This is a genomic window from Burkholderia sp. MSMB1459WGS (genome assembly GCF_001534535.1).
Taxonomy (GTDB): Bacteria; Pseudomonadota; Gammaproteobacteria; order Burkholderiales; family Burkholderiaceae; genus Burkholderia.
This window is the reverse complement of the sequence record NZ_LPMU01000034.1, coordinates 56,493-111,998: the sequence shown is the minus strand read 5'-3', so window position 1 is coordinate 111,998 and position 55,506 is coordinate 56,493. Positions and strand designations below refer to the sequence as shown.

The window sequence follows — 55,506 nt, the reverse complement described above, 5'->3', positions numbered from 1 at the left end:
GATTTTGATTCCGGCATGCGAGGGTTCGAGTCCTTCCTCCCCTGCCAAAAATTTTCCCGCATTTCCCGCCCAAGCCTGAAGCAGGTGCACGATGAGCAGCCACAGCCATGATGGCCTGATGGTCTTTACTGGCAACGCGAATCCCGCGCTCGCCCAGGAAGTCGTCAATATCCTTGGTATCCCCCTCGGCAAAGCGATGGTCAGCCGTTTCTCCGACGGCGAGATCCAGGTCGAGATCCAGGAAAACGTGCGCGGCAAGGACGTCTTCGTCCTGCAATCCACGTGCGCACCGACGAACGACAACCTGATGGAACTGATGATCATGGTCGATGCGCTCAAGCGCGCATCCGCCGGCCGGATCACTGCAGCCATCCCCTACTTCGGCTATGCGCGTCAGGATCGCCGCCCGCGTTCGGCGCGCGTCGCGATCTCGGCGAAGGTCATCGCGAACATGCTGGAAATCGCCGGCGTCGAGCGGATCATCACGATGGATCTGCACGCCGACCAGATTCAAGGCTTCTTCGACATTCCGGTCGACAACATCTACGCCACGCCGATCCTGCTGGGCGACCTGCGCAAGCAGAACTACTCGGATCTGCTCGTCGTGTCGCCGGACGTCGGCGGCGTGGTGCGTGCCCGGGCACTCGCGAAGCAGCTCAACTGCGATCTCGCGATCATCGACAAGCGTCGCCCGAAGGCGAACGTCGCCGAAGTGATGAACATCATCGGTGAAGTCGAAGGCCGCACCTGCGTGATCATGGACGACATGGTCGATACGGCCGGCACGCTCTGCAAGGCCGCGCAAGTGCTGAAGGACCGCGGTGCGAAACAGGTGTTCGCGTACGCGACGCACCCGGTGCTGTCGGGCGGCGCCGCAGATCGCATCGCCGCATCGGCACTCGACGAGCTGGTCGTGACCGACACGATTCCGCTGTCGGCCGAATCGCTGGCGTGCTCGAAGATCCGCTCGCTGACGAGCGCGAGCCTGCTGGCCGAAACGTTCTCGCGGATTCGCCGCGGCGATTCGGTGATGTCGCTGTTCGCGGAATCCTGATCGCGAAACGACGGAACAAAGTATGCGCGGAAAGCGAAGCGGCAACGCTTCGCTTTTTGCACAATCGGACGGGATAGACGAAACCCCGGCCGTTTCATCGGGGGCCGCTTGATGGCCCCGTTTCACTGCCTGGTCGCGGGCAGCCATTGGAGAATCACATGAAAGTCGTCGCTTTCGAGCGCCAACAGCAAGGTACGGGTGCGAGCCGCCGCCTGCGCAACGCCGGTAAGACCACGGGTATCGTCTACGGTGGCGAAGCCGCCCCGCAAAAGATCGAACTCGATCACAACGCCCTGTGGCACGCCCTGAAGAAGGAAGCCTTCCACTCGTCGATCCTCGACCTCGAAGTGGCCGGCCAGTCGCAACAGGTTCTGCTGCGCGATGTGCAATACCACCCGTTCAAGCAACTGGTGCTGCACGTGGACTTCCAGCGCGTCGACGCGAAGAAGAAGCTGCACACGAAGGTGCCGCTGCACTTCCTGAACGCTGAAGTCAGCCCGGCCGTGAAGCTGTCGAGCGCAGTCGTTTCGCACGTTGCGACGGAAATCGAAGTCGAGTGCCTGCCGGCTGCCCTGCCGGAATTCCTCGAAGTCGACCTGTCGAAGATCGAAGCCGGTCAATCGCTGCACGCGAAGGACATCGCGCTGCCGAAGGGCGTCGCGCTGGTCGCGCACGTCGACGCGGAAAACCCGGTCGTCGCATCGGCAACGATCCCGGCTGGCGCCGTGTCGGACGCAGCAGACGAAGGCGAAACGCCGGCTGCCTAAGCGGCCGCTCACGCGCCCAATCGATCCGTTTCACGAAACGGTCGACGCAACCCGCCGCGGCCTGCCCGGCGGGTTTTTCTTTTTCTGCGCCCAGGCGGCAGCGCCGCCTTCGAAACGTCATGATCAAACTGATCGTCGGCCTCGGCAATCCCGGGGCGGAATACACCGCGACACGCCACAACGCCGGCTTCTGGCTGATCGACCAGCTCGCCCGCGAAGCCGGCACGACGCTGCGCGACGAGCGCCGCTTCCACGGCTTCTATGCGAAAGCGCGCCTGCACGGCGAGGAAGTCCACCTGCTCGAGCCGCAAACCTACATGAACCGTTCCGGCCAATCGGTCGTCGCGCTCGCGCAATTCTTCAAGATCCTGCCCGACCAGATCCTCGTCGCGCACGACGAACTCGACCTGCCGCCCGGCACCGTGAAGCTGAAGCTCGGCGGCGGCAGCGGCGGCCACAACGGCCTGAAGGACATCTCCGCGCACCTGTCGTCGCAGCAGTACTGGCGGCTGCGGATCGGCATCGGCCATCCGCGCGACCTGATTCCGGAAAGTGCGCGCGCCGGCGCGAAGCCCGACGTTGCGAACTTCGTGCTGAAACCGCCGCGCCGCGAGGAACAGGACGTGATCGACGCATCGATCGAGCGCGCGCTCGCCGTGATGCCGATGGTCGTCAAGGGCGAACTCGATCGCGCGACGATGCAACTGCATCGCAACTGACGGCCCGTCGCACCGGCCCGGTGCATCGGCCGTTCGGCGCAACCGGGCGGCCTCGCTCGCCCCACCGCGGCGCGCACATGCGGTACTCTCGACGTTTTGCCCGACAGGAGCCATGCGGTGAGCCGTTACTGGAGCGACGTCGTTCAGCAACTCGTGCCTTACGTGCCGGGCGAACAGCCCGCACTCGCGCATCCCGTCAAGCTGAACACCAACGAGAATCCCTATCCGCCGTCGCCGCGCGTCGTCGCGGCGATCGCGCGCGAACTCGGCGACACCGGCGACACGCTGCGCCGCTATCCGGACCCGGTCGCGCGCGCGCTGCGCGAGACGGTCGCGGCCCATCACCGCATCGCGCCCGAGCAGGTGTTCGTCGGCAACGGCTCCGACGAGGTGCTCGCGCACGCGTTCCAGGCGTTGCTCAAGCACGACCGGCCGCTACGCTTTCCCGACATCACGTACAGCTTCTATCCGACCTACGCGCGCCTGTACGGCGTCGAGACCACGGTCGTGCCGCTCGCGGACGATTTCTCGATCCGCGTCGACGACTATCTCGACGACGCCGGCGGCGTACTGTTTCCGAATCCGAATGCGCCGACCGGGCGCGCGTTGCCGCTCGCTGACGTCGAGCGGATCGCGGCCGCGAATCCGTCGTCGGTCGTCGTGATCGACGAAGCGTACGTCGATTTCGGCGCGCAGTCGGCCATCACGCTGATCGACCGTCATCCGAACCTGCTCGTCGTGCATACGACGTCGAAGGCACGCTCGCTCGCGGGCATGCGCGTCGGCTTCGCGTTCGGCGATGCGGCGCTGATCGACGCGCTGAACCGCGTGAAGGACAGCTTCAACTCGTATCCGCTCGACCGGCTCGCGCAGGTGGCCGCGCAGGCCGCCTACGAGGACACCGATTATTTCCACGCCACCTGCCGGCGCGTGATCGACAGCCGGGCGCGGCTCACGCATGCGCTCGACGCACTCGGCTTCGAGATCGTGCCGTCGGCCGCGAATTTCGTGTTCGCGCGCCATCCCGCGCACGATGCGGGCACGATCGCGGCGAAGCTGAAGGAACGGGAAATTTTCGTGCGGCACTTCCGGCTGCCGCGAATCGACCAGCACCTGCGCATCACCGTCGGCACCGATGCCGAATGCGATGCGCTCGTCGCGGCGTTGCACGAGCTGCTGGCCTGACACGAAAGAACCGGCGCCGGGCGGCGCCGATCCGAAAGCGCGACGCGCGCGAGCCCATCGAGGCGCGCGCGTCAGCGCAGGATCACGATGCGTCGTCGCCCTTGGCGGCGATCAACGCGTGATACTTCTCCATCAATTGCGCGTGCGATTCGTCATGCTGCGGATCGCGCGGAATGCATTCGACCGGACACACCTGCTGGCACTGCGGTTCGTCGAAATGGCCGACGCACTCGGTGCACTTGTTCGGGTCGATCACGTAGATCTCCGGGCCCATCGAAATCGCGCCGTTCGGGCACTCGGGCTCGCACACGTCGCAATTGATGCACTCGTCGGTAATCATCAAAGACATACTGATCTCACTTCTTCAGGCCGCCGGCCGGCTTCGCAACGAAACCGGCCGGCGCCGCGTCACGCGGCAGGGCCTCCGATCGCGGCGACCTTCTCGGTCAGCCACTTCTCGACGGACGGGAACACGAACTTGCTGACATCGCCGCCCAATTGCGCGATTTCGCGCACGATCGTTCCCGAGATGAACTGGTACTGGTCGGACGGCGTCATGAACATCGTCTCGACGTCGGGCAGCAGATAGCGGTTCATGCCCGCCATCTGGAACTCGTATTCGAAATCGGACACGGCGCGCAGCCCGCGCACGATCACGCGCGCATTGTTGACGCGGACGAAATCCTTCAGGAGGCCGGTGAAACTCATCACCTTCACGTTCGGATAATGACCGAGCACCTCGTTCGCAATCGTCAGACGTTCTTCGAGCGAGAAAAACGGCTTTTTCGCGCGGCTGTCGGCGACACCCACCACCAGCGTATCAAAAATGCTCGACGCACGCCGCACGAGGTCTTCGTGCCCGCGCGTCAGCGGATCGAACGTACCGGGATACACGGCGACTACCATGTCGCTCCTCCTGTCATCACGCAAACGGGATGGCAGCCGTGCGATGCGCACGCCGCTGCCGAGATGGGCATGCGTCGCCTTTGCGGCGCGCCGCCTCGTATGGAACGCGCATTATTCATCATTTTCGCGCCGCAGCAAATGATAGTGAACCGCACCGGCCTTGCCGTGCTTCGCCACCTGCCAGCCCGAGAGCGCGTCGTGCGCGGCCGGATCGAGTTCCGCCCCCGTTTCGACGTACAGCGCGCCGCCGGCCGCAACGAGCGGCGCCGACAACGCGATCGCGCGCTCGAACGCGGCCAGGTCGTCGAACGGCGGATCGAGGAACACGACGTCGAACGCGCCCGGCGTGAGCCCGGCCGCGAGCCGCAGCGCGTCGGCCTCGGCGATCTCGACCGAGCGGGCGCCGAGCTTGTCCCTGATCGCACGAAGCTGCTGCGCGGCGCGCGGATGGCGCTCGACCATCACGACGCTCGCCGCGCCGCGCGACGCGGCCTCGAAGCCGAGCGCGCCGGTGCCCGCGAACAGGTCGAGGCAACGCCACCCGTCGAGATCCTGGCCGAGCCAGTTGAACAGCGTCTCGCGGACGCGATCGGGGGTCGGGCGCAGGCCGTCGAGATCAAGCACCGCGAGCGGCGTGCGTTTCCAGTCGCCGCCGATGATGCGGATCGTGTGCGGCTTGCCGCGGCCAGGGGTGGCCGCCGGGCGGCCGGAAGAGGAACGGGACATACGGGATATCGACAACGGAGGGACCGGGCGCGCGCAGGGGGCGCCGCCAAACAGGCGCACGTTACCACAGCGGCGACGCGCACTGGCGCGAGCGCCACGCCGCACTGATAAAATGCACGGTTTCGGCCGCCGTGCGCCGCGCCCGCGCGAACGCAGAACGGCCCGTCCGGCGCCCCCGCCCTCGGCGGCGGCCCGCCCTCTTCCCGACGCCAGACCATGTTCAGTTTCTTCAAACGATTCAAGAAAACGCAGGAGCCCGATCCGGCGGAATCGCAATCGGCCGACGCGCAGCAAGCGGACGAAGCGTCCGACGCCGACGCGCGCGCGACGCCGCCCGCGGCCGACGTGCCGCAGGCGCCCGCGCAACCGGCCGCGCCAGCCGTCGTGATGACGGTCACGCCGACCAACGACGGCCGCGACGAAGTCGTCGAGACGGTCGAGATCGTCCCGCCGCCGCAGCAGGACGCGTCCGCGAAGAAGTCGTGGCTCGCGCGCCTGAAAACAGGTCTCGCGAAGACGGGCTCGAACATCACCGGCGTCTTCGTCAACACGAAGATCGACGAGGATCTGTACGAGGAGCTCGAAACCGCGCTGCTGATGTCCGACGCGGGCGTCGACGCGACCGAATACCTGCTCGGCGCGCTGCGCGAGAAGGTGCGCGCGGGCCGGCTGACCGATCCGCAGCAGGTGAAGAATGCACTGCGCGACCTGCTCGTCGAGTTGCTGACGCCGCTCGAGAAATCGCTGATGCTCGGCCGCGCGCAGCCGCTCGTGATGATGATCGCCGGCGTGAACGGCGCGGGCAAGACGACCAGCATCGGCAAGCTCGCGAAGCATCTGCAGAGCTTCGACCAGTCGGTGCTGCTGGCCGCCGGCGACACGTTCCGCGCGGCCGCGCGCGAACAGCTCGCGGTCTGGGGCGAACGCAACAACGTGACGGTCGTGCAGCAGGAAAGCGGCGATCCGGCCGCGGTGATCTTCGACGCGGTCAGCGCCGCGCGCGCGCGCAAGATCGACGTGATGATGGCCGACACGGCCGGCCGCCTGCCGACGCAGCTCCATCTGATGGAAGAGCTGAAGAAGGTGAAGCGCGTGATCGCGAAGGCGCACGATGGCGCGCCGCACGAAGTGCTGCTGGTGATCGACGCGAACACCGGCCAGAACGCGCTCACGCAGGTGAAGGCATTCGACGACGCGCTGGGCCTCACCGGCCTGATCGTCACGAAGCTCGACGGCACCGCGAAGGGCGGGATTCTCGCGGCGATCGCGCGGCAACGCCCGGTGCCCGTCTACTTCATCGGCGTCGGCGAGAAGGTCGAGGACCTGCAGCCGTTCAGCGCGGCGGAATTCGCGGACGCGCTGCTCGGCTGAACGCCGCCGGCTCGCGTCGCACCTCGCACAGGGCGCCTTCGGGCGCCCTTTTTCATGCGCCACGGGCGCGCCGCGCTCATTCCGCGTCGGGTTGCACGCCGGGCTCGGCGGCCTTGAACGCATCGATCGTCGCCGCATGATCGACGATCCGCTGAATCGTCGGGAAACGCGTCGTGTCGATCGAGAAGCGGTTCGCGTTGAACACCTGCGGCACGAGGCATATGTCGGCGAGCGTCGGCGTGTCGCCGAAGCACAGCGTGCCGGTGCGCGGATCGTTCGCGAGACGCGTCTCGAGCGTTTCGAAGCCGGCCTCGATCCAGTGCCGGTACCACGCGTTCTTGGCGTCCTCGGGCACCTTCAGCGTGTGCTTCAGGTACTTGAGCACGCGCAGATTGTTGAGCGGGTGGATTTCGCATGCGATCTGCAGCGCCACCGCGCGCACGTACGCGCGATCGACCGGCTGCTTCGGCAGCAGCGCGGGCTCGGGATGGGTTTCGTCGAGATATTCGATGATCGCGAGCGACTGCTGCAGCGTCGCGTCGCCATCGATCAGCGTCGGCACGACCGCATCCGGATTCAGCGCGCGGTACGCGTCCTTCAGTTGCTCGCCGCCGTCGCGCAGCATGTGCACGGGTGCGTAGTCGAACGGCAACTGCTTGAGGTTCAGGGCAATCCGCACGCGGTACGACGCGGAACTGCGGAAATAGCTGTAGAGCTTCATGGGATGTCTCTCGTAGTCGTATTCGGCCGGCAACGGCATGGGCGCGGCGCAGCCGGTGCACGCGTCGCCGGGAACCAGAGTGTAGCGCGGCGCGATGCGCGGCCGCGCCCGTGCGATACTCGGGGCATTCCTGATCGCTTGCCGCGCGGCCCGATGCCGGCCGCCCGCCCCACGCCCCGATGACCGCTCCCCACGATCCCGCCGCCGCGCCGTTCCCTTGCGCCCGCTTCATCAAGGAAATCGGCCGCGGCCCGCACGGCGCACGCGCCCTGTCCGCCGAGGACACGTTCGAGCTCTATCGCGCGATGCTCGATGCGCGCGTGTCGGATGTCGAACTCGGCGCGATCCTGATCGCCTATCGGCTGAAGGGCGAATCCGCCGACGAACTGGCCGCGATGCTCGCCGCCGCGCAGGCATCGTTCGAGCCCGTGCACGTGCAGGACGCCGCGTTCCGGCCGGTGTCGATCCCGAGCTACAACGGCGCGCGCAAACAGCCGAACCTCGTACCGCTGCTCGCGCTGCTGCTCGCGCGCGAAGGCGTGCCGGTGCTGGTGCATGGAGTGGAATGCGATCCGGGCCGCGTGACGAGCGCCGAGATTTTCTCGGCGCTGTCGCTTGCGCCGTCGACGTCGCACGATGCGATCGAGGACACGCTCGCCGAACGCCGGGTCGCGTTCGCCCCGATCGACGTGCTGGCGCCGCGCATCGCGCACCTGCTGTCGATGCGCCGCGTGCTCGGCGTGCGCAATTCGACGCATACGCTCGTGAAGATCCTGCAGCCGTTCGCGCCGGCCGGGCTGCGGCTCGTCAACTACACGCATCCGCCGTACCGCGACAGCCTCGCGCAGTTGTTCCGCGACCATCCGGACGCCGCACTGGGCGGCGCGCTGCTCGCGCGCGGCACCGAAGGCGAAGCGGTGGCCGACACGCGCCGCCAGGTGCAGGTCGACTGGCTGCACGACGGCGTGTGCGACACGCTGATCGACGCCGAGCGTTCGTCGAGCGATGCACCGCCCGTCGCCCTACCCGAGTCGCGCGATGCGGCGACCACGGCCGCGTGGACGGACGCCGTGCTGCGCGGCGAGGTGCCGGTGCCCGACACGGTGGCGCGACAGGTCGCGACGATCGTCCGGATCGCCCGCGTCGCGCGCTGAGGGCGCCGCGGCGACCCGCCCGTTTATCCCGACATTTGACACGCGAGCGCATCCTGGCATAGAGTGGCCGTCATGCGTTCCTTTCCGAACACCCTCCGAGTTACCTCCGGCCGCCTAGCGCGGCCGCTATCGCTACGACTAGCCTAAGGCTGTCGTAGCGCCGTGTGCCGTCCGCACGGTCCTCCCAGCAGTTCCTCGCAGTACCCCTCTCGTAATTTTTACAACCCGAAGTCGTCAGCATTCGTCCGTCCATCCGTCGGCCGATTCGCGAAGATCATCCGCATCCGCGGCGCCATCGCGCGCCGGATGCGAGGCAGCGCCCACCGCCGCCCTGCCGCCCGTCTTCGCTCGCGACTTGAGACCCGAGGTCCAGAAGATGATGCGCAATCCGCAAGACAAGTACCGTCCGTTCGAGCCCGTCCGCCTCAATGGCCGCCGCTGGCCCGCCCGCACCATCGAGCGCGCGCCCGTATGGATGAGCACCGACCTGCGCGACGGCAACCAGTCGCTGATCGAGCCGATGAGCATCGAGCAGAAGCTCGAGTTCTTCGAAATGCTGGTCGCCATCGGGTTCAAGGAGATCGAAGTCGGCTTTCCGTCGGCGTCGCAAACCGACTTCGATTTCGTCCGCAAGCTGATCGACGACGAGCGGATTCCCGACGACGTGACCATCGAAGTGCTCGTGCAGTCGCGCGAGGACCTGATCGCGCGCACGTTCGAGGCGCTCGAAGGCGTGCCGCGCGCGATCGTGCACCTGTACAACGCCGTCTGCCCGTCGTTCCGCCGCATCGTGTTCGGGATGTCGAAGAACGACGTGAAGGCGCTCGCGATCGACGGCACGCGCATCATCAAGGAACACGCGGCCGCGCGCCCCGATACGCAGTGGACTTTCCAGTACTCGCCGGAAACCTTCAGCATGACCGAGCTGACGTTCGCGCGCGAGATCTGCGACGCGGTCGCGCAGACGTGGCGCCCGACCCGCGACCACAAGATGATCGTCAACCTGCCGGCCACCGTCGAGGCCGCGAGCCCGAACGTGTTCGCCGACCAGATCGAATGGATGGACCGCAACCTCGCGTATCGCGACAGCATCGTGCTGTCCGTGCATCCGCACAACGATCGCGGCACCGCGGTCGCGGCGGCCGAACTCGCGCTGCTCGCGGGCGCCGACCGCATCGAAGGCTGCCTGTTCGGCAACGGCGAGCGCACCGGCAACGTCGATCTCGTCACGCTCGCGTTGAACCTCTACACGCAAGGTATCGACCCGGGCCTCGATTTCTCCGACATCGACGCCGTGCGCCGCGTCGTCGAGCGCTGCAACCAGATCCCCGTGCATCCGCGCCATCCGTACGCGGGCGACCTCGTGTTCACCGCGTTCTCGGGCTCGCACCAGGACGCGATCCGCAAGGGCTTCGCGCAGCAGCACCCCGACGCGATGTGGGAGGTGCCGTACCTGCCGATCGACCCGGCCGATCTCGGCCGCAGCTATGACGCGGTGATCCGCGTGAACAGCCAGTCCGGCAAGGGCGGCGCGACGTTCCTGCTCGAACGCGGGATGGGCTTCACGCCGACCCGCCGCGTCCAGATCGAGTTCAGCCATGCGGTGCAGACGCTCGCCGATGCGTCGGGCGAGGAAGTGACGGGCGACGCGATCTGCGCGCTGTTCGCACGCGAATTCTTCGAGACCGACGGCCCGGCCGCGCGCCACGGCAACGGCGCGCGCTGGCAGAACCGCGAGATCGCGGCGGCGCCTGCCGCCGAGGCGACGCCCGACGACGCCGTGCGGCATTTCGCCGCGGCATTTGCGGCGGCCGCCGGCGTCGCGATCGACGTCGCATCGTGCGAATACACGCACGCCGCGGACGGCCGGATCGCGGTATCGATCGGCTGCCGGGTCGGCGGCGCGCCGCTGCGGCACGGTGTCGGCGTGCACGCCGACGCGGCGAGCGCAGCGCTCGATGCGGTCGTCAGCGCGATCAACCGCTCGGCATGGCACTGCGCGGACCGCCGCGCGGCAGCCTGACCGCTAGCTTCGATGCGGGGTTGAAACGTCAGCGAGCGGTGCGTGACCGCCCGTGCGCCGCGCGATCCGCGCCGCACGAGGCAGCAAAAAGCGGCTCAAAAGGCCGCTTCGGTCGACGGATGAAAAGGAGCGCCACCCGCGCTCACGCCTCGGTCGCGCACCGCGTCGCCTGCCACGCGAACAGGGACCAGCGGCCCTGGGCGTGCGTGTGGACGGACGTATAGGCAATCGGAAAGACGAGGCCGCCGTTGTTCGTTTCCATCTCGATCAACGCGCGCCCGGTGACGACGCAGGTCTCGTCGCCGACCGGCAGTACGTCCTGCGACTGGATTTCGATCTGGCGATAGCGGCGGCGGCCGGCGACGATGGCGTCGATGAACTGCTGCTTGGTTTCGCGTTTGCCGTTGGTGTGGACGAAAAACACCTTGTCCGACAACAGCGCGTCGAGCGCCTCGCCGTCGCCGTCCACCATCGCCCGGAACCGGTCGCGCTCAAGCGCGCGGATCGCATCGACCACCTTCGCCATCGCCTGACTCCTCGGCAACGCGCCCGCCTTGCACGGGCATACGGATCAGAAGTTGTACTGCAGGTAGAACTGGTGGAAATTTATACCAGGATTCGGCTCTTTGATACCCGCGTTAGACACATGTTCGAAACGGTAGCCGACCTGATATTGTTGCCGTTGCCCGAACTGCACGCCCACGCCGCCGGTCGGCGCGAACTGGAACGCGGTCGACAGCGAGAAATTGTCCGAGATCGTCGGGTGCGTCAGAAGCCGGACGCCGCCGCCCGCCTCGATGAACGGGCGAATCTCCCCGCTACTCTTGATGAAACGGAACATCGGCGTGACGCCGAACTCGCCAATACTGCCATGGACGTTGCCGCCCGTGTGCCAGTAGCCGGCGTGCCCTTCGACGACGAACGCGAAGTGCCAGCCGCCGATTTCCCACCAGTTCCAGCCCGGATCCCACACCACGCCGATATCGGCCTTGTCGATCCCGCGACGATCCGAAAACCCACCGCCCGCCTGGATCCCCCATCGATCCGCGAAAGCCGCACCCGATCCACCCAGAAGAGATGCTGCCAGCATTGCATGCAGCACCAGCCGGCTGCGGGGCCGGCGATTCTTCTTATTGTTCATCTGACACTCCAACTTTGTGGGTTGAATGGAGCCTGCCGCAACGGCCGGGCCCGAGCGAACTGAATGGTATGGTAAAGGACTTTTCGGATCGGCATCACGAAGCGAAATAGCTTGCTTCCAAAAAGACAAAAATCGAAATCGTCTACCGATTCCCATCGAAAACAATGGCTTACGGAACTTCGTGCCACGCCCCTTGTCGGAAGATAGACTATCAACTCGACTGATTCGATAGAAAATAGGGAACTCGGATGCCCCCGCCTGCTCTAAGGAATTAGCACTCGCCTTGCGGGAGTGCTAAGATGACTTCCGGAATCTCATCCGAGACCGGGGTTTGTCCCTGATTCCAAAGGAGTTTTTAGTGAGCAACGCCCTGACCCTCCCGAACACCCTGAGCCCGACGCCGGCCAAGGCCGAATCGGCAGGCTCGCTGGCGCTCGCAGCCCACTCGATGTTGCCCGGCCAGCTCGGCAACATCGACGCGTACATCCAGGCCGTCAACCGCATTCCGCTGCTGACCGCCGAGGAGGAACGCCGGTACGCAACCGAATTCCGCGAAGACAACAACCTCGACTCGGCGCGCCGCCTCGTGCTGTCGCACCTGCGTCTCGTCGTGTCGATCGCGCGCAACTATCTCGGCTACGGCCTGCCGCACGGCGACCTGATCCAGGAAGGCAACATCGGCCTGATGAAAGCCGTGAAGCGGTTCGACCCGGCGCAAAACGTGCGCCTGGTGTCGTATGCGATTCACTGGATCAAGGCCGAGATCCACGAGTACATCCTGCGCAACTGGCGCATGGTGAAGGTCGCGACGACGAAGGCGCAGCGCAAGCTGTTCTTCAACCTGCGCAGCCACAAGAAGAGCATGCAGGCGATGACGCCCGAGGAAATCGACGGCCTCGCGCAGGAGCTCAACGTCAAGCGCGAGGAAGTGACCGAGATGGAAACGCGCCTGTCGGGCGGCGACATCGCGCTCGAAGGGCAGGTGGAGGACGGCGAGGAATCGTACGCGCCGATCGCCTACCTGGCCGACTCGCACAACGAGCCGACCGCCGTGCTCGCCGCGCGCCAGCGCGACATGCTGCAGACGGACGGCATCGCGCAGGCGCTCGACGCGCTCGACGCGCGCAGCCGCCGCATCATCGAGGCGCGCTGGCTGCACGTCGACGACGACGGCTCGGGCGGCTCGACGCTGCACGATCTCGCCGCGGAGTTCGGCGTGTCGGCGGAACGTATCCGCCAGATCGAAGCGAGCGCGATGAAAAAAATGCGCACCGCCCTCGCCGAATACGCGTAAATCCCCGACGATTCAGAGCGGTTCATCGAAAACCGCTGCCCGACCGGCAGCGGTTTTTTTCATCCGTTTTCCACTGCTTTTCATCCGCTTTTCAGCGCCTTTCGCGCTCCGCTTCTTCGCCGATTAATTGACCTGATTCATCGGGTATTACGTCATTTGCGGCGCCCTTCCGCATAACCTTGATCTGCCTCAATTTTTACCCCATGTTTCGCGACGGTCTGCCGCAGCGCAGCACTCGGCATCGGAAAGCCGTCCTTTTAAAATTGGCATGTCAGGCGCAAAAGGATTAAAACAGCTTCACGGCCGTCATAAATCCGACGTAAAGTCGCCCCCAATCCGACCTAAATCGATTCAGGATAATCGCCTTGATCTCGATCAATAAAGAGCCTGCGCCGCCGCCTTCCCGGCCGGCCGGCACGATCGGCTGGCGCGCGCGCATCGCCGCGTGGGCACGCGGGCCGACCCTCGCCCGCGACATCACCCTGGTGCTGATCGTCAAGCTGATCCTCCTGATGTCGCTCAAATACGCATTCTTCAATCATCCGCAGGCCGAACACATGTCGTTGCCGCCTGCCGCCGTGGCCGAGAAGCTGCTCTCGGTGCCGGCGCCTGCATCTACCGAGGGAGACCACCATGATAAGTAGCGAAGTCGTCGATCTGTCGCGTCTGCAGTTCGGCATCACGGCGCTCTACCACTTCCTGTTCGTGCCGCTGACGCTCGGCCTGTCCTGGCTGCTCGTCATCATGGAAGCGGTCTACGTGATGACCGGCAAACAGGTCTACAAGGACATGACCCAGTTCTGGGGCAAGCTGTTCGGGATCAACTTCGCGATGGGCGTGACGACCGGCATCACGCTCGAATTCCAGTTCGGCACGAACTGGTCGTACTACTCGCACTACGTCGGCGACATCTTCGGCGTGCCGCTCGCAGTCGAAGGCCTGATGGCGTTCTTCCTCGAATCGACGTTCGTCGGCCTGTTCTTCTTCGGCTGGAACCGCCTGTCGAAGGTCAAGCACCTGATCGTCACGTTCCTCGTCGCGCTGGGCTCGAACCTGTCGGCTCTGTGGATCCTCGTCGCGAACGGCTGGATGAACAACCCGGTCGGCGCCGAGTTCAACTACCAGACGATGCGCATGGAGCTGACGAGCCTGTTCGACGTGCTGTTCAACCCGGTCGCGCAGGTGAAGTTCGTGCATACGGTGTCGGCCGGCTACGTGACGGCCGCGATGTTCGTGCTCGGCGTGTCGTCGTGGTACCTGCTGAAGAAGCGCGACGTCGACTTCGCGCTGCGCTCGTTCGCGGTTGCGGCCGGCTTCGGCCTCGCGGCGACGCTGTGCGTGATCGTGCTCGGCGACGAATCGGGCTATACGACCGGCGAAGTGCAGAAGATGAAGCTCGCCGCGATCGAATCCGAATGGGAAACGCAGCCGGCGCCCGCCTCGTTCACGCTGATCGGCATTCCGAACCAGGAAGAACAGCGCACCGACTACGCGATCAAGATCCCGTATGCGCTCGGCCTGATCGCGACGCGCTCGATCGACGAGCCGGTGATCGGCCTGCGCGAGCTCGCGAAGCACAGCGAGGAGCACATCCAGAGCGGGATGGTCGCGTATGGCGCGCTGCAGAAGATCAAGGAAGGCGACACGAGCGACGCGACCCGCGCACTGTTCGACCAGCACAAGCAGTATCTCGGCTACGGGTTGATGCTCAAGCAGTTCACGCCGAACGTGGTCGACGCGACGCCCGAGCAGATCAAGGCCGCCGCGCAGAAGACGATCCCGCCGGTCGCGCCCGTGTTCTTCTCGTTCCGGATCATGGTGTTCCTCGGCTTCCTGTTCCTCGCGACCTTCGCCGCCGCGTTCTGGTTCTGCGCGCGCCGCGAACTGCTGCAGGACAACCGCCGCTGGTTCCTCCGCTACGCGGTGTGGGCGATCCCGCTGCCGTGGCTCGCCGCGGAATTCGGCTGGGTCGTCGCCGAACTCGGCCGCCAGCCGTGGACCATCGCCGGCATCCTGCCGACGCACCTGTCCGCGTCGAGCCTGCAGCCGAGCGACCTGTACCTGAGCCTCGCCGGTTTCATCGCGTTCTACACCGCGCTGTTCGTCATCGAGATCAAGCTGATGTTCAAGTACGCGCGCCTCGGCCCGTCGTCGCTGCATACCGGCCGCTATCACCACGAACTCGCCGCAGCCGGCGAGCGGGCCGCAGTCTGAGCACGCCCTCGCAACCGAACAAGGAATCGCTATGGACTATGCAACTCTCAAGCTGATCTGGTGGCTGCTCGTCGGCGTGCTGCTGATCGGCTTTGCCGTCACCGACGGCTTCGACATGGGCGCGACCGCGCTGCTGCCGTTCCTCGGCAAGACCGACGAGGAGCGCCGCATCATCATCAACACCGTCGGCGCGACGTGGGAGGGCAACCAGGTGTGGCTGATCACGGCCGGCGGCGCGATGTTCGCCGCGTGGCCGCTCGTCTACGCGGCGTCGTTCTCCGGCTTCTACTTCGCGATGCTGCTGGTGTTGTTCGCGCTGTTCTTCCGGCCGGTGGGCTTCGACTACCGCAGCAAGCGGCCCGACCCGCGCTGGCGCGCGGGCTGGGACTGGGGCCTGTTCGTCGGCGGCTTCGTGCCGGCGCTGGTGTTCGGCGTCGCGTTCGGCAACCTGCTGCAGGGCGTGCCGTTCAAGTTCGACAGCGACCTGCGCGTGACCTACTACGGCGGCTTCTGGGCGCTGCTGAACCCGTTCGCGCTGCTGTGCGGGCTCGTCAGCCTCACGATGCTCGTCGCGCACGGCGCCGCGTTCATCAAGATGAAGACCGACGGCGCGATCGCGCGCCGCGCGTCGATCGCGCTGCGCGTCGCGTCGTTCCTCGCGGTCGTGCTGTTCGTGCTGGCCGGCGTGCTGGTGGCGTCTTACATCGGCGGCTTCCACATCACCCACGCCGCGCCGACCGACACCGTCGCGAACCCGCTGCTCAAGGACGTCGCCGCCGGTTCGGGCCTCTGGCTCGCGAACTACGGCGAATATCCGTGGATGATCGCGGCGCCCGTCGTCGGCATCGCCGGCGGCGTGCTCGCGCTGCTGCTCGCCGGCTCGAAGCAGGAGAAGACGGCGTTCTTCTGCACGGGCCTGATGATCGTCGGCGTGATCCTGACCGCGGGCTTCTCGATGTTCCCGTTCATCATGCCGTCGTCGCTCGACCCGCGCAGCAGCCTGACCGTGTGGGATTCGACGTCGAGCCACATGACGCTGCAGGTGATGCTGTTCGCTGTGATCGTGTTCCTGCCGATCATCCTGCTCTACACGAGCTGGGTGTATCGCGTGATGCGCGGCAAGGTCACGCACCAGACGCTCGAAGAGAACAAGCACTCGATGTATTGATGCATTGAACCGGGCGGGGCGCACGCGCCCTCGTCCACCGTTTCGCAAGGAGTCGAATCATGTGGTATTTCAGCTGGATTCTCGGTATCGGCGTCGCGCTGTCGTTCGGCATCGTCAACGCGATGTGGCTCGAAGCGCGGCAGAAGCCGCAGGAAGCGCCGATGCGCGCGCGCCGCGACTGACGGCATCGACGCGCGATACGCGCGCGGCCGAGCGCGCGCGCCGCCGCCGTCAGGAAAGGAAAGAACCTCGCTTCGCGCGAGGTTTTTTTTCGTCCCGGCCGCGCGGGCAGGTGCCGTACGTCGATGCCAATTTAGCGCCAGATTGATACCACTTGAATACCAATAAAAGGTTTCATAAGATCGTTGGACACGGCCGCTAACAGGCCGATTCCTTCCGGGTGGGGGAGACATGCGAATTCCATATATGGCGTGCGCCTGCGCGCCGTGTCGACGTCCGTGTGCGAGAGCGCGCGCCGTCGTCGCGACCGTGCGCGGCCGGACGAATGCCGCCGGCTGCCGCCGCCCCGCCGGCGTGGCGATTGCCAACTGCCGCCGATGAATCCGCGCCCGCCGCCGCGCCGGTCCGACCGGCACGCATGCCCGCCACCCGTTCCGTAACGCACGCTTCCGCGTGCCGAATGCGCGCGGGGCACCCGCATCGCCCCGCGCGCTGGTATCGCCCGCAGCTCCACTGAAAGACCCGCTCGCAGCGACGTCGCGTCACGACGCCGCTACGCCCCCTTTTTCTCAGGAGTTCGAATGAAACCTACCTTACCCTCCCTCATTGCCGGTCTGCTGATCGCGGTGCTGTCGCCGGCCGCGATCTCGGCGGCGTCGACGCCGGCGTCGGCCGCCGCCGGCGCGAGCGCCGGCGCCGCCCAGGCGGCCGGTCTCGCGGCGCTGCTGTCGGACGGCCTCGCGTTGCGCGTGGCCGTCGACAACAACCACGCGGCCGCGGCCGGCGTGCCGTGCGCCGATCTCGGCGCCGACGGCGCCGCCTGCGCGACGGGCCGCCTGATCCTGCAGAACCGCGGCCACCGGGCGATCGCCGACGGCGGCTGGAAGCTCTACCTGCACAGCATCCGCCGCCTGCTGCGGATCGATCGTCCGGGCTTCGCGCTGCGGCGGCTCACCGGCGACCTGTACGAACTGACGCCGCAGCCGGGCTCGGTGCGGCTCGCGCCCGGCGAGCGCATCGAGCTGCCGTTCGTCGCCGAATACTGGCTGCTGCGTTACAGCGACGTGATTCCGCGCCCCTATGTCGTCGTCGACGGCGCGCCGCCGGCCGTGCTGCGCTACGACGACACCGACAACGAACTGCGCTACGTCGAATCGCTGCCGGCCGACGCGCAGAACAACTCGACCGGCAACGCGCCGCCGGTGGCCGCCCGCCCCGATCCGGGCCGCGCGCTGCCGAGCGTGAAGCGCGAACAGCCGCTGCCCGGCACGCTCGATCTGCGCGGCGTCGAACTCTCGCTGCCGGACCTGCCGGACGCCCAGGTCGCGGCGCTGCGCGAGCGCGCGACGACCCTCGGGCTCGACGGCGCGCGCGTGCCGGTTCGCGGCGCACTCGCGCCGCGCCGGCTGCCGGCCGACCTCGCGACACCGGGCGGCTACCGGCTCGCGATCGGGCCGCGCGGCGTGCTGATCGAAGGCTACGATCGCGCGGGCCTCTACTACGGCGTGCAGACGCTCTTCTCGCTCGCGCCGGCCGGCGGCGGCCTGATCCCGGCGATGCTCGTCGAGGACGCGCCGCGCTTCACGCATCGCGGCATGCACGTCGATCTCGCGCGCAATTTCAAGCATCCGGCGACGCTGCGCCGTCTGATCGACCAGATGAGCGCGTACAAGCTCAACCGCCTGCACCTGCATCTGTCCGACGACGAAGGCTGGCGCATCGAGATTCCCGGCCTGCCCGAGCTGACCGAGATCGGCGCACGCCGCTGCCACGACCCGAGCGAGACGCGCTGCCTGCTGCCGCAGCTCGGCTCCGGCCCCGACAACCGCTCCGGCGGCGGCTACCTGACGCGCGACGACTACGTGGCGCTCGTGCGCTACGCGGCCGCGCGCTTCGTGCAGATCATCCCCGAGATCGACATGCCCGCGCATGCACGGGCGGCCGTCGTGACGATGGAGGCGCGCTACCGGCGGCTGCATGCGGCCGGCCGCGAGCAGGAGGCGAACGCGTATCGGCTGCTCGACCCGCAGGACACGACGAACCTGACGACGGTGCAGTTCTACGACCGGCGCAGCGACCTGAACCCGTGCGTGCCGGGCGCGCTCAACTTCGCGTCGAAGGTGATCCGCGAGATCGCGGCGATGCACGCGGACGCGCAGGCGCCGCTGCAAACCTGGCACTACGGCGGCGACGAAGCGAAGAACATCTTCCTCGGCGGCGGCTTCCAGCCGCTGAACGGCACCGATCCGAACAAGGGGCGCATCGATCTGGCCGCGCAGGACAAGCCGTGGGCGCGGTCGCCCGCGTGCACGGCGCTGCTCCAGCGCGGCGAGATCAAGTCGATCGACGAGCTGCCGACGCGTTTCGCGAAACAGGTGAGCGCGGCGGTCAACGCGAACGGGATCGGCACGATGGCCGCGTGGCAGGACGGCATCAAGCATGCGAACGGGCCGCAGGATTTCAGCACGCGCCACGTGATGGTGTCGCTGTGGGACACGATCTTCTGGGGTGCGTCGGACAGCGCGCGCGACCTGAGCGGCAAGGGCTACCTGACGGTGCTCGCGCTGCCCGACTATCTGTACTTCGACTTCCCGTACACGCTCAATCCGCGCGAGCGCGGCTACTACTGGGGCTCGCACGCAACCGACGAGTACAAGGTGTTCTCGTTCGCGCCGGAGAACCTGCCGCAGAACGCCGAAGTGATGGGCGACCGTGACGGCAACCCGTTCGAGGTGACGGGCACGGGGGCCGCGCCGCGCATCGAAGGCATGCAGGGCCAGGCGTGGGGCGAAGTGATGCGCAACGATACCTTCCTCGAATACATGGCCTATCCGCGGCTGCTCGCGCTCGCGGAGCGCGCGTGGCACCGGGCCGACTGGGAGCTGCCGTATGTGGCCGGCGTGCGCTTCAAGCGCGGCGACACGCACCATGTCGACATCGCCGCGCTGCAGCGCGACTGGGCCGGCTTCGCGACGCTGCTCACGCAACGCGAATTGCCGAAGCTCGACCGCGCCGGCGTCGGCTACCGGAAGCCGACCTTCGCGCTGACGAATCCGTGAACGGCTGAAGGCATCCGGTGAGGCGCGATGCGGGCAAACGCATCGCGCATCGCCCGCCCCAAAAAGAAAAAACGGCTTGCGACGCGTACGTCGCAAGCCGTTTTCTTTTGACCGCCTGCCCGAGTCCGCCGCGCGGATCGATCAGGCCGGCTTCACCGCATCACGCCGGTTGTGCGGCCGTGCCGCCGCCCGACGGCGGCAGGCGCGCGCCGAGCTGTTCGGCATAGCGCGCCGCCGCGTTGCCGCAGACGATGTGGAACGTGTCGAGCGACACCCATGCAACGTCGAGCGTGCCGAGACGCTCGCGATCGACCGCCGACGGATCGCGCACGACCACACGCAGGCGCGTGGCGGCCACCACCTCGAGCGACGCGACGTTGGTCGCCCCGCCGAACACCGCGAGCCAGCGGGCCGGCTCCGGATCGAGCGGCCCGGCGGCCGCGCCCGTGACGGGCTGCGCGGCAGCGCCGGTTGCCGCCGATGCGGCACCGGCCGCGCCGCCGCCGATCGCGGCACGCATCTCGTCGGCGATGATGTCGGCCTCGGGCCCGATGATCACCTGCACGCTGTTGCCGCCGCGCTTGAGCACGCCGCGTGCGCCGATCGACTTCAGTTCCGGCTCCGATACCTTCTCCGGATCGACGACGGTCAGGCGCAGGCGCGTCGTGCACGCATCGACGACCGACAGGTTGGCCGCCCCGCCGAGCGCGGCGATGTAGCGTTGCGCGCGCGGTGCGGCAGCCGTTGCAGCCACGCCCGGCGCGACGAAGCCGCCCGAAGCGTACGATTGCGCGGCTGCGTCGGTCGATGCCGGCTCACGGCCCGGCGTGGCCATGTTGAACTTGCGGATGAAAAAGCGGAACAGTCCGTAGTACGCGGCGCCATACGCGATGCCGAGCGGAATCGCGATCCAGCCCTTCGTCGACAGCCCGTAGTTCAGCACGTAGTCGATCGCGCCGGCCGAGAACGTGAAGCCGAGCTTCACGCCGAGGATCTGGCAGATCGCGAGCGACAACCCCGTCAGCACCGCGTGGATCACGTACAGCACCGGCGCGAGGAACATGAAGCTGAACTCGATCGGCTCGGTCACGCCGGTCAGGAACGACGTCAACGCCATCGAGAACAGCAGGCCGCCCACCATCGCGCGGCGCTCCTTCGGCGCTTCGTGCAGCATCGCCAGACACGCCGCCGGCAGGCCGAACATCATGATCGGGAAGAAGCCGGCCATGAAGGTGCCCGCGGTCGGGTCGCCCGCGAAGAAGCGGTGCAGGTCGCCGTGCACGATCTCGCCGCCGGCGGGCGGCGTGAAGTTGCCGAACACGAACCACGCGAGCGAGTTGATGATGTGGTGCAGGCCGGTGACGAGCAGCAGACGGTTCAGGAAGCCGAACACGAACGCACCGATCGCGCCCGCCGTCGTCAGCCACTGGCCGGCCGCATCGATCGCATGCTGGATCGGCTGCCACACGTACCCGAACGCGATGCCCAATATCACGCAGACCAGCCCCGTGATGATCGGCACGAACCGCTTGCCGCCGAAGAACGCGAGGTAGTCCGGCAGCTTGATGTCCTTGTAGCGGTTGTACAGCAGGCCCGCGACGACACCCGCGATGATCCCGGACAGCACGCCCATGTTCAGCTTGGGATCGATGTCCTTCATGATCGCGGTTTCGATCAGGTAACCGATCGCGCCCGCAAGCGCCGCCACGCCGTTGTTGTCCTTCGCGAAGCCGACCGCCACGCCGATCGCGAACAGCAACGGCAGGTTGTCGAAGATCGCGCCGCCGGCGTCGGCGATCATCTTGATGTTGAACACATCCGGCTGGCCGAGCCGCAGCAGGATGCCGGCGACCGGCAATACCGCGATCGGCAGCATCAGCGCCCGACCCAGGCCCTGTATCTTCAGAAACGGGTTCCCGTCCATTCAGTCCTCCAATCCATGTCTCGTCATTAAGCGTCGTTGACCTAATTGCTTTCGTAGTAAAACGGGTCGCGCGCCCCCCGTCGACGTCAGTCGAGCGGCCAGACCTCGCGGCTTGCTGCCCTTACCGCCTGTGCCGAATCGAGCGCGAGCAGATCCTGCGCGCGCTGACGGCACAACTGGTAATCGAGACGGCGCACACGCGCCTTGATGCCCGGCACCGACACCGGGTCGACCGACAGTTCGGTCACGCCGAGGCCCACCAGGACCGGCACCGCGAGCGGATCGCCGCCGAGCGCACCGCACACGCCGACCCACTTGCCGTGCTTTGCCGCGCCGCGCACCGCGATGTCGATCAGGCGCAGCACGGCCGGATGCAGGCCGTCGGACTGCGCGGCCAGGTCGGCCTGGCAGCGGTCCATCGCGAGCGTGTACTGGGTCAGGTCGTTGGTGCCGATCGACAGGAAATCCGCGTGCTGCGCGAGCTGGTCGGCCAGCAGCGCGGCCGACGGCACCTCGATCATCACGCCGACCTCGATCGGCTCGGTACGGCCCTGCGCGCGCGCGAATTCGTCGATGCGCTTTCTCAACCGCACGAGTTCGCCCGCGTCGGTCACCATCGGCAGCAGGATGCGCACCGCGCCGAACGGCTTCACCGCGAGCAGGCCCTGCAATTGATCGTCGAGCAGATCGGGGCGCACCTGCGCGAGACGGATGCCGCGCAGGCCGAGCGCCGGGTTCGGTTCGGGCGGCAGCGTCAGGTAGTCGACTTCCTTGTCCGCGCCGACGTCGAGCGTGCGGATGATCGCCGTGCGGCCCTGCAGCGCGTCGACGATCGACTGGTAGCTCTGCCGGTGTTCGACCGCCGTCGGCGCGGCCTGGCGATGGATGAACATCAGCTCGGTGCGCAGCAGGCCGACCGCGTCCGCGCCGTTGTCGACCGCGGTGTTCGCGTCGTCGAGCGTCGCGATGTTCGCGGCGACTTCGATCTCGCGGCCGTCGACCGTCGCGGCCACCTCGCCGGCCTGTTGCCGGTTCGCCTCGCGCACGCCGTCCAGGCGCTGGCGCTCGTGCCGCGCGCGCTCGACGTCGAGCGCGGTCGGCGCGTGTTCGAGCCGGCCCGCGCTCGCATCGACGACGACCTGCGTGCCGTCCGGAATCGCGTACAGCGCGTCGCCGACCGCCACCAGCGCCGGGATGCCGAGCTGCCGCGCGATGATCGCCGCGTGCGACGTCGCGCCGCCGCGCGCCATCACGAGCGCGGTCACGCGCTCGCGATCGAGCGACGACAGGTCGGAGGGCGTGAACTCGTCGGCCGCGAGCACGGCCTCGTCGGGCAGCGCACGCGCGGCGCCGTTCGTGTGGCCGAGCGCGCGCAGCACGCGTTTCTCGATGTCGCGCAGGTCGGCCGCGCGTTCGGCGAGCAGCGCGTCGTCGAGCTTCGACAGCGTGTCGATCTGCGTGCGGATCGTCGCGCGCCATGCGAAGCCCGCGCCCTTGCCGAGGCTGATCAGGTCGCGCGCCGCGTCGAGCAGCGTCGGGTCCTCGAGCAGCACGCGATGCACCGCGAAGATGCCCGCTTCGCCGACCGCGCCGCGCGCCGAGGCGTTGCGCACCGTTTCGCCGAGTTCGGCGTCGACCGCCTTCAGGGCCTGATCGAGCCGGCGGCTTTCCGCGGCTGGCGTGCCGGTCGCCTGTTCGGGCGGCACGATGTCCGCATCGTCGAGACGCACCAGCGTGCCGACCGCGATGCCGGGCGACGCGCATACGCCGGCGAGCGTGTTCGGATCGATGGGCGCGCCATCGCGCGGTGCGCCGGTGTGGCGTGCGACCGTCTGCGGCGCGGGCGATTTCAGCCGCGCCGGCTGTTCCTCCACTTCGCCGTGCGCTTCGCGCAGCAGTTCGTGCTCGACCGCATCGACGGCCTGTTGCGCGTGCGCGCCGCGGCCGACCAGTTCGACCGTCGCGCCTTCGCCGGCGCCGAGGCCGAGCAGGCCGACGACGCTCGCGATCGACGCCTTGCGGCCGTCGAACAGCACATCGACGGTCGCGTCGAACCCGCGCACGGCTTCACGCGCCCGTGCGGCCGGCCGCGCATGCAGGCCGCCCGGCTGCGCGAGCACGATCTCGCGGCGCACTTCGTTGTGCGCGGCAGCACCAGCCTGCGCCGCCTGCGCGGCGGCGTCGCCCTTGCCGCGCAGCGCGAGCAACGGCGTCTCGCCGGCGGTCGCGAAACCGCTCGCGCGATCGACGACCTCGAACGCGTCGGAATTCGCGATCGCGATCACCGACACGAGCGAATGCGCGTGGCGCGCCACCGCGTCTTGGTCGAACTCGATCAACAGCGCACCCGCTTCGACGCGCGCGCCGGCTTCGACATGCGCGATGAAGCCCTGCCCGTTCAGCTCGACGGTGTCGATGCCGATGTGCAGCAGCACTTCCGCGCCTTGCGGCGTCGTGATCGTCACCGCGTGGCCGGTGCGCGCCAAATGCGACACGACGCCTGCGCACGGCGCGACGAGCCGGCCCGCGAGCGGGTCGACGCCGATGCCGTCGCCGAACATCCCGCCGGAGAACACCGGATCGGGCACGTCGGCCAATGCGACGATCGGCCCCGTCAACGGGCTGAGCAGAACGATCTGATCGTGGGTGGGGCTCTTCAACTGGGATTCCTCGGCGCGTCTCATCGGCTTTCTCGGCTATCAGTGCGTTTCTGTCACTTTGTTCAGGTGGCGCGGCGTGTCGGGATTGCGGCCGCGCGCGACGGCGAGATCCGCCGCCATCACGTAGAACGAAAGAATGGCGGCGATCGGGTCGAGCGCCGAATGGGCGGACTGCGCGAGCGGCAGCACGGTGCCCGATACGCCGGGCGTGCCGGCGGGCGCCGCGAGCAGCACGGCGGCGCCGCGTGCGCGCATGTCCGCGGCAAGCTGCAGCAGGCCGGCCTGCTCGGGCCCGGGCGGCGCGAACACGAGCAGCGGATAGTCGCGGTCGATCAGCTCCATCGGGCCGTGACGGACTTCGGCGCTCGAGAACGCCTCGGCCTGGATGCCGGACGTTTCCTTCAGCTTCAGCGCGGCTTCCTGCGCGATCGCGAGGCCCAGGCCGCGGCCGATGACGATCATCCGCTCGACGCCCGCGAGCGCCCCGACGGCCTGCGACCAGTCGAGCCGGCCGGCCTGCGCGAGCACGTCGGGCAGGCCGCGCAGCGCGGTCATCAGCGCGGCGTCGCGCTGCCAGTACGCGACGATCTGCGCGGACAGCGACAGCATCGCGATATAGCTCTTGGTCGCGGCGACCGACAGCTCGGGGCCGGCAAGCAGCGGCAACTGGTGCTCGCACGCGTCGGCGAGCGGCGACGGCAGCACGTTCACGGCGGCGACGGTGCGTGCGCCGGCTTCGCGCAGCGCGGCCATCGTATTGACGAGGTCGGGACTCTTGCCCGACTGGGAAAAGGCGATCGCGAGCTGGTCCTGCACCTTCAGCGGCGCCTGCTGCAGCGTCGCGACCGACATCGGCAGCGACGCGACCGGCACGCCGAGGCGGCTCATCGTCAGGCTCGCGAAATAGCTGGCGGCGTGATCCGAGCTGCCGCGCGCGACCGTCAGCGCGACGGCCGGCGGGTGATCGAGCAACTGGCCGGCGAGCGCTTCGACGCGCGCGGTGTCGGCAATCTGCGCGGCGACGACCTGGGCGGACTCGCGCGCTTCCTTAAGCATATTCGACAATCGATTCTCCTTCGACGTAGGTCGCGGTGAGGTTCAGGTCGCGATCGAACACCGCGAGGTCGGCCCATGCGCCGCGCTCGAGGCGGCCTCGATCGGCGACGCCGAGGTAGTCGGCCGCGTAGCGCGACATCCGGTTCGACACGTCGGCGATCGGCAGGCCGAGCGACACGAGGTTGCGCAGCGCCTGGTCCATCGTCAGCGTGCTGCCGGCGAGCGTGCCGTCGGCGAGCCGCACGCCGCCGAGGCACTTCGTCACGTGCTGGCTGCCGAGCCGGTATTCGCCGTCGGGCATGCCGGTGGCGGATGTGCTGTCGGTCACGACGTACAGGCGCGGGATCGCGCGCAGCGCCGCGCGAATCGCGCCCGGATGGACGTGCAGCAGGTCGGGAATGATTTCCGCGTATTCGGCGTGCGCGAGCGCCGCGCCGACGAGGCCCGGGTTGCGGTGATGCAGCGGCGACATCGCGTTGAACAGATGCGTGAAGCCGCATGCGCCGTGCTTGAGCGCGGCGACCGCGTCGTCGTAGGTCGCGAGCGAGTGGCCGAGCTGCACGCGCACGCCGCGCGCGGCCATCTCGCCGATGATCTCGATGTGGCCCGCGATTTCCGGTGCGAGCGTGACGACGCGGATCGGCGCGATCGACAGGTACTTCAGCACCTCGTCGAGCGCGGCCGACACGGCCGCGTCGGGCTGCGCGCCGAGCTTGCCGGGGTTGATGTACGGCCCTTCGAGATGCACGCCGAGCACGCGCGCGCCGCCCGGCGTGCGGGTGCGCGCGACGGCGCCGAGGTTCGCGACGACTTCCATCAGCTCGTCGCGCGGCGCGGTCATCGTCGTCGCGAGCAGGCTCGTCGTGCCGAATTGCGCGTGCGTGCGGACGATCGTTTCGATCGCGTCGCCGCCTTCCATCACGTCGGCGCCGCCGCCGCCGTGCACGTGCAGGTCGATGAAGCCGGGCAGGATGTACGGTGCGTCGTTCTGCGCGGGATCGACGGGCACGCCGTCGAGCGTGGTGATGCGACCGTTCTCGCTATCGAGCGAACCGTGAATCCAGCCGTCGGGGGTGAGGATGTTGCCAGTCAGCATGACGTTCTCTTGATGATCCGGTGACGCGGGCATCCGCGTCGTGATTTGCCAATTCGTTGCGATTCATCGCGCGCGATTGCGTTCCATCGCGCGTGGTGCGCCGGCAGTCTCCCGCGTCAGCGTTTCAGTTCGGCGACGAAGTCGTAGTAGTCGTCGCGGCAATACGTTTCGCTCATTTCGATCGCGCGCTGGTCGGCGCCGTAGCCGATCCGCGTGATCACCAGCAGGGCCGAGCCCGGCTTCACCGCCATCCATTTCGCGATCGCGTGCGTCGCGTTCGCCGCGCGAAAGTGCTGCAGCGCGCGCACGACGGCCATGCCGCGCGCGTCGAGGTATTCGTACAGCGACGCGCCGAGCGCCTGCGGATCGGGCACCACCGCGGCGGGCAGCGTCGAATGCTCGACGGCCATCACGATGCCGTCCGCGCGGCGCAGCCGTTCGAGCCGCGCCACCGTCGCGCCGGGCGCGAGGCCGAGATGCGTGGTCTCGTCGCGGCTCGCGGCGCGCAGCGTGCGCGACAGCCACACCGAATCGGGCACGAAGCCGCGCTGCCGCATCTTCGCGGTGAAGCCGACGAGATGCGACAGCGGATCGGCGACACGCGGCGTGATGAAGCTGCCCGCGCCGCGCGCCCGCTTGATCAGTCCCTGCTCGACCAGCAGCGCGAGCGCCCGACGCGCGGTGATCCGCGACACGCCGACCGACACCGACAGCAGCCGCTCCGACGGCAGCGCCTCGCCGGCCCGCCACGCGCCGGCGTGGATCGCGCTCGCCAGCTTGCGGGCGAGCTGCAGATAGAGCGGCGTATCGTCGAGGGGATCGGGCGCCAGTTCGGACCAGCCGGTTTCCATGTGCCTCCGCGTGTCGGACGACGATCTCGGACCGTCGAAAGTGAACGCATTATATAACCACCATAATACCAGTCAACGAACTGGTATTAGCACCGCGAAAATCGCCGAAAGCCTTGCACGGCAAGCGTTTTAGCGCCGGAAAATCCTTTGTTTACAACGCGGCGCAGGATAGGGATTTACCCGGGGTGGTATGCAAGGGGACAGTTACCGGGTGGGATTCAGGCGTGTTTCGAGAGTGGATATGAGACCGGAATAGAACCAATTGAGCCAACTGGTATGCATCGTGGCGATGTGCCGCCGGGCCGGCGGTTCGCGTCAGGGGAGTCGTTCGGGGGCCGTGGGCGGCGGCGGAATGTCAGTGGAATTCGCGGCTCGACGTGCGCAGGCCGCCGAGCAGCGGCGTCAGATCCTCGAAATGCTGCGCGACGAGGTGTCTTACATCGCTCACGACCTGCCACACGCCGGACGCCGCAAGCAGTTTCGAATCGAGTGTTTCGCGACGCTGCCGCGCGAGCAGTTCGGGCCGGACGATCACGTTCACGCAGCCCGTTTCGTCTTCGAGCGTCATGAACATCACGCCTTTCGCGGTGCCCGGCATCTGCCGCGCGGTCACGAGCCCGCACGCGCGGGCGAGCCGGCCGTCGGGGCGATCGCGCAGTTCGGCCGCGGACGACAGCCGCCGCGCGCGCAGCGCCGGCCGCAGCAACGCGACGGGGTGGCGGTTCAGCGTGAGGCCGGTGGTGTCGTAATCGGCGAGGATCTCGTCGGCTTCGGACGGCGCGCCGAGCGCGGGCTTGTCCGGTTCGTCGATCGGCGCGGCGGCGAGCAGGTCGCGCTCCGGCGCCGCGGCGACCGCTTGCCATAGCGCATCGCGGCGATGGCCGGCGAGCGTCGCGAGCGCATTCGCGGCGGCGAGCGCTTCGAGGTCGCGCCGTTCGAGCTGCGCGCGGCGGGCGAGTTCGTCGACGCTCATGAACGGGCCCACTACGCGCGCGGCTTCGATGCGGCGCGCGGCGGCTTCGCCGAAGCCGCTCACGAGCGACAGGCCGAGCCGCACGGCCGGCTGGCCGTGTGGCGACGGCTGGCCGGGCAGCGCTTCGAGCGATGCCTCCCAACCGCTTTGCGTCACGTCGATCGGCAGGACCTGCACGCCGTGGCGCTTTGCGTCCTGCACGAGTTGCGACGGCGGATAGAAACCCATCGGCTGGCTGTTCAGCAGCGCGGCGAGGAAGATCGCCGGTTCGTGGCATTTGAGCCAACTGCTCGCGTACGCGAGTTTCGCGAAGCTCGCGGCGTGGCTTTCGGGGAAACCGTATTCGCCGAAGCCTTTGATCTGCTCGAAGATCTGTTCGGCGAATTCGCGTGTGTAGCCGCGGGCCAGCATGCCGTCGACGATCTTGTCGTGGTAAGGGCCAAGATCGCCCCGGCGCTTCCACGCGGCCATCGCACGACGCAGCTTGTCGGCTTCGCCGGGTGTAAAGCCGGCCGCGACGATCGCGATCTGCATCACCTGTTCCTGAAAGATCGGGATGCCGAGCGTGCGTTCGAGCACTTCCTTCAGCGCGTCGCTCGGATAGGTGATCTTCCCTTTCTCCTCCCCCGCCTTGATCCTGCGCCGCTTCAGATACGGATGCACGGCGCCGCCCTGGATCGGCCCGGGGCGCACGATCGAAACCTCGATCACCAGATCGTAATAGTCGCGCGGCCGCAGCCGCGGCAGCATCGACATCTGCGCGCGCGATTCGATCTGGAACACGCCGACCGTATCGGCGCGGCAGATCATGTCGTAGGTCGCTTCGTCGTCCTGCGGAATGTGCTTCAGCGTGAACGGCTTGCCGTCCTTCGCCGGGCCGCGCCACGCGGTGCGCAGGTCGAACGCGCGATGCAACGCCGACAGCATGCCGAGCGCGAGCACGTCGACCTTCATCAGCCCGAGCGCTTCGAGATCGTCCTTGTCCCACTGGATCACGCGCCGCCCGTCCATCGCCGCGTTCTCGACCGGCACGAGCCGCGTGAGCTTGCCGCGGCTGATCACGAAGCCGCCCGAGTGCTGCGACAGATGACGCGGAAAGTTGAGCAGGCGCCCCGCCAGTTCGGCCCATGCGCGAATGATCGGCGTCGCCGGATCGAGCCCGACCGACGCGAATTGCTGCAGCAGATCGCGGCTGCCGTCGAACCAGCGATGCCCCTTCGCGACACGGTCGACCAGCATCGGATCGACGCCGAGCGCCTTGCCGGTTTCGCGCAGCACGCCGCGCGGACGATACGTCGAAACGGCGGCCGCGAGCGCCGCGCGGTCGTGTCCGTATTTCTGGTAGATGTGCTGAATCACTTCTTCCCGACGCTGATGCTCGAAGTCGACGTCGATATCCGGCGGCTCGCCGCGCTCCACGCTGATGAAGCGCTCGAACAGCATCGTGCTTTGATCCGGATTGACTTCGGTGATGCCGAGGCAATAACAGACCACCGAGTTCGCGGCCGACCCGCGCCCTTGGCACAAGATGTTCCGGCTGCGCGCGTATTTGACGATGTCGTAGACGGTCAGGAAGAACGGTTCGTACTCCAGCTTTGCGATCAGGGCAAGCTCATATCGAATCTGCTTCGCCACTTTCGCCGGCACACCATTCCAATAGCGTCGAGCGACACCTGCCCACGTCTCCTGCTTCAGATAACTGGTCGGTGTGTGACCGCGCGGCACGAGTTCGAGTGGATATTCATACTTCAGATCGGCGAGTTCGAAATTGCATGCATCGAGCATCGCACACGTCTCCGCGATCTCCGCCGACGAAAACAGCTTCGCGATCCGCCCGCGCGAACGCAGATGCTGTTCCGCGTTCGGTGCGAGCGCATGGCCGCATTCCGATACCGGCGTGCCGAGCCGGATCGCCGTCATCACGTCCTGCAGCGGCTTGCACGAGCGCCGGTGCATCGTCACGTCGCCCAGCGCGACGACGCGCACGCCGCGTCGCTCGCCGGCCTCGCGAATCTCGTCGCGCTGCACACCATCCAGCGCGCGCTGCAATTGCACGAGCCCGAGCCGCGCCCGCTCACCGAACGTCGCGCGGAACCACGCGACCTGCGCATCGAGCACATTCGCGCGAACGGGATACGCCGGCACGAGAATCGCGAAGCAATCGGGCATGCCGCGCAAGTGGGCGAACGCCGCCGGCGGCGCCGACAGCATGCGCGGCGTCAGCGTGTACGTCCCCTTCGGCGCCGCCATCCGCCGCCACGAAATCAGCTCGGCAAGATTGCCGTACCCCTCGCGGTTCTGCGCGAGCAGCACGAGCCCGAATGCACCGGGGCCCGGATCGTGGCCGGGCGCGACGTCATCCGGTGTCACCTCGAAGTACGAACCGACGATCAGCGGCAGCCCGGCCGCCTTCGCCGCGACATGCATGCGCGGCGCACCCGCGAGCGAGCATTCGTCGGTGATCGCAATCCCGCGATAGCCGAGTTCCGCCGCACGCTCGACCAGTTCTTCCGCATGCGACGCGCCATGCAGGAACGAAAAGTTCGAACGACAGAACAATTCCGCGTAATCGGGCAGCCCGCTGAAATCCGCAACCATCTTCGTTCACCCGAACAGGCCGTGCAGGAACCAGTGCGGTTCGGACTCGCTTCCCGCTCGCTCCCTGAACACCCAATAGCACGCACCGGCTTCGTCCTGCGCGACGTGGTAATCGCGTGCAGCGAGCTGACCGTCGAACCACCCGGCCTCGATCCGCTCCGGCGACGACATCATCCGCAGCGGCGTATGGAACACCGGCCGCTCGCCGCGCATCAGCAACGGCAGCGGTTCGGCGAGCAGCCACGCGGGACGCGGCGGCACGGCCGGCGGCCCGCCGGCCGGCTTGCCCGCCTGCGCATCGAGCGGCAGCCAGCGGTTCGCCACCTCGGGCCGGTAATCGGCGACGGGCGCCGCGCGCAATACGTTCTCCGCGCCGAGCCGGGCGACCAGCAGTTCGAACAACCGCTCGCGGGTTTCCCGCGTCCCGCCCGGCTCGGGAAAGAGATCGTCGGCCGGCGGCGCGACCGATTCGACGCGCGTGGCCTTCAGGCGCACCGCGATCACCGCGGCCGGCAACTCGACGCGTGCGAGCCGCTCGCCGAGCAGCCGCATGAAATGCGCGTCGTCGCGCACGGGTGCGGCAAACGCGAGCTCGAGCGGCGTCGGCGGCACGGCCTGACGGCCGCGCTCGTGCTCGAGCTCGAACGTCATCGCGGCCAACGACAATTGCCGCGCGGCCAGCCAGCCGCACAGCTGCACGACGAGCCGCCGCGCGGCGAACAGCACGGCTTCCGCGTATTCGACGCGCTCCGGCAATTCGAGCCGCACGTCGAACACGGGCGGCACCGCCATCCACGCGAGCGGCTCGACCGCTTCGCCGTACGCACGATCGAGCGCGGCCAGCAGCGCGGGACCGCAGCGCCGCTGCAGCCCCGCGCGCGGCAGGCGGCGCAGATCGGCGAGCGTGCGGCAGCCGAGGCCGTCGAACCAGCCCGCATACGGACGCGCATCGGGCAGCAGCACACAGGGCAGCCGGTCGAGCGTGCGGACGAGCGAGGCCTGGCGCGCGACGCGGCGCCGGATGCGCGCTCGCGCCGACGTGCGTGCGAGCAGCCACGCGCCGCGCCCGGTCGGCGCGGCGGACAGGCGCGCCGCATAGCCGAGCGCCGCGAGCGTCGCGCGCACCTGGCGGCACAGCGACGGCAAGCCGCCGAACAGGCGCAGGCTCGGACCGACGTCGACGATCAGCGTGGCTTCGTCGTCGAACGCAACGCACGGCGAAAAGCGCAGCAACGCGAGCGCGACCGCGCGCAGCGCATCGGCTTCGCGGGCGGGATCGCGTTCGACGAGCTGCGTGTCGGGCGCAAGCGTGAGCACGCCGCCGCGCTTCATGCCCGCACGCACGCCCTGCCGGCGCGCGGCCGCATCGGCAATCAGCACGACACCCTGCTCGAGCACCGCACTGCCGGCCTCGCCGGCGGCTGCGTCAGACGGCGGCGGGACGCACACGTCGAGCGGCAGGCGCGGCAGATGGATGCCGAGCAAGACGCGCATAGCGGCTCTCCACGATGGGCGACGGCAAATCGAGCACGAGCGGCTCGCTACGCGCAGGCCCGCGACGCTTGACGATGTCGAGCGACACGCCGCCCGGCACCGGATACAGCGCGACGCGCAGCACGGCCGGCGACGGCTGCCGCGCGGCCGACATCGGGCGCAGCATCACGAACAGCGTGTCGCCCGTGCGCGCGGCCGCGAGATGCAGGCGCCGCAGCGCATCGGGCCGCGCGTCCTGCCAGAGCAGCAGTGCGCCGCAACAGCCGGTCTTGAGCGCCTGCTCGGCGGCCCACAGCGCATCGGTGCGACTGCCGGCGCGCAGCCACAGCAGCGTGTCGGCCGGCACGCCGAGACTGGCGAGCGCGGTGGCATGCGGCGACTGCGGCGGCGCGACGAGCGCGAGCGGCCGCCGGGTGCTGACGCTGCGGGCGAGCGCGGGCGCGAGCAACCGCATCTCGCCGCAACCCGGCTGCGCGGCCAGCAGTTCGACGAGGCCGCCGACCGGCCAACCGCCGCCCGGCAGCTCGGCGGACAGCGCCGCGAAGCCCGTATCGATCGTGCGCAGACCGCCGCGCGCAAGCTGCGAGCCGCGCCACAGCGACGGATGAAGGGTTTCGGGGGACAGGGATGACGCGGACATCATGCGGCTCGATGCTGTATGGATATACAGTATAGAGGATCGTGCCGGGCGCTGTCAGGTCTCAACAAAAAGGGACATGCAGATCGTCGGAAGGCCCGGGAGGGCCGGAACGTACGCGTCCGCCGCTGCGAAATCGAAGGTCGTGCCGACGCGACGGAACGGCCGTATTCCGCATACGAAAACGGACCGCTCGACCGACACCAAACCTGCGCGCCGGCCGGGCGGCCCGAGCAGCCGTCCGGTCGATCAGCCCGGATCAGCCTGAATCAGCCGGGATCCGGCGAAAGCAGCCGGGAACACTCGAGAGACCAGCCAAAACAGCCGAAAGCAGCCCAAATCACCCCAGCAACAACGCGTCGTCGTCGAGCTGCTCGTGCCGCACCTTCTCGAACATCTGCAGCAGGTCCGGCACGTCGAGTCCCTTGCGCTGGTCGCCCGACACGTCGAGCACGACCTGCCCCTGGTGCAGCATCACCGTGCGATCGCCGTAGTCGAGCGCCTGACGCATGCTGTGCGTGACCATCATCGTCGTCAGCTTGCTCTCGGCGACGATGCGCGCGGTCAGTTCCAGCACGAACGCGGCCGTCTTCGGGTCGAGCGCGGCCGTGTGCTCGTCGAGCAGCAGGATGCGCGACGGCCGCAGCGACGCCATCAGCAGGCTCACGGCCTGCCGCTGCCCGCCCGACAGCAGCCCGATCCGGTCGGTCAGCCGGTTTTCCAGCCCGAGGTTCAGGAGCCGCAGCTTGTCGCGGAACAGCTCGCGCGACGGGCGATCGAGCGCGACCCGGAAACCGCGCCGCACGCCGCGCGCCATCGCGAGCGCCATGTTCTCCTCGATCGTCAGCGCCTCGCAGGTGCCGGCCATCGGATCCTGGAACACGCGCGCGACGAGGTGCGCGCGGTCCCACGCGGCCTTGCGCGTCACATCCGCGCCGTCGATCGCGATGCGCCCCGCATCGACGCGCTGATCGCCGCTGACCGCATTGAGGAAGGTCGACTTGCCGGCGCCGTTCGAGCCGATCACCGCGACGAACTGGCCGTCGGGAATCTCGAGCGACAGCCCGCGCAGCGCGCGCGTCTCGATCGGCGTGCCGGGATTGAACGTAAGTTTCAGGTCTTGTGCGGACAGCATGTCATGCCCCTCCGTTCTTGCGCGCGAACAGCTTCTTGCGCGTCGCCGGCAGCACCAGCGCGATCGTGACGAGTGCGGCCGTCACGAGGTTCAGGTCCTGCGCCTTCAGACCGATGAATTCGCTGTTCAGCGCGAGCGCGATGAAGAAGCGGTAGACGATCGCGCCGAGCACGACGGCGAGCGTCGTCAGCACCAGCCGGCGTGCGGGCAGCAGCGTCTCGCCGATGATCACCGCGGCCAGCCCGATCACGATCGTGCCGATCCCCATCGAGATGTCCGAGCCGCCCTGCGTCTGCGCGAACAGGGCGCCCGCGAGCGCGACGAGCGCATTCGACAGCGCCATCCCGGCGAGTGTCGCGCGACCGGTCGCGATGCCTTGCGCACGCGCCATTCGCGGATTCGCGCCGGTCGCGCGCATCGCGAGGCCGAGCTGCGACGAGAAGAACCAGTCGAGGCCGAGCTTCGCGACCACGACGACGATCGCGAGCAGCGCCGGGCGCAGCACGTAATCGGGCATCCAGTCGGGCTGCAGCACGGTGAACAGCGTCGGCTCGGTGATCAGCGGTACGTTCGGCCGGCCCATGATCCGCAGGTTCACCGAGTAGAGCGCGATCATCATCAGGATGCTGGCGAGCAGATCCATGATCTTCAGGCGCACGTTCAGCCAGCCGGTGACGAAGCCGGCCAGCGCGCCCGCGACGATCGCAAGCGCGGTCGCGGAAAACGGGTCGTAGCCGGCCGAGATCAGCGTCGCGGCGACGGCGCCGCCGAGCGGAAAGCTGCCGTCGACGGTGAGGTCGGGGAAGTTGAGGATGCGAAACGAGATCAGCACCCCGAGGGCGACGAGGCTGAAGATCAGGCCGATCTCCAGTGCGCCCAGAAACGAGAACAGAGACATGATGGGAAAATCCTGTTGCTTCCCGGCCGGACGTGTACGGCCGGGCGAAGCGAACGGGCGGCCCGGGTGGGAGCCGCCCGTCCGGCGATGTCGTCGAGGCCCGGATCGGGCCTGCAAGCGCGGCGGTCGGGCCGCGGGCTTACTTGATGACCGTCTTCGCTTCCTTCACGAGATCCGGCGCCAGCGTGACGCCCTGCTTCGCGGCCGCGCCCGTATTGACGAACAGTTCGAGGTTGCTGCTCGTCTCCGACGCGATCGCGCCCGGCTTCTCGCCCTTCAGGATGCGCGCGACGACCTTGCCGGTCTGCCGGCCCAGATCGCCGTAATTGATGCCGAGCGCCGCGATGCCGCCGCGCTTCACGCTGTCGGTGTCGCCCGCGACGAGCGGAATCTTCGCTTCGTTCGCGACCTTCACCAGCGCTTCGTACGCGGACACGACGTTGTTGTCGGTGTTCGTGTAGATCACGTCGACCTTGCCGATCAGGCTCTTCGCGGCCGGGCCGATGTCGACGGTGCGCGGTGCGGCCGCTTCCTTCAGCGCCATTCCCTGCTTCGCGAGGAGCTCCTTGAGCTCCTTCACGACGACGACCGAATTCGCCTCGCCCGGGTTGTAGACCATGCCGACCGTCTTCGCATTCGGCACGACGCGCTTGATCAGCGCGACCTGGCGGTCGAGCGGCAGCTTGTCGGATACACCCGTCACGTTGGTGCCCGACGGCCCCCAGCCCTTCACGAGCTGCGCGGCGACCGGATCGGTCACGCCCGAGTAGACGACCGGCACGCTCTTCGTCGCCGCGACGACCGACTGCGCGGCCGGTGTCGCGATCGCGACGATCACGTCGGGCTTGTCGCCGACGAACTTGCGTGCGATCTGCGCGGCCGTGCCCGTGTTGCCCTGCGCGCTCTGGTATTCCCACTTGAGCTTGTCGTCGCCGTAACCTTGCGCCTTCAGTTCGGCGCGCACGCCGTCGCGGATCGCATCGAGCGCCGGATGGTCGACGATCGACAGCACCTTGACCGTCTGCGCGTGCGCGGCGCCGGCCAGCGCGAGTGCGGCGACGCCGGCCGTGATCGAACGGATCGCGAAAGTCTTGAAACGATTCATGGGTGAGTCTCCCCCGTATTGTGTCGGTTCTGGATGATGGATTCCCGCCGCCGTCGGGCGGGCGCCCGCCGCACGTGCGAGACGCGGGCGATCGGCCCGCGCACGCTCCGGGAAAGCGTGCGGCGGCGAACGCACGAGGATACCATTTCCGCAGACCACCGCCTGACTCCGCGCTTTCGCGCGAGCGGCCGATGCGCGGCGCCGCCGCGCCCCCATGAAATGCCTGGAAAGCCCGGCTGGCGGCGCTCCGCGCCGGTCCCGGCGCAACGCGCCAGCCGCGCTCGCGGCTTTACGTTATGCTGTCCGCCGACCCGATCCACACCATCGGAGGGGACATGAAACGAACGATTCGTGCGATCGCCTTCGCGGCCGTCGCGCAGGCGCTGCCGGGCGCGGCATTCGCGCTGACCGACGGCAGCGCGCAATATGACGACTGCATGCTCAATGCCCTGCGCGAAAGCCGCAACGGCGCCGCCGCGCAGTTGATCCAGCGCTCGTGCGACGCGCTGTACCGCAACAACGCGATGCTGCTGCCGCGCGAGCGGCGCGTTCACGAGTGCATCGTGCAGTCGCTGCCCGGCGTGCGCGACAACTACGCGATCCAGCAGATCATGGCGATCTGCTCGCGGCGCGGCGAGATGTAGGATCGGCGCGCGCCTGCCGCACCAATGAACAAAGGGCCTGCGCGAGCAGGCCCTTTTCGTTCAGCGGTCCGACCGGTGAGCGGCGTTCAGAACGACGCGACCATCGAGCCCTTGAACTGCTTCTTGATGAATTCCTTCACTTCCGGCGACTGGTACGCCTTGACCAGCTTCTTCACCCACGGCTGATCCTTATCCTTCGCGCGCACGGCGATCAGGTTCGCGTACGGGCTCGTCAGCGATTCGAGCGCGATCGCGTCCTTGGTCGGCTGCAGGTTCGCGGCCAGCGCGTAGTTCGTGTTGATCACGGCCGCGTCGACGTCCGACAGCACGCGCGGCAGTTGCGCGGCGTCGAGTTCGGAGATCTTCAGCTTCTTCGGGTTCTCGGCGATGTCGAGCACCGTCGCGTTGTTGCCGCCCGTGCCGGCGCCCGATTTCAGCTTGATCACGCCTTGCGTCTGCAGCAGCAGCAGCGCGCGGTTTTCGTTCGACGGATCGTTCGGCACCGCGAGCTTCGCGCCCTGCGGCAGATCCTTCAGCGACTTGAACTTCTTCGAGTACACGCCGATCGGCGAGATGTAGGTCAGGCCCGCGCTGACGATCTTGTAGCCGCGCTGCTTCACCTGGCTGTCGAGGTAGGGCTGGTGCTGGAAGCTGTTCGCATCGAGGTCGCCCGAGTCGAGCGCCGCGTTCGGCTGCACGTAGTCGTTGAACTCGACGACCTTCACGTTCAGGCCTTCCTTCTCTTTCGCGACCTTCTGCACGACTTGCCACACTTCCGAATCCGGGCCGGCGACCGTGCCGACCTTGATCACCTTGTCTTCGGCGTGCGCGCCTGCCGACAGCGTCAGCGCGGCACCGGTGGCCAGCACGGAAAATACCTTCAGGAGACTGCGACGCTTCATCTGTTTCTCGCTTTCTTGCTTACTTGAAATGGGGCGCGATACGGGTATGCCCCGACTCGCAGGAAGGGCCAAATGGTGTCACAGGATCGGCGGGAAGTGAAATACATCCCGCTCATATGGGTATGCACCCGCGCAGTGCCGCCGGCGGCCGATGCACGACACGGCCGTTAGTTGCAGTTTTTCTCGACGCATCGGTCCATCGCCGCATCGGCCCATCGGCCGACACACGTCACGCCGCCACCGTCTCGTCGGCAACCTTCGCGCCGAAGGCCGGTTCGGCCGCCCGCGCACCGGCCCCGCGCGGCGACGGGCCGCCGGCATCGCCGACCCGGAACGCGCCGACCGCATCGCGCAGCCGCGCGGCCTGTTCCTGCAGCGACGCGGCCGCCGCAGCGGCTTCCTCGACCAGCGCCGCGTTCTGCTGGGTCACCTGGTCCATCTGCGTGACCGCGCGCCCGACCTGCGTGATGCCGCTCGCCTGCTCCTCGGATGCCGCCGCGATCTCGCCCATGATGTCGGTCACGCGCGCGACCGCCTGCAGGATCTCGCCCATCGTCGTACCGGCCTGGCCGACCAGCGTCGAGCCGTTGCGCACGCGCTCGACCGAATCGACGATCAGCGCGCGGATCTCCTTCGCGGCCGTCGCGCTGCGCTGCGCGAGCGAGCGCACCTCGCCTGCGACCACCGCGAAGCCGCGGCCCTGCTCGCCCGCGCGCGCAGCCTCGACCGCCGCGTTCAGCGCGAGGATGTTGGTCTGGAATGCGATGCCCTCGATCACGCCGATGATGTCGGCGATCTTGCGCGAGCTGTCGTCGATCTCGCCCATCGTGCCGATCACGCGGTTCACGACGTCGCTGCCCGTGCGCGCGATGTCCGACGCGTTGTTCGCGAGCCCGCTCGCCTGCCGCGCGTTGTCGGCATTCTGCTTCACCGTCGCGGTCAGTTGCTCCATGCTCGCGGCCGTTTCCTCGAGCGACGCGGCCTGCTCCTCGGTGCGCTGCGACAGGTCGTCGTTGCCGGCCGAGATCTGGCGGCTCGCCGACGCGATCGCTTCGGCCGACTGGCGAATCCCGCCAATCGTCGCCTGCAGCCGCGCCTGCATGTCGTGCATCGCGGCCATCATGCTCGTGCGGTCGCCCGCGCGCACCGGCACCGGCTGCGTCAGGTCGCCCTGCGCGATGCGCGTCGCGAGCGCGGCCGCTTCGTCAGGCTCGCCGCCGAGGCTGCCGCGCACGTTGCGGATGATCACCAGCATCGCCGCGCTGATCACGAGGCCGATCACGAACACCACGGCCAGATGGCCAAGCAGCGTCCGGTAGTAGACGGTGTCGATGTCCTTCAGGAACACGCCGCTCGAGATGTTCCAGTCCCACGGCGCGAACCGCGTGACATAGCTGATCTTCGGTACGGCCGTCTCGCTGTGCGGCAGCCGCCCGCGATATTCGGCGAAACCGCTGCCGGTCGCCTTCGCCGCGTTCAGGATCGTCACGAACAGCGGCTTGCCGTCCGGATCGAGATAGTCGCCGACCTGCGTGTCGACGAGCTTCGGCAGCGTCGGATGCATCAGCACGACCGGCTTCGAATCCATCACGAACACGTAGCCCGAATCGCCGTAGCGCATCGCGGCGAGGCGCGCGAGCGCGTCGCGCTTCGCGTCGGCCTCGGGCAGCGTGCCGTTCTGCGCGAGCGTGTAATAGGCCTTCACGATGCCCGCCGCCGAGTCGACGAGATTCGCGATACCGGCCTTGCGTTCGGCGAGCATCGTCGCGCGGGTCTCGTAGGCGCTCCATGCGCCGACGCCCAGGAGACCGATCCATACCAGCGCAAGCGCGAGCCACAGCTTGCGATTCAAACTCATTCTGCTCATCTGCGTGCCTCTGTCGATGTCGATGCATCCGGCGCGCGAACGGCCTGCCGCGCGCAAACGGTTGCCCTTTCATTTACGGCAACGAGGCTTGCATCTTGAATACGCGCGGCCGCAGCGAACCGGCGATCAACGGGCACGGCGCCCGTCGCGAGGCCGCGCCGACGCGACAGCCCGCGTCCGCTGTGCTAAAAAGACCGGCTGGCCGGCGCGCGAAGCGCCGGCATCATTCCAGGGCCATCCATGTACGTCATCGACATCCACTACACCGCGTCGCTCGAGCGCATCGACGACGCGCTCGAACGCCACCGCGCGTACCTGCAGCCGCAGTTCGACAAGGGCATCTTCATCGCGGCGGGGCCGAAGGTGCCGCGCGAAGGCGGCATGATCCTCGCGGCCCGCATCGATCGCGACGCGCTCGACGCGATCCTCGAGACCGACCCGTTCGTCACCGAGGGGCTCGCCACGTATCGCGTGACGGAATTCCGGGTCACGCGCGCCGCCTCCGGCTTCAACGTGCCGGCGCTGCCGTAACGCGACTTCGGCGCAACGCGCGCATGCCGACGCGCCGCCCGGCGGACAGCGCATGCGCGCCACGATGAGAAAGGGAAAGCGCGACGACGCAGGACGGCCGTCACGCGAAACGCCGGGCCGGGCGCCCGGCGGCCGCCGGTCAGTCGACCAGCAGCTTCAGGTCGTGGACCCACGGAGCCGGGCCCTGGCCGTCGCGCACGAACAGGCGCAGCTTGCCGTCGCGGTCGAACACGTAGCTCGCGGCCGTGTGATCCATCGTGTAGCTGCCGGGCGTCTTGCCGGGCACCTTCGCGTAGTACACGCGGAAATCCTTCGTGACCTTCTTGAGCTGCGCTTCGTCGGCCGGCCGCAGGCCGATGAACGACGGATCGAACGCGGGCACGTACTGGCCGAGCAGCGCCGGCGTGTCGCGCTCCGGATCGACGGTGACGAACAGCACCTGCACGCGTTTCGCGGCATCCGGCCCGAGCTGCTTCAGCGCTTCGGACAATTCGGCCATCGTGGTCGGGCACACGTCCGGGCAATGCGTATAGCCGAAGAACATCACGACCGCACGGCCCTTGAAGTCGGCGAGCGTGCGGATCTTGCCGGTCGTATCGGGCAGCGAGAAGTCGCTGCCGAACTGCGTGTTGCCGGTGATGTCGAGATTCTGGAATTTCGGCGCGTTGTCGCATCCGGCGAGCAGCAGCGCTGCCGTGAATGCGCACGCGAGCATCCAGCCTTGGCGCGCGCGGCGCCCGAACCGTGATTGGAGCATTGCGTTCAAACCGTGCGGTTACACGCCGAGCAGCGGGCGTGCATAGTGATCGACGAGCAGCGCCGCGAACAGCAGCGACAGATAGACGATCGAGTAGCGGAAGGCCTTGCGGGCGAGCTCGTCCGAATAGTCGCGATGGATCTTCCACGCATATGCGAGAAACACCGCGCCGAGCAGCACCGCGCTCGTCAGGTAGACGGCCCCGCTCATCCCGGAAATGAACGGCATCAGCGCGACCGCGAACAGGATCACCGTATACAGCAGGATGTGCAGGCGCGTGAACTTCTCGCCGTGCGTGACGGGCAGCATCGGCAGCCCGGCGTTCTCGTAATCCTTGCGGCGATAGAGCGCGAGCACCCAGAAATGCGGCGGCGTCCAGACGAAGATGATCAGCACGAGGATCCACGCGTCGCCCGGCACCGCGCCGGTGACCGCCGCCCAGCCGAGCGCCGGCGGCATCGCGCCCGACGCGCCGCCGATCACGATGTTCTGCGGCGTCATCGGCTTGAGCAGCAGCGTGTAGATCACCGCGTAGCCGACGAACGTCGCGATCGTCAGCCACATCGTCAGCGGGTTCGTGAACGTATAGAGCGTCCATGCGCCGACGCTGCCGAGCACGGCCGAGAACAGCAGGATCTGCGGCGTCGTGATCTCGCCGCGCGCGGACGGGCGCCACGCGGTGCGGCGCATCATCGCGTCGATCTTCTGCTCGACGAGGCAGTTGATCGCGAACGCGGCGCCGGCCAGCAGCCAGATGCCGACGGTGCCGCCGATCAGCACATGCCACGGCACCATGCCCGGTGTCGCGAGGAACATGCCGATCACCGCGCAGAACACCGCGAGCTGCGTGACACGCGGCTTCGTCAGCGCCATGTACTGGGAAAAGCGGCTACCGGGCGATTGGGAGAGGGTGCTTTGCATGGGGGCGGTCACGCCGGGGCGGCGTCGCGCGCAGGCTGCGCGACACGGCCGGGGCGGCTTGAAAGGATGCGAAAGTTTAACATGACGACGAGCAGCAACAGGATCGCGGCCCCGCCGTTGTGCGCGACCGCGACCGGCAGCGGCCACTGCAGCACGATGTTGGTCAGGCCCGTCACGAACTGCAGCAGGACGACCAGCAGCACGCCGTTCGCGGGCCGCCGCAGCGATTCGAAGCGGCGCATCTTCAGCGCGAACGCGACCAGATAAGCGACCACGACGAACGCGAACGTGCGGTGCGTCCAGTGGATCGCGACCAGCGCGTCCTGCGTGATCGCGTCGCCGTCCTTCGTCATCCCGAGCGCGCGCCACAGGTGGAAGCCGTGCTGGAAATCCATCGGCGGAATCCACTGGCCGTTGCAGGTCGGGAAGTCGGTGCACGCGAGCACCGCGTAGTTGGTGCTGACCCAGCCGCCGAGCGCGATCTGCACGACCAGCAGCACGAGCGCCGCGAGCGCGGCCGCCCGGTAACGCCCGGCCTCCGGGTCATGCGACGGCAGCGGCGTCTGCCGCGCCGCGAGCCAGCCCAGCGTGCCGAGCAGCGTGAGGCCGAGCAGCAGGTGGATCGTGACGATCACCGGCTGCAGCTTCATCGTGACCGTCCATGCGCCGAACGCGCCCTGCACGAGGATCAGCAGCAGCAGGCTCGTCGGCCACCACGGCGACACGTGCAGCGGGCGGCGGCGCAGCCGCGCGGCCCACGCGATCGCCACCTGCGCGATGATCAGCACGCCGATCGCCATCGCGAAATAGCGGTGGATCATCTCGATCCACGCCTTCGTCATGCTGACCGGCCCGGTCGGCATCGCCTGGTGCGCGGCCGTGATCGCCGCATGCGCGATGAACGGCGACGACGTGCCGTAGCAGCCGGGCCAGTCGGGGCAGCCGAGCCCCGAATCGGTCAGCCGCGTGAAGCCGCCGAACATCACGAGGTCGAGGGTTAGGAACGTGGTGATCCACACGAGCTTGCGGAACTTGTCGTCGTCGGCCTTCACCCACACGTACGACAGCGGCAGCAGTGCGATGCACAGGCCGATCAGGCCGAGTTGCAGTAGATACGACATCGGAATGGTGCCTCGTCCTCTTGCCTCAACCGATGCTCGACCACTTCAGCAGCTTCGTCACGTCCGACTTGATCTTGCTGGGATTCGGGTCTTTCGGGAAACGCATCATCAGGTTGCCGTTCGGGTCGACCATGTAGATGTGGTCGCTGTCCTTCGTGCCGGCATCGGCCGGCAGCCACGCGGCCACCGCGGCCGGATCCGCGACGAGCCGGCGCGTGTCCGGATACGCGTCCAGCACCTTTTGCGGCGTCGGGCCCGCATCGCTGCGCAGCCATACCATCGTGATCCGGTGCCGTTCGCCCGCCTGCGTGACGCGGATCTGGCGCATGAAATAGAGCTTGCGCGCGCAGGCGTCGTCGCACGCGCTGCGGTCGGTCATCACGAACAGCCAGACACCGCGCAGCGACGACAGCGGCACCGTCTTGCCGGTTTCGTCGGTGACCTGCAGATCCGCCGGGATCGGGCGCTGCGGCTCGATCAGCGTGCCGTAATTCGTCGATCCACCCTTCGGCTTGATCACGTAATAGGTGAAGTACGACGCGATCATCGGTGCGGCGCACACGAGACCCAGCAGCACGAGCATCCAGCGGCCGCGCTTGCGGGCCTCGGGCGACATCGGCGCTGCGGCCGGACCTTGACGGGAAGATTGCATGGACAAATCAGACCTCTCGAAACGAACCCGCGGCGCCGGCGCCGCGTCCTGGCATGACGCTCACGCGCCGGTCGACTTCTTCGCCGCACGCCGCGCGGCGTACAGGCCGAAGCCGAGCGCGGCCGCCGCCATCGCCCACCACTGAAACATATAACCGTAATTGCGCTCGACGCCGGTCGTCGCCGCCGGCCAGTCGCGCACGAGCTTGTCGCCGTCGTCGCTCGTCTGCTGGATCACGAACGGCTGCAGCGGCAGCCCGGTTTCCTTCGCATACGCGGCGACGTCGAGGTTCTGGCGGATCTTCTGGTGCGCGGCCGACCCGCCTTCGCCGAGCTCGAACGCGCGCGACGCATCGGCGCGCGCGATGCCGACGATCTCGACCTCGCCCGCCGGCGTCGCGAACGGCTCGATCGCCGTGCGATCGGCGATGTTGCGCGGCAGCCAGCCGCGATTCACGAGCACGACGCCGCCGCCCGTGAGTTTAAACGGCATCACGACGTAAAAACCCGGCTGGTCGTTATACGGCCGATTGTCGAGGAACACCGCTTGCTCGGGCATGAAACGGCCTTTCGCCCGCACGCGGTGAAACTCGATCGACGCGAGCGGAACCGGCTGCGCGCCGAGATCGACCGGCGCCGCCTGCTCGTAGCGCGCGATGCTCGCCTGCAGCGCCTCCTTCTGGTGCGCACGGTCGCGTTGCCAGAAACCGAGACGGATCGTGACGGCGACGACGACGAGGATCAGCAGCGCAGGCAGCCAGCGAATCTTCATCGTGCGGCCCGCCCAGCACGTGCGCGAAAGCGAAGTGCGATAATTATCCTCTTCCTTTCGAATTGCCGTCGTCCGGTTCGTGTCATGCACATACTCGTTCCCATCGCCTTCGTCCTCATCATTGCCAGCATGGGCTCGGCGCTCTACTTCATGATGCACGACCGCGGCCATACGAAGCGCATGGTCTGGTCGCTCGCCACCCGCGTCGGGTTGTCGGTGTCGCTGTTCCTGTTCATCCTGTTCGCGAACTGGATGGGCTGGATCCATTCGACCGGCCTGCCGATCGGACGTTGATGCCGTTGCCGCGCCGGCTGCCGCGACCGCTGTGACATTTCGCCGCACGGCCGCGCCACCAAGCAAAAGCGCCGCCTGACTGAGTCGCGGCGGCGCCGGGGCGGTGTCGGCCGCGGCTTCGCCGCCGCGCCCGCACACCAATGAAAACGGCCCGCGCATCGCTGCGCGGGCCGTTTTTCCATTTACAGCCAGTAGACGACGACGTACAGGCCGAGCCAGACGACGTCGACGAAGTGCCAGTACCACGCGGCGCCTTCGAACGCGAAGTGATGATCGGGCTTGAAGTGGCCGCGGATCATCCGCACCAGCACCACCGCGAGCATCGTGCCGCCGAGGAACACGTGGAAGCCGTGGAAGCCGGTCAGCAGGAAGAACGTCGAACCGTACACGCCCGAGTTCAGCGTCAGGTTCAGTTCGTTGTACGCGTGGTAGTACTCGAAGCCCTGCAGGAACAGGAAGCAGATCCCGAACACGAGCGTCGCGGCCAGCCACGCAATCGCCTTCTTGCGATGATCGTCGCGCAGCGCGTGGTGCGAGATCGTCAGCGTCACGCCCGACGACAGCAGGAGCGCGGTGTTCAGCGTCGGGATCGGCCACGGGCCCATCGTCTTGAAGTGACCGGCGAGCGCGGCGGGGCCTTCGTTCGGCCACACGGCGGAGAAGTCCGGCCAGATCAGCTTGTAGTCGAGGCTGCCGAGCTGGTGCAGCGCGATTTCACGCGCATAGAACAGCGCGCCGAAGAACGCGCCGAAGAACATGACTTCCGAGAAGATGAACCAGCTCATGCTCCAGCGGTACGACTTGTCGACGTTCTTGCCGTAATGACCGCCTTCCGATTCGGCGATCGCGTCGCCGAACCAGTGATACAGCGTGAAGAGCAACCACAGCAGGCCGAGCAGCGCCGTAAACGGCGCCCAGTCGTGACCGTTGATCCACAGCGCTACCGACCCGAGCATGACCAGCAGGCCGATGGCCGCGCTGATCGGATGCTGCGACGGATGCGGCACGAAATAGTACGGGGTCTGGTTTTGACCGCTCATGCTTGATTCTCCACTTCAGTCCAATTTGTGTACCGGAAACGCTCCGGCTTTATTTCTTGCGCGGCGAGACTGCCGCCGCTCTTTCCTGCACGCCGCGCCGTGGCGCCGCGCACTGCATTCTTTCGTGGCCGCGGGCCGCCAGCCGCGCGCCTCAGCCCACGACGGCACGCACGATCAGGATCAGCACGCCGATGAACACGCCGGCCGCGATCAACGCGACGATCAGCACGTGCAGCGGATTGAGCTGCGTCGCATCGGCCTCCAGGTCGCGCCGCTTGCGCACCCCGAAGAACGACCACAGCACCGCTCTCAGCGCCTGACCGAACGTTCCGCTCCGCTTGACCTCCGTCATCGCCCCGCCTCCGTCTTCATGCGTCCGGCTTCGCCGCACCCTGCGCCGCCGTACTGCGCTGCGCCGGTGCCGGCGTGGCCGGTGTATTCAGTTCGAAGAACGTGTACGACAACGTGATCGTCTTTACGTCCTTCGGCAATTTCGGGTCGATCACGAACACCACCGGCATCTTGCGCGACTCGTTCGCGGTCAGCGTCTGCTGCGTGAAGCAAAAGCACTCGATCTTCTTGAAGAACTCCGTCGCCTGCTTCGGCGCGTAGCTCGGAATCGCCTGCGCCACGACCGGCCGGCCCTGCCCGTTCGTCACGTCGTACACGATCGTCGTCAGTTCGCCCGGATGCACGTCGAGACTGTTGTGCTCCGGCTTGAACCCGAGCGGCCCGCGTGCGTTCGCGTCGAACTCGACCGACACCGTGCGGCTATAGTCGACCTGCGAGTTCTTCACCTCGCGCTCGCTGACATCGCGCTGCACCAGGTTGTTGATGCCGGTGATCTGGCAAATCGCCCGATACATCGGGATCAGCGCGAAGCCGAAACCGAACATCAACCCGGCCACGACGAAGAGCTTCACCAGCATCGAACGATTGAACGCACGATCCACGGCGCCCTCTTCCGGCTTCGACATACGACGACTTCCTCGCTACTGCGTCAATTACTGCATCAGTGGGTGGACAGCCACCACTGCTTGATCACGACACCCACGAAAAAAACGGCGGCGATGACGAGCAGGGTGAGGCCGAGCCGCTTGTTGCCCGCGCGGATCTGCTCGGGCGTTCGTCTTTCTTGTGGATTCCGGGTCATCTGCAACTTCGCTGAAACTTCGCTGATCCATCGATTCGGCGCCCGCCGCTGCCTGCCTGTGCGGCAGGCAGCGGCGGAACGCCGGGTGACACTTACTCGACGTGCGGCGGTTGCTCGAACGTGTGGAAGGGAGCCGGGCTCGGCACCGTCCACTCGAGGCCGGTCGCGCCGTCCCACGGCTTGTCCGATGCCTTTTCCAGCTCGCCGCCGCCGCGGTAGGCCGGCAGCGCGACCGCGAACAGGAAGTACACCTGCGCGAGGCCGAAGCCGAATGCGCCGATCGTCGCCACCTGGTTGAAGTCCGTGAACTGCGCCGGGTAGTCCGCATAGCGGCGCGGCATGCCCGCGAGACCGACGAAGTGCATCGGGAAGAACGTCAGGTTGAAGAAGATCATCGACGCCCAGAAGTGGATCTTGCCGCGCGTCTCGTTGTACATCCAGCCCGTCCACTTCGGCGCCCAGTAGTACCAGCCCGAGAACAGCGCGAACAGCGAGCCGGCCACCAGCACGTAGTGGAAGTGCGCGACCACGAAGTAGGTGCCGTGATACTGGATGTCGAGCGGCGCCATCGCGAGCATCAGGCCCGTCAGGCCGCCGAACGTAAACACGAACAGGAAGCCGATCGCGAACAGCATCGGCGTTTCGAACGTCATCGAGCCGCGCCACATCGTCGCGAGCCAGTTGAACACCTTCACGCCCGTCGGCACCGCGATCAGCATCGTCGCGTACATGAAGAACAGCTGGCCGGTGACCGGCATGCCCGTGGCGAACATGTGGTGCGCCCAGACCATGAACGACAGGATCGCGATCGACGCCGTCGCGTACACCATCGAGCTGTAGCCGAACAGCGTCTTGCGCGCGAACGCCGGGATCACCTGCGACACGATCCCGAACGCCGGCAGAATCATGATGTACACCTCGGGGTGGCCGAAGAACCAGAAGATGTGCTGGTACATCACCGGGTCGCCGCCGCCTGCCGCGTTGAAGAACGACGTGCCGAAGTGGCGGTCGAACAGCACCATCGTGATCGCGCCTGCCAGAACCGGCATCACGGCGATCAGCAGGTACGCAGTGATCAGCCACGTCCACGCGAACATCGGCATCTTCATCAGCGTCATGCCCGGTGCGCGCATGTTCAGGATCGTCACGACGATGTTGATCCCGCCCATGATCGACGACGCGCCCATGATGTGGACCGCGAAGATCGCGAAGTCCATGCCCGGGCCCATCTGCGTCGACAGCGGTGCGTACAGCGTCCAGCCGGCGGCCGTCGCGCCGCCCGGCGCGAAGAACGAACCGACCAGCAGCACGGCCGCGACCGGCAGCAGCCAGAAGCTGAAGTTGTTCATGCGCGCGAACGCCATGTCGGATGCGCCGATCTGCAGCGGAATCATCCAGTTCGCGAAGCCGACGAAGGCCGGCATGATCGCGCCGAACACCATGATCAGGCCGTGCATCGTCGTGAGTTCGTTGAAGAACTCCGGACGCATGATCTGCAGGCCCGGCTCGAACAGCTCGGCACGGATGCCGAGCGCCATCACGCCGCCCGACAGGAACATGATGAACGAGAACAGCAGGTACAGCGTACCGATGTCCTTGTGGTTGGTGGCGAACAGCCAGCGACGCCAGCCGTGCGGGGCTTCGTGCGCGTGGTCGTCGTGCGCGTGGTCCGCGGCTACGTCGTGCCCGATGCTAGACATGAGAATCTCCTAATGCGAATACGTCGACTAACTCAGCGACACGTCAAGCCGCCGGGCCGATCTCGACACGCCGGGCTTCCTTCGCGTCAGCCCCGCCCGTGATCGTTTCCGGCTTTTTGAGAATGATGTGGTCTTCCGCCACGCCTGCTGCCTTCAGCGCATCGCGCACGGCCTGGGCCCGATGCTTCGCCAGTTCGGCGTTCGCGTCGGCCGAGCCGGTCTTGTCGGTGAAGCCCGACAGCGCGAGCTTCGCGTCCGGATGCGCCTTCGCATAGTCGACCGCAGCGGCGATCGCCGCCTTTGCGTCGGCCGGCAGCACGCTCTTGCCCGTCTCGAAGTAGATCGTCGACAGTGCGGCCGATGCCGCTGCCGCCGGCTGCTCGGCGCCCGACGCGGCTTGCGCCGGTGCCGAAGCCGCTTCTGCCGGTGCCGCGCCCGCCGTGTCTTCCGGCATCTTGCCGTTGCGTGCGTCGGCCACTTGCTTCGGCTGCAGCAGGTCGTTCTTGTGGTTGCCCCACGAGTTGCGTTCGTACGTGACGACCGAGGCGATGTCGAGGTCCGACAGCGATGCCCACGACGGCATCGCGCCCTTGCCGTGCAGCACGCGCTCGACGTGGGCCGCGATCGGGCCGTTCACGATCGGGCTGCCGTCCATCGCCGGGAACGCGCCGAGGCCCTTGCCGTTCACCTGGTGGCAGGCCGCGCAGTTCGCCTTGTACACTTCCTCGCCGTGCGCGACGAGTTCGGCCATCGTGTAGACCTTGTTCGGATCGACCGCCGCGCTGGCGAGCTTCGCCTTCTGCGCGGTGACCCACTTCGCGTAGTCGTCGTCCGACAGGACTTCGACCACGACCGGCATGTACGCGTGTTCCTTGCCGCACAGCTCGGTACAGAAACCGCGGAACGTCCCGACCTTGTCGGCCTTGAACCACGTATCGCGCACGAAGCCGGGGATCGCATCCTGCTTCACGCCGAACGCGGGCACGTACCACGAGTGGACGACGTCGTTCGCGGTCGTGATGATGCGGATCTTCTTGTTGACCGGCACGACGAGCGGATTGTCGACTTCCTGCAGATAGGTGTCGGTGATCGGCTTCTTGCCCATCACTTCGTCGCGCGGGGTGGTCAGCGTCGACAGGAAACCGATGCCCTCGCCCGGGCCCTTCACGTAGTCGTAGCCCCACTTCCACTGGTAGCCGGTGACCTTGATCGTGAGATCGGCGTTCGTCGTGTCCTTCATCGCGACGACGGCCTTCGTCGCCGGCAGCGCCATCAGCACGACGATGACGAACGGCACGATCGTCCAGATGATCTCGACGGTCGTGCTTTCATGGAAATTGGCGGCCTTGTGGCCCTTGGATTTGCGGTGCGCGAAGATCGAATAGAACATCACGCCGAACACGCCGACGAAGATCACCGTACACAGGATCAGCATCATCGTGTGGAGATCGTAGAGCTCCTCGGCGATTTTCGTGACCGGCGGCTGAAAGTTGATCTCGTTGACACGGGGGCCGCCCGGGCTATCACCGACCGCCAGGGCCGCACCGGCAAAGAGCAATCCGCTGCATGCCAGCACGCCCGCGAGGGCTCGCTTGATTGTTTTCATAGCATCCTTACCCAAAATTTCCATTCAAACCCTCCCCCGTCGCAAGCCGCCGGCCCGTTCCGGCCGATGGCTGCGCCTCGTCAGCCGCAGCGCCTGAGCGACACGCGCAGTTCGTCGGCGAACTGCGCACGCTTGTACTGCGCGAGATGCTGCCCGATTACGACGGTCTGCCCGCGCGACACCAGCCGAATCGGATCGCGTGGCGTCGCACCCGGCTCGACCCGCACCCAGCGCGGGTTGAATTCGATCTGCGTGAGCCGCTCCGCATCCATCCGCTCGATCACGAGCCGGTGCGGAAACAGCCTGATGCGCTCGTAATCGACCGCATGGCGAGCATAGATCGCAAATGCGACACCCACCGCCAGCAACTCGATGCCGGTGAAGGGCATGACGAGCCAGGCCCCTCTCCACATCAGCAACGCCGCGATCGCCAGCGAGAAGCCCGCGAGCGACGCGTAAAACAGCACGAACTGGCGTGGCGACACCGAACAGTTGCGTTTCATGAGCCAATCTTCGAGGATCGGTTCGCTGTCCGCCGTCTCCGCCAAAACCCTCGCTGCTTCCATCGCCGCCTCACGCGAATGGCATGCGATGCATGCCTGCATCGGACTCGTCGCCCCGTATTGCGGGGACCCCGGGACGACAAGCTGACGCATTATAGGCGGGTTCAATGGCATCCACAAGCAAGCGCCTATCGCCCGCCAAGCCAAGCGCGACAAGCTTTTCGGCCGTTTTAGCCGCCAATTCGACCCCGCTTTGCGCCGCTAATTTCAGACATAACAAAACCCCTCTTTACCGCTTTACCGATTCTTCGGACGCCCCTTGCCGATGTCCTCGATGCGCACGATCCCGTGCCCTTCCGCGGTCGTGCGCGGCACGGCCTTCCACGCGTGGCCGTAGATCACCTCGAAGGTCAGCGGAATGGTGCCGTCCTCGCGCCGGCGCGCGTCCAGCGCGTCGCCGAGCGCCGCGCGAAAGCGCCGCGTCGCGTGCCGCGGCACCGTGCGCTCGAACGGATAGGCGCCCCAGCGGCGCACGTCGGCCAGCAGGGAATCGGCGGATTTGTAGGTGACGGTCAGCACTTCCTGGTCCATCACGGGAATCTCGAAGCCGCTCTCGACGAGCATGTCGCCGAGGTCGTGCATGTCGACGAAATCGATCACACGCGCGGCGGGCGGCGCGATGCCGAGCGCCGCTTCGGCGTCCGCGCAGGCCGCGCGCAGCTCGCGCAGCGTGTCGGGGCCGAGCGTGCTGAACATCAGGAGCCCGTTCACGCGCAGCACGCGCTGCCATTCGGGGAAGACGGTATCGGGACGCGAATGCCAGTGGAGCGCGAGATTCGACCAGATCAGATCGAACGCGCCGCCCGGGAACGGCAGCGCGGCGAAGTCGGCCTGCGCGACGCGCGGGCCGCGCTGGCCCAGCGCCCGGCCGAGCGACGCCGGCAGCCAGCGGCGCCAGGAGGTCTGCTCGACTTCGCGCTGACCGGCCCGCGCGAGCATTGCGCCGGACAGGTCCACGCCGAACACCGGCGCTTCCGGAAAGCGCGCGCGCAGCGCCGGGAGATCGTCGCCCGGGCCGCAGCCCGCATCCAGCACGGCCGCGGGGCTCACCTTGATGTATTCGAGGCGCTCGTTCATCCGCTGCGCGATCTCGCGCGGCAGGAACGCAACCGCATCGAACGTGGCGGCACGGCGGTCGAAGATCCGCCGCAGGCGCCTGGCGTCATTGGCCGGACGGCCGGTTGAAGTCGAAGCTGGGGACATGTCGGGCACACTGGCGAAGAGCCCGAAGTATACTCGCTCGCCTCGCAAGCTTCATTGAGGCGGCATGCCAGGAGTGTTGCGATGGTCCGCGGTTCCGCCGAACGCTCGGTGCGCGTCGTTTTGTCGCACGTCGGAACATGGGTCGCGCGCGTTGCCGCGGTCGCGTTGCCGAACCGGTGCGCACTATGCGGCAATTTGTCACACATCGTGATTTGCGGCGCCTGCGATGCCGCGTACTGGAATGAAGCGCGGCTGCGCTGCGACGTCTGCGCGCTGCCGCTCGGCGTCGGGCACGCGCGATCGTCCGGCGGCAGTCGCCCCGGCGCCGGCCGCGCGGCCGCGTACCGGTGCGACGCGTGTCGCACCGCGCCGCCGCCGTTCGACGCGACGCTCGCGCTCGCCGATTACCGCGCGCCGCTCGACGGGCTCGCGCGCGGCCTGAAGTTTCATGCGCGGCTCGCGCTCGGCGGCGAATTCGCGGCCCGGCTCGCACGGCTGGTCGACGATACGCGTGATGCGCGCGGCTTCGACCTCGTCGCGCCGGTGCCGCTGTCGCACCGGCGGCTCGTCGCGCGGGGCTACAACCAGGCGTGGGCGATCGCGCGTCCGCTCGCGCGCAGGCTCGGCGTGCGGGCGGAGGCTGCCTTGCTCGCGCGCGTCGCCGACACCGCGCCGCAGTCGCGGCTCGACCGGCACGCACGACGCGACAACGTGATGGCGGCTTTCGCGGTGGCAGGCAGCGTCGCCGGTCGCCACATCGCGCTCGTCGACGACGTGATGACGTCCGGCGCGACGCTCGCGGCGGCCGCGCAGGCGTTGAAGGCGGCGGGCGCCGCGCGCGTGACGAATCTGGTTGCGCTGCGCACCGCCAGGGATTAATTAGATAGAGAAGCCGGTCGCCCGCGTGCGGCCGTCACGAACCGGCCGGCCGGATGCACGCGCGCGCTGCGCCGCTCCGGCCGCCCCAGCCCAACCGAAACATGTTCAACGTCGTTCTCGTCGCCCCCGAAATTCCGCCGAACACCGGCAACGTGATCCGCCTGTGCGCGAACACCGGCGCGCGCCTGCACCTGATCGAGCCGCTCGGCTTCCCGCTCGACGACGCGCGGATGCGTCGCGCCGGCCTCGACTATCACGAATATGCGCAGATGCGCGTGCACCGCGACTGGGACGCGTTCGTCGCCGCCGAAGCGCCGGAGCCTGCGCGGATGTTCGCGTTCACGACGCGCGGCTCGGGCCGCTTCCACGATCGTGCGTTCCTGCCCGGCGACTGGTTCGTGTTCGGCTCCGAAACGCGCGGCCTGCCCGCCGAGCTGCTCGAACGCTTTCCGAACGAACAGCGCGTGCGCCTGCCGATGCGGCCGGACAACCGCAGCCTGAACCTGTCGAACACGGTCGCGGTGGTCGTGTTCGAGGCGTGGCGTCAGGCCGGCTTCGAAGGCGGCGCATGACGCGCGACGTTCAGCGCGGCTCGATCCGCGCGAGCCGCGCGCGATACAGGTCGTAAATGTCGGACGAGAAGCACGCGAACACCACGCGTGCGAGAGTCGGCGCCTGCGGCAGCATTTCGATCACCGTGCCGACTGCGATGTCGACGGCCTGCTCGGCCGGATAGCGGTAAATCCCGCAACTGATCGCCGGAAACGCGATCGACGTCGCGGCAACCTCTTCGGCCAGCTCGATCGCGCGCCGGTAGCACGATGCAAGCAGCTCGGCCTCGCCGCGCGCGCCGCCATACCATACCGGGCCGACCGCATGAATCACATAGCGCGCCGGCAACCCGTGGCCGCGCGTGAGCTTCGCGTCGCCGGTGTCGCAGCCGCCGAGCGTGCGGCACTCGGCGAGCAGGCCGGGACCGGCCGCGCGGTGAATCGCGCCGTCGACGCCGCCCCCGCCGAGCAGCGAGCCGTTCGCGGCGTTGACGATCGCATCGACGTCGAGCGTCGTGATGTCGACGACCTGCGCATCGAGCGCGGTGGAATGGATTTGCAGCATGACGACCTCGCGGAACGCAGGAGACGCTTCAAGCGTAGTCCGCTTTGGCGCCGCGTGCCCGGCGCACCCGTGCCGGGCGATCCGGCCGGGCCTACTCCGCGCGCGCGTCGCGGCGCAGCAGACCGCTGACCGCGTCGCGCGGCGCGATGCCGTCGAACAGCACGCCGCACACCGCTTCCGTGATCGGCATTTCGATCGACTGCGCGCGCGCGAGCGCCAGCACGGCCTGCGCGCAGCGCACGCCTTCGGCCACGTGGCCGAGCGCGCCGAGGATGTCGTTCAGCGTGCGGCCGGCCGCCAGTTGCAGGCCGACCGTGCGGTTGCGCGACAGGTCGCCCGTCGCGGTGAGGATCAGGTCGCCGAGGCCCGTGAGGCCCGTGAAGGTTTCCGCGCGGCCGCCGAGCGCCACGCCGAGCCGCGACATTTCGGCGAGGCCACGCGTGATCAGCGCGGCGCGCGCGTTCAGCCCGAGACCGAGCCCGTCGGAAATGCCGGTCGCGATCGCCAGCACGTTCTTCACTGCGCCGCCGACCTCGACACCGACCACGTCGTCGCCCGTATAGATCCGCATCGCGCCGTGATGGAACGCGGCGAGCGTGCGCTCGCGGCATTCGACCGACGTGCTCGCCACCGTCAACGCGACGGGCAGCGACTGTCCGACCTCGCGCGCGAAGCTCGGCCCCGACAGCACGCCGTTGCTCCGCTGTTCGGGCAGCTCGGCCGCGATCACCCGATGCGGCAGCAGATGCGTGTCGGCCTCGAAGCCCTTGCAGACCCAGACGATGTGCGCGGGCACGCAGCCTGCGTCGCGCATCGCGCGACACAGCGTGCGCAGCCCGGCCACCGGCGCGGCGATCACGCACAGCGCATCGTCCGCGGCGCCATGCGCGAGCGCGGCGCCGAGATCGGCGTCGTAGCGCAGCGCGTCAGGCAGCGCGATGCCGTCCAGATAGCGGGAATTTTCGTGCCGGGCCTGCAGCCCGGCGATGAGCGCGGCGTCGCGCGCCCACAAAAGCGTATCGTGCCGCGCGGCCAGATGGCCCGCGAGCGCGGTGCCCCAAGCACCGGCGCCGAGAACGGCTACTTTCATACCCAGCACCGGTCCGAGCGAAACGTCAGTTCAGCGTCGTGCCATTCGGCGCGCCGTTCGGCGCACCTGCTGCGCCGCCGGCCTGCTGCTGAAGCTGCGCGAGACGCTGCTCGTACAGCGCCTGGAAGTTGATTTCCGCCAGGTGGATCGGCGGGAAGCCGGCACGCGTGATCGCGTCGGCAATGTTCGAGCGCAGGTACGGGAACAGGATCGTCGGGCACGCGATGCCGACGAGCGGGTCGAGCTGTTCGTCCGGAATGTTGCGAATGTCGAAAATGCCGGCCTGCTTCGCTTCGATCAGGAACGCGACCTTGTCCTTCACCTTCGCGGTGACGGTACCCGACACGACGACTTCGAAGACGCTTTCCGCGAGGCGGTCGGCCTTGACGTCGACTTCGACTTCAACCGACGGCATGTCCTGCTCGAGGAAGATCGCCGGCGAATTCGGCTGCTCGAGCGACATATCCTTCAGGTAGACGCGCTGGATGTTGAAGAACGGTTGGTTTTCGACGTCGGACATGGTGTTTCCCTAAAAGTGGTGACGGGGCGGCCCGGCTGTGCGCCGGCCGCCACGGATGAATCCTGCG

53 protein-coding genes and 1 tRNA gene (1 of these 54 cut by a window edge) are annotated in these 55,506 nt (G+C 67.6%); 19 read left to right on the top strand and 35 right to left on the bottom strand.

Going from position 1 to position 55,506, the window contains the following annotated elements:
* The 5 genes from WT97_RS13825 to hisC form a co-directional block, all read left to right on the top strand.
* Nucleotides 1–47, top strand: a tRNA-Gln gene (locus WT97_RS13825) (it extends 30 nt beyond the left edge of the window).
* Between the two features lie 44 nt (nucleotides 48–91).
* Entirely contained in the window at nucleotides 92–1,054 is a 963-nt protein-coding gene (locus tag WT97_RS13820; protein WP_006483739.1) for a ribose-phosphate pyrophosphokinase, read from the top strand.
* Between the two features lie 158 nt (nucleotides 1,055–1,212).
* A complete protein-coding gene (locus WT97_RS13815) occupies nucleotides 1,213–1,821 on the top strand; it encodes a 50S ribosomal protein L25/general stress protein Ctc (protein ID WP_034208424.1) in 609 nt (202 codons plus the stop codon).
* 119 nt (nucleotides 1,822–1,940) lie between these two features.
* Entirely contained in the window at nucleotides 1,941–2,540 is a 600-nt protein-coding gene (gene pth, locus WT97_RS13810; RefSeq protein ID WP_048246979.1) for an aminoacyl-tRNA hydrolase, read from the top strand.
* Between the two features lie 117 nt (nucleotides 2,541–2,657).
* Entirely contained in the window at nucleotides 2,658–3,725 is a 1,068-nt protein-coding gene (gene hisC / locus WT97_RS13805) for a histidinol-phosphate transaminase (RefSeq protein WP_060353630.1), read from the top strand.
* 82 nt (nucleotides 3,726–3,807) lie between these two features.
* Here hisC and WT97_RS13800 read toward each other — a convergent pair whose 3' ends face one another.
* The 3 genes from WT97_RS13800 to rsmD all read right to left on the bottom strand — a co-directional run bounded on the left by WT97_RS13800 (nucleotide 3,808) and on the right by rsmD (nucleotide 5,357).
* A complete protein-coding gene (locus WT97_RS13800) occupies nucleotides 3,808–4,074 on the bottom strand; it encodes a YfhL family 4Fe-4S dicluster ferredoxin (RefSeq protein WP_059506639.1) in 267 nt (88 codons plus the stop codon).
* A gap of 59 nt (nucleotides 4,075–4,133) precedes the next feature.
* Nucleotides 4,134–4,631 carry a pantetheine-phosphate adenylyltransferase gene (gene coaD / locus WT97_RS13795; protein ID WP_027785472.1) on the bottom strand — a complete coding sequence of 166 codons (498 nt, stop codon included), beginning with the start codon at nucleotides 4,629–4,631 and terminating at the stop codon, nucleotides 4,134–4,136.
* A gap of 111 nt (nucleotides 4,632–4,742) precedes the next feature.
* Entirely contained in the window at nucleotides 4,743–5,357 is a 615-nt protein-coding gene (rsmD, locus tag WT97_RS13790; RefSeq protein ID WP_060353629.1) for a 16S rRNA (guanine(966)-N(2))-methyltransferase RsmD, read from the bottom strand.
* A gap of 216 nt (nucleotides 5,358–5,573) precedes the next feature.
* On the opposite strand from rsmD, the gene ftsY reads away from it, so the two are divergent.
* On the top strand, nucleotides 5,574–6,728 hold the full coding sequence (gene ftsY, locus WT97_RS13785) for a signal recognition particle-docking protein FtsY (protein ID WP_059795510.1): 1,155 nt from the start codon (nucleotides 5,574–5,576) through the stop codon (nucleotides 6,726–6,728).
* A gap of 76 nt (nucleotides 6,729–6,804) precedes the next feature.
* Here the strand turns inward: ftsY and maiA are convergent, their stop codons facing one another.
* Entirely contained in the window at nucleotides 6,805–7,449 is a 645-nt protein-coding gene (gene maiA / locus WT97_RS13780; protein WP_059795543.1) for a maleylacetoacetate isomerase, read from the bottom strand.
* A gap of 179 nt (nucleotides 7,450–7,628) precedes the next feature.
* On the opposite strand from maiA, the gene ybiB reads away from it, so the two are divergent.
* Together ybiB and leuA are read left to right on the top strand one after the other, a co-directional pair.
* The gene (gene ybiB / locus WT97_RS13775) at nucleotides 7,629–8,603 is read left to right on the top strand and encodes a DNA-binding protein YbiB (protein ID WP_059506631.1); all 975 of its coding nucleotides are present in this window, start codon (nucleotides 7,629–7,631) and stop codon (nucleotides 8,601–8,603) included.
* A 376-nt stretch (nucleotides 8,604–8,979) separates the two neighbouring features.
* Nucleotides 8,980–10,626 (top strand): 2-isopropylmalate synthase, encoded by a 1,647-nt coding sequence (gene leuA / locus WT97_RS13770; protein ID WP_060353628.1) that lies wholly within the window; start codon nucleotides 8,980–8,982, stop codon nucleotides 10,624–10,626.
* Between the two features lie 142 nt (nucleotides 10,627–10,768).
* Here leuA and WT97_RS13765 read toward each other — a convergent pair whose 3' ends face one another.
* Together WT97_RS13765 and pagL are read right to left on the bottom strand one after the other, a co-directional pair.
* Nucleotides 10,769–11,152, bottom strand: a complete 384-nt coding sequence (locus WT97_RS13765) for a nuclear transport factor 2 family protein (protein WP_060353627.1) — start codon at nucleotides 11,150–11,152, stop codon at nucleotides 10,769–10,771.
* A 45-nt stretch (nucleotides 11,153–11,197) separates the two neighbouring features.
* A complete protein-coding gene (gene pagL / locus WT97_RS13760) occupies nucleotides 11,198–11,767 on the bottom strand; it encodes a lipid A 3-O-deacylase PagL (protein WP_060353626.1) in 570 nt (189 codons plus the stop codon).
* 358 nt (nucleotides 11,768–12,125) lie between these two features.
* On the opposite strand from pagL, the gene rpoH reads away from it, so the two are divergent.
* The 6 genes from rpoH (at nucleotide 12,126) to WT97_RS13730 (ending at nucleotide 19,682) form a co-directional block, all read left to right on the top strand.
* A complete protein-coding gene (gene rpoH, locus WT97_RS13755; protein WP_060353625.1) occupies nucleotides 12,126–13,061 on the top strand; it encodes an RNA polymerase sigma factor RpoH in 936 nt (311 codons plus the stop codon).
* Between the two features lie 365 nt (nucleotides 13,062–13,426).
* Nucleotides 13,427–13,705 (top strand): cytochrome oxidase putative small subunit CydP, encoded by a 279-nt coding sequence (gene cydP, locus WT97_RS13750; protein ID WP_059795507.1) that lies wholly within the window; start codon nucleotides 13,427–13,429, stop codon nucleotides 13,703–13,705.
* The gene (locus tag WT97_RS13745) at nucleotides 13,695–15,275 is read left to right on the top strand and encodes a cytochrome ubiquinol oxidase subunit I (RefSeq protein ID WP_059506621.1); all 1,581 of its coding nucleotides are present in this window, start codon (nucleotides 13,695–13,697) and stop codon (nucleotides 15,273–15,275) included. The genes cydP and WT97_RS13745 overlap by 11 nt, the downstream gene beginning before the upstream one ends.
* Nucleotides 15,276–15,306: 31 nt before the next feature.
* Nucleotides 15,307–16,443, top strand: coding sequence for a cytochrome d ubiquinol oxidase subunit II (gene cydB, locus WT97_RS13740; protein ID WP_059506619.1), 1,137 nt, complete (start codon nucleotides 15,307–15,309; stop codon nucleotides 16,441–16,443).
* Nucleotides 16,444–16,502: 59 nt separating this feature from the next.
* Nucleotides 16,503–16,625, top strand: coding sequence for a cytochrome bd-I oxidase subunit CydX (cydX, locus tag WT97_RS13735; protein ID WP_060035688.1), 123 nt, complete (start codon nucleotides 16,503–16,505; stop codon nucleotides 16,623–16,625).
* Between the two features lie 579 nt (nucleotides 16,626–17,204).
* Complete coding sequence (locus tag WT97_RS13730) at nucleotides 17,205–19,682, top strand: family 20 glycosylhydrolase (protein ID WP_060353624.1); 2,478 nt, start codon at nucleotides 17,205–17,207, stop codon at nucleotides 19,680–19,682.
* Between the two features lie 160 nt (nucleotides 19,683–19,842).
* Here WT97_RS13730 and nagE read toward each other — a convergent pair whose 3' ends face one another.
* The 11 genes from nagE to WT97_RS13675 form a co-directional block, all read right to left on the bottom strand.
* Complete coding sequence (nagE, locus tag WT97_RS13725) at nucleotides 19,843–21,606, bottom strand: N-acetylglucosamine-specific PTS transporter subunit IIBC (RefSeq protein ID WP_059506615.1); 1,764 nt, start codon at nucleotides 21,604–21,606, stop codon at nucleotides 19,843–19,845.
* An 86-nt stretch (nucleotides 21,607–21,692) separates the two neighbouring features.
* Complete coding sequence (gene ptsP / locus WT97_RS13720; protein ID WP_060353623.1) at nucleotides 21,693–24,290, bottom strand: phosphoenolpyruvate--protein phosphotransferase; 2,598 nt, start codon at nucleotides 24,288–24,290, stop codon at nucleotides 21,693–21,695.
* Nucleotides 24,291–24,305: 15 nt separating this feature from the next.
* Nucleotides 24,306–25,322, bottom strand: coding sequence for an SIS domain-containing protein (locus tag WT97_RS13715; protein WP_059506611.1), 1,017 nt, complete (start codon nucleotides 25,320–25,322; stop codon nucleotides 24,306–24,308).
* Nucleotides 25,315–26,418, bottom strand: coding sequence for an N-acetylglucosamine-6-phosphate deacetylase (gene nagA / locus WT97_RS13710; protein ID WP_059506700.1), 1,104 nt, complete (start codon nucleotides 26,416–26,418; stop codon nucleotides 25,315–25,317). Before nagA ends, WT97_RS13715 begins: the two co-directional genes overlap by 8 nt.
* A 116-nt stretch (nucleotides 26,419–26,534) precedes the next feature.
* A complete protein-coding gene (locus WT97_RS13705; protein ID WP_059506609.1) occupies nucleotides 26,535–27,269 on the bottom strand; it encodes a GntR family transcriptional regulator in 735 nt (244 codons plus the stop codon).
* A gap of 355 nt (nucleotides 27,270–27,624) precedes the next feature.
* Nucleotides 27,625–30,840, bottom strand: coding sequence for an error-prone DNA polymerase (locus tag WT97_RS13700; protein ID WP_060353622.1), 3,216 nt, complete (start codon nucleotides 30,838–30,840; stop codon nucleotides 27,625–27,627).
* Between the two features lie 6 nt (nucleotides 30,841–30,846).
* A complete protein-coding gene (locus tag WT97_RS13695) occupies nucleotides 30,847–32,334 on the bottom strand; it encodes a DNA polymerase Y family protein (RefSeq protein WP_059795497.1) in 1,488 nt (495 codons plus the stop codon).
* On the bottom strand, nucleotides 32,267–32,974 hold the full coding sequence (gene imuA / locus WT97_RS13690) for a translesion DNA synthesis-associated protein ImuA (protein WP_059795541.1): 708 nt from the start codon (nucleotides 32,972–32,974) through the stop codon (nucleotides 32,267–32,269). Before imuA ends, WT97_RS13695 begins: the two co-directional genes overlap by 68 nt.
* A gap of 337 nt (nucleotides 32,975–33,311) precedes the next feature.
* Nucleotides 33,312–34,106, bottom strand: a complete 795-nt coding sequence (locus WT97_RS13685; protein WP_060353621.1) for an ABC transporter ATP-binding protein — start codon at nucleotides 34,104–34,106, stop codon at nucleotides 33,312–33,314.
* A gap of 1 nt (nucleotide 34,107) precedes the next feature.
* Entirely contained in the window at nucleotides 34,108–35,004 is an 897-nt protein-coding gene (locus WT97_RS13680; RefSeq protein WP_059506601.1) for an ABC transporter permease, read from the bottom strand.
* A 139-nt stretch (nucleotides 35,005–35,143) separates the two neighbouring features.
* Nucleotides 35,144–36,109 carry an ABC transporter substrate-binding protein gene (locus WT97_RS13675; RefSeq protein ID WP_059506599.1) on the bottom strand — a complete coding sequence of 322 codons (966 nt, stop codon included), beginning with the start codon at nucleotides 36,107–36,109 and terminating at the stop codon, nucleotides 35,144–35,146.
* Between the two features lie 335 nt (nucleotides 36,110–36,444).
* Here WT97_RS13675 and WT97_RS13670 point away from each other — a divergent pair, with 335 nt between their 5' ends.
* A complete protein-coding gene (locus WT97_RS13670; RefSeq protein WP_059506597.1) occupies nucleotides 36,445–36,753 on the top strand; it encodes a VF_A0006 family four-cysteine protein in 309 nt (102 codons plus the stop codon).
* 86 nt (nucleotides 36,754–36,839) lie between these two features.
* Here the strand turns inward: WT97_RS13670 and WT97_RS13665 are convergent, their stop codons facing one another.
* Together WT97_RS13665 and WT97_RS13660 are read right to left on the bottom strand one after the other, a co-directional pair.
* Complete coding sequence (locus WT97_RS13665) at nucleotides 36,840–37,655, bottom strand: MetQ/NlpA family ABC transporter substrate-binding protein (RefSeq protein ID WP_059795494.1); 816 nt, start codon at nucleotides 37,653–37,655, stop codon at nucleotides 36,840–36,842.
* Between the two features lie 229 nt (nucleotides 37,656–37,884).
* The gene (locus WT97_RS13660; RefSeq protein WP_059506593.1) at nucleotides 37,885–39,522 is read right to left on the bottom strand and encodes a methyl-accepting chemotaxis protein; all 1,638 of its coding nucleotides are present in this window, start codon (nucleotides 39,520–39,522) and stop codon (nucleotides 37,885–37,887) included.
* Between the two features lie 240 nt (nucleotides 39,523–39,762).
* Between WT97_RS13660 and WT97_RS13655 the strand changes: the two genes are divergently transcribed.
* On the top strand, nucleotides 39,763–40,053 hold the full coding sequence (locus WT97_RS13655) for a YciI family protein (RefSeq protein ID WP_059506591.1): 291 nt from the start codon (nucleotides 39,763–39,765) through the stop codon (nucleotides 40,051–40,053).
* A 139-nt stretch (nucleotides 40,054–40,192) separates the two neighbouring features.
* On the opposite strand, the gene WT97_RS13650 is transcribed toward WT97_RS13655, so the two are convergent.
* Genes WT97_RS13650 through WT97_RS13630 form a run of 5 tightly spaced genes read right to left on the bottom strand, consistent with a single transcriptional unit; the run spans nucleotide 40,193 to nucleotide 44,275 of the window.
* Complete coding sequence (locus WT97_RS13650) at nucleotides 40,193–40,810, bottom strand: SCO family protein (RefSeq protein WP_059506588.1); 618 nt, start codon at nucleotides 40,808–40,810, stop codon at nucleotides 40,193–40,195.
* A gap of 18 nt (nucleotides 40,811–40,828) precedes the next feature.
* Complete coding sequence (gene cyoE, locus WT97_RS13645) at nucleotides 40,829–41,731, bottom strand: heme o synthase (protein ID WP_059506586.1); 903 nt, start codon at nucleotides 41,729–41,731, stop codon at nucleotides 40,829–40,831.
* An 8-nt stretch (nucleotides 41,732–41,739) separates the two neighbouring features.
* Nucleotides 41,740–42,852: a heme A synthase gene (locus WT97_RS13640; RefSeq protein WP_059506584.1), complete on the bottom strand. Its 1,113-nt coding sequence runs from the start codon at nucleotides 42,850–42,852 to the stop codon at nucleotides 41,740–41,742.
* Between the two features lie 25 nt (nucleotides 42,853–42,877).
* The gene (locus WT97_RS13635; protein WP_060353620.1) at nucleotides 42,878–43,504 is read right to left on the bottom strand and encodes a hypothetical protein; all 627 of its coding nucleotides are present in this window, start codon (nucleotides 43,502–43,504) and stop codon (nucleotides 42,878–42,880) included.
* Nucleotides 43,505–43,564: 60 nt separating this feature from the next.
* Nucleotides 43,565–44,275, bottom strand: coding sequence for an SURF1 family protein (locus WT97_RS13630; RefSeq protein ID WP_034208450.1), 711 nt, complete (start codon nucleotides 44,273–44,275; stop codon nucleotides 43,565–43,567).
* 84 nt (nucleotides 44,276–44,359) lie between these two features.
* On the opposite strand from WT97_RS13630, the gene WT97_RS13625 reads away from it, so the two are divergent.
* Nucleotides 44,360–44,569 (top strand): twin transmembrane helix small protein, encoded by a 210-nt coding sequence (locus WT97_RS13625; protein WP_006752055.1) that lies wholly within the window; start codon nucleotides 44,360–44,362, stop codon nucleotides 44,567–44,569.
* A gap of 182 nt (nucleotides 44,570–44,751) precedes the next feature.
* Here the strand turns inward: WT97_RS13625 and WT97_RS13620 are convergent, their stop codons facing one another.
* The 8 genes from WT97_RS13620 to WT97_RS13590 form a co-directional block, all read right to left on the bottom strand.
* The gene (locus WT97_RS13620) at nucleotides 44,752–45,609 is read right to left on the bottom strand and encodes a cytochrome c oxidase subunit 3 (protein ID WP_034208451.1); all 858 of its coding nucleotides are present in this window, start codon (nucleotides 45,607–45,609) and stop codon (nucleotides 44,752–44,754) included.
* A 151-nt stretch (nucleotides 45,610–45,760) separates the two neighbouring features.
* The gene (locus tag WT97_RS13615) at nucleotides 45,761–45,961 is read right to left on the bottom strand and encodes a DUF2970 domain-containing protein (RefSeq protein ID WP_027785505.1); all 201 of its coding nucleotides are present in this window, start codon (nucleotides 45,959–45,961) and stop codon (nucleotides 45,761–45,763) included.
* A gap of 16 nt (nucleotides 45,962–45,977) precedes the next feature.
* On the bottom strand, nucleotides 45,978–46,586 hold the full coding sequence (locus WT97_RS13610; protein WP_012329268.1) for a cytochrome c oxidase assembly protein: 609 nt from the start codon (nucleotides 46,584–46,586) through the stop codon (nucleotides 45,978–45,980).
* Nucleotides 46,587–46,621: 35 nt separating this feature from the next.
* Nucleotides 46,622–46,762: a cytochrome oxidase small assembly protein gene (locus WT97_RS34560; RefSeq protein WP_006486385.1), complete on the bottom strand. Its 141-nt coding sequence runs from the start codon at nucleotides 46,760–46,762 to the stop codon at nucleotides 46,622–46,624.
* A 92-nt stretch (nucleotides 46,763–46,854) separates the two neighbouring features.
* Complete coding sequence (gene ctaD, locus WT97_RS13605; protein ID WP_006477731.1) at nucleotides 46,855–48,462, bottom strand: cytochrome c oxidase subunit I; 1,608 nt, start codon at nucleotides 48,460–48,462, stop codon at nucleotides 46,855–46,857.
* A 43-nt stretch (nucleotides 48,463–48,505) separates the two neighbouring features.
* A complete protein-coding gene (gene coxB / locus WT97_RS13600; protein WP_060035696.1) occupies nucleotides 48,506–50,092 on the bottom strand; it encodes a cytochrome c oxidase subunit II in 1,587 nt (528 codons plus the stop codon).
* A 56-nt stretch (nucleotides 50,093–50,148) separates the two neighbouring features.
* On the bottom strand, nucleotides 50,149–50,673 hold the full coding sequence (locus WT97_RS13595; protein WP_052100358.1) for a DUF2244 domain-containing protein: 525 nt from the start codon (nucleotides 50,671–50,673) through the stop codon (nucleotides 50,149–50,151).
* A 195-nt stretch (nucleotides 50,674–50,868) separates the two neighbouring features.
* Nucleotides 50,869–51,834, bottom strand: a complete 966-nt coding sequence (locus tag WT97_RS13590; protein WP_059506577.1) for a methyltransferase domain-containing protein — start codon at nucleotides 51,832–51,834, stop codon at nucleotides 50,869–50,871.
* An 81-nt stretch (nucleotides 51,835–51,915) separates the two neighbouring features.
* On the opposite strand from WT97_RS13590, the gene WT97_RS13585 reads away from it, so the two are divergent.
* Together WT97_RS13585 and trmL are read left to right on the top strand one after the other, a co-directional pair.
* Nucleotides 51,916–52,713 (top strand): ComF family protein, encoded by a 798-nt coding sequence (locus tag WT97_RS13585; RefSeq protein WP_059795488.1) that lies wholly within the window; start codon nucleotides 51,916–51,918, stop codon nucleotides 52,711–52,713.
* 101 nt (nucleotides 52,714–52,814) lie between these two features.
* Nucleotides 52,815–53,285, top strand: a complete 471-nt coding sequence (trmL, locus tag WT97_RS13580; RefSeq protein ID WP_059506573.1) for a tRNA (uridine(34)/cytosine(34)/5-carboxymethylaminomethyluridine(34)-2'-O)-methyltransferase TrmL — start codon at nucleotides 52,815–52,817, stop codon at nucleotides 53,283–53,285.
* A 10-nt stretch (nucleotides 53,286–53,295) separates the two neighbouring features.
* On the opposite strand, the gene WT97_RS13575 is transcribed toward trmL, so the two are convergent.
* From WT97_RS13575 to secB, 3 genes are all read right to left on the bottom strand, one after another.
* Nucleotides 53,296–53,829 carry an O-acetyl-ADP-ribose deacetylase gene (locus WT97_RS13575; RefSeq protein WP_060353619.1) on the bottom strand — a complete coding sequence of 178 codons (534 nt, stop codon included), beginning with the start codon at nucleotides 53,827–53,829 and terminating at the stop codon, nucleotides 53,296–53,298.
* A 91-nt stretch (nucleotides 53,830–53,920) separates the two neighbouring features.
* Nucleotides 53,921–54,919: an NAD(P)H-dependent glycerol-3-phosphate dehydrogenase gene (locus tag WT97_RS13570; protein ID WP_059795484.1), complete on the bottom strand. Its 999-nt coding sequence runs from the start codon at nucleotides 54,917–54,919 to the stop codon at nucleotides 53,921–53,923.
* 25 nt (nucleotides 54,920–54,944) lie between these two features.
* Nucleotides 54,945–55,439 (bottom strand): protein-export chaperone SecB, encoded by a 495-nt coding sequence (secB, locus tag WT97_RS13565; RefSeq protein ID WP_059506567.1) that lies wholly within the window; start codon nucleotides 55,437–55,439, stop codon nucleotides 54,945–54,947.
* Nucleotides 55,440–55,506 lie beyond the last annotated feature (67 nt).

What these genes read in the sequence shown, in the direction of transcription:
- WT97_RS13820 (WP_006483739.1), top strand. Translation starts at nt 92, where the DNA reads ATGAGCAGCCACAGCCATGATGGCCTGATGGTCTTTACTGGCAACGCG.
- WT97_RS13815 (WP_034208424.1), top strand. Translation starts at nt 1,213, where the DNA reads ATGAAAGTCGTCGCTTTCGAGCGCCAACAGCAAGGTACGGGTGCGAGC.
- pth (WP_048246979.1), top strand. Translation starts at nt 1,941, where the DNA reads ATGATCAAACTGATCGTCGGCCTCGGCAATCCCGGGGCGGAATACACC.
- WT97_RS13800 (WP_059506639.1), bottom strand. Translation starts at nt 4,074, where the DNA reads ATGTCTTTGATGATTACCGACGAGTGCATCAATTGCGACGTGTGCGAG.
- coaD (WP_027785472.1), bottom strand. Translation starts at nt 4,631, where the DNA reads ATGGTAGTCGCCGTGTATCCCGGTACGTTCGATCCGCTGACGCGCGGG.
- rsmD (WP_060353629.1), bottom strand. Translation starts at nt 5,357, where the DNA reads ATGTCCCGTTCCTCTTCCGGCCGCCCGGCGGCCACCCCTGGCCGCGGC.
- ftsY (WP_059795510.1), top strand. Translation starts at nt 5,574, where the DNA reads ATGTTCAGTTTCTTCAAACGATTCAAGAAAACGCAGGAGCCCGATCCG.
- maiA (WP_059795543.1), bottom strand. Translation starts at nt 7,449, where the DNA reads ATGAAGCTCTACAGCTATTTCCGCAGTTCCGCGTCGTACCGCGTGCGG.
- ybiB (WP_059506631.1), top strand. Translation starts at nt 7,629, where the DNA reads ATGACCGCTCCCCACGATCCCGCCGCCGCGCCGTTCCCTTGCGCCCGC.
- leuA (WP_060353628.1), top strand. Translation starts at nt 8,980, where the DNA reads ATGATGCGCAATCCGCAAGACAAGTACCGTCCGTTCGAGCCCGTCCGC.
- WT97_RS13765 (WP_060353627.1), bottom strand. Translation starts at nt 11,152, where the DNA reads ATGGCGAAGGTGGTCGATGCGATCCGCGCGCTTGAGCGCGACCGGTTC.
- pagL (WP_060353626.1), bottom strand. Translation starts at nt 11,767, where the DNA reads ATGAACAATAAGAAGAATCGCCGGCCCCGCAGCCGGCTGGTGCTGCAT.
- WT97_RS13745 (WP_059506621.1), top strand. Translation starts at nt 13,695, where the DNA reads ATGATAAGTAGCGAAGTCGTCGATCTGTCGCGTCTGCAGTTCGGCATC.
- cydB (WP_059506619.1), top strand. Translation starts at nt 15,307, where the DNA reads ATGGACTATGCAACTCTCAAGCTGATCTGGTGGCTGCTCGTCGGCGTG.
- cydX (WP_060035688.1), top strand. Translation starts at nt 16,503, where the DNA reads ATGTGGTATTTCAGCTGGATTCTCGGTATCGGCGTCGCGCTGTCGTTC.
- WT97_RS13730 (WP_060353624.1), top strand. Translation starts at nt 17,205, where the DNA reads ATGAAACCTACCTTACCCTCCCTCATTGCCGGTCTGCTGATCGCGGTG.
- nagE (WP_059506615.1), bottom strand. Translation starts at nt 21,606, where the DNA reads ATGGACGGGAACCCGTTTCTGAAGATACAGGGCCTGGGTCGGGCGCTG.
- ptsP (WP_060353623.1), bottom strand. Translation starts at nt 24,290, where the DNA reads ATGAGACGCGCCGAGGAATCCCAGTTGAAGAGCCCCACCCACGATCAG.
- WT97_RS13715 (WP_059506611.1), bottom strand. Translation starts at nt 25,322, where the DNA reads ATGCTTAAGGAAGCGCGCGAGTCCGCCCAGGTCGTCGCCGCGCAGATT.
- nagA (WP_059506700.1), bottom strand. Translation starts at nt 26,418, where the DNA reads ATGCTGACTGGCAACATCCTCACCCCCGACGGCTGGATTCACGGTTCG.
- WT97_RS13705 (WP_059506609.1), bottom strand. Translation starts at nt 27,269, where the DNA reads ATGGAAACCGGCTGGTCCGAACTGGCGCCCGATCCCCTCGACGATACG.
- WT97_RS13700 (WP_060353622.1), bottom strand. Translation starts at nt 30,840, where the DNA reads ATGGTTGCGGATTTCAGCGGGCTGCCCGATTACGCGGAATTGTTCTGT.
- WT97_RS13695 (WP_059795497.1), bottom strand. Translation starts at nt 32,334, where the DNA reads ATGCGCGTCTTGCTCGGCATCCATCTGCCGCGCCTGCCGCTCGACGTG.
- imuA (WP_059795541.1), bottom strand. Translation starts at nt 32,974, where the DNA reads ATGTCCGCGTCATCCCTGTCCCCCGAAACCCTTCATCCGTCGCTGTGG.
- WT97_RS13685 (WP_060353621.1), bottom strand. Translation starts at nt 34,106, where the DNA reads ATGCTGTCCGCACAAGACCTGAAACTTACGTTCAATCCCGGCACGCCG.
- WT97_RS13680 (WP_059506601.1), bottom strand. Translation starts at nt 35,004, where the DNA reads ATGTCTCTGTTCTCGTTTCTGGGCGCACTGGAGATCGGCCTGATCTTC.
- WT97_RS13675 (WP_059506599.1), bottom strand. Translation starts at nt 36,109, where the DNA reads ATGAATCGTTTCAAGACTTTCGCGATCCGTTCGATCACGGCCGGCGTC.
- WT97_RS13670 (WP_059506597.1), top strand. Translation starts at nt 36,445, where the DNA reads ATGAAACGAACGATTCGTGCGATCGCCTTCGCGGCCGTCGCGCAGGCG.
- WT97_RS13665 (WP_059795494.1), bottom strand. Translation starts at nt 37,655, where the DNA reads ATGAAGCGTCGCAGTCTCCTGAAGGTATTTTCCGTGCTGGCCACCGGT.
- WT97_RS13660 (WP_059506593.1), bottom strand. Translation starts at nt 39,522, where the DNA reads ATGAGCAGAATGAGTTTGAATCGCAAGCTGTGGCTCGCGCTTGCGCTG.
- WT97_RS13655 (WP_059506591.1), top strand. Translation starts at nt 39,763, where the DNA reads ATGTACGTCATCGACATCCACTACACCGCGTCGCTCGAGCGCATCGAC.
- WT97_RS13650 (WP_059506588.1), bottom strand. Translation starts at nt 40,810, where the DNA reads ATGCTCCAATCACGGTTCGGGCGCCGCGCGCGCCAAGGCTGGATGCTC.
- cyoE (WP_059506586.1), bottom strand. Translation starts at nt 41,731, where the DNA reads ATGCAAAGCACCCTCTCCCAATCGCCCGGTAGCCGCTTTTCCCAGTAC.
- WT97_RS13640 (WP_059506584.1), bottom strand. Translation starts at nt 42,852, where the DNA reads ATGTCGTATCTACTGCAACTCGGCCTGATCGGCCTGTGCATCGCACTG.
- WT97_RS13635 (WP_060353620.1), bottom strand. Translation starts at nt 43,504, where the DNA reads ATGCAATCTTCCCGTCAAGGTCCGGCCGCAGCGCCGATGTCGCCCGAG.
- WT97_RS13630 (WP_034208450.1), bottom strand. Translation starts at nt 44,275, where the DNA reads ATGAAGATTCGCTGGCTGCCTGCGCTGCTGATCCTCGTCGTCGTCGCC.
- WT97_RS13625 (WP_006752055.1), top strand. Translation starts at nt 44,360, where the DNA reads ATGCACATACTCGTTCCCATCGCCTTCGTCCTCATCATTGCCAGCATG.
- WT97_RS13620 (WP_034208451.1), bottom strand. Translation starts at nt 45,609, where the DNA reads ATGAGCGGTCAAAACCAGACCCCGTACTATTTCGTGCCGCATCCGTCG.
- WT97_RS13615 (WP_027785505.1), bottom strand. Translation starts at nt 45,961, where the DNA reads ATGACGGAGGTCAAGCGGAGCGGAACGTTCGGTCAGGCGCTGAGAGCG.
- WT97_RS13610 (WP_012329268.1), bottom strand. Translation starts at nt 46,586, where the DNA reads ATGTCGAAGCCGGAAGAGGGCGCCGTGGATCGTGCGTTCAATCGTTCG.
- WT97_RS34560 (WP_006486385.1), bottom strand. Translation starts at nt 46,762, where the DNA reads ATGACCCGGAATCCACAAGAAAGACGAACGCCCGAGCAGATCCGCGCG.
- ctaD (WP_006477731.1), bottom strand. Translation starts at nt 48,462, where the DNA reads ATGTCTAGCATCGGGCACGACGTAGCCGCGGACCACGCGCACGACGAC.
- coxB (WP_060035696.1), bottom strand. Translation starts at nt 50,092, where the DNA reads ATGGAAATTTTGGGTAAGGATGCTATGAAAACAATCAAGCGAGCCCTC.
- WT97_RS13595 (WP_052100358.1), bottom strand. Translation starts at nt 50,673, where the DNA reads ATGCAGGCATGCATCGCATGCCATTCGCGTGAGGCGGCGATGGAAGCA.
- WT97_RS13590 (WP_059506577.1), bottom strand. Translation starts at nt 51,834, where the DNA reads ATGTCCCCAGCTTCGACTTCAACCGGCCGTCCGGCCAATGACGCCAGG.
- WT97_RS13585 (WP_059795488.1), top strand. Translation starts at nt 51,916, where the DNA reads ATGGTCCGCGGTTCCGCCGAACGCTCGGTGCGCGTCGTTTTGTCGCAC.
- trmL (WP_059506573.1), top strand. Translation starts at nt 52,815, where the DNA reads ATGTTCAACGTCGTTCTCGTCGCCCCCGAAATTCCGCCGAACACCGGC.
- WT97_RS13575 (WP_060353619.1), bottom strand. Translation starts at nt 53,829, where the DNA reads ATGCTGCAAATCCATTCCACCGCGCTCGATGCGCAGGTCGTCGACATC.
- WT97_RS13570 (WP_059795484.1), bottom strand. Translation starts at nt 54,919, where the DNA reads ATGAAAGTAGCCGTTCTCGGCGCCGGTGCTTGGGGCACCGCGCTCGCG.
- secB (WP_059506567.1), bottom strand. Translation starts at nt 55,439, where the DNA reads ATGTCCGACGTCGAAAACCAACCGTTCTTCAACATCCAGCGCGTCTAC.